This window comes from Janthinobacterium sp. (genome assembly GCF_031995485.1).
GTDB lineage: Bacteria > Pseudomonadota > Gammaproteobacteria > Burkholderiales > Burkholderiaceae_D > Janthinobacterium.
Genome location: NZ_DAMAGB010000004.1, coordinates 1 through 54629, shown reverse-complemented (window position 1 = coordinate 54629; position 54629 = coordinate 1). Strand labels below are relative to the sequence as shown.

The 54629-nt window shown below is 63.3% G+C and carries 58 protein-coding genes (1 of these 58 running past the window's edge); 34 read left to right on the top strand and 24 right to left on the bottom strand.

Going from position 1 to position 54629, the window contains the following annotated elements; all coding sequences use genetic code 11:
- Positions 1–920: the 3' portion of an FAD-binding protein gene (locus RTQ46_RS04425; protein WP_312434845.1), read on the top strand. Its footprint begins 16 nt before the window's first position; the window shows 920 of its 936 coding nt (coding positions 17–936); the start codon falls outside the window, past its left edge; it ends in the stop codon at positions 918–920.
- Between the two features lie 90 nt (positions 921–1010).
- The gene (locus RTQ46_RS04420) at positions 1011–2801 is read left to right on the top strand and encodes an acyl-CoA dehydrogenase (RefSeq protein ID WP_312434844.1); all 1791 of its coding nucleotides are present in this window, start codon (positions 1011–1013) and stop codon (positions 2799–2801) included.
- Positions 2802–3000: 199 nt separating this feature from the next.
- Here RTQ46_RS04420 and RTQ46_RS04415 read toward each other — a convergent pair whose 3' ends face one another.
- Positions 3001–3627 carry a glycine zipper 2TM domain-containing protein gene (locus RTQ46_RS04415; protein ID WP_312434843.1) on the bottom strand — a complete coding sequence of 209 codons (627 nt, stop codon included), beginning with the start codon at positions 3625–3627 and terminating at the stop codon, positions 3001–3003.
- A 101-nt stretch (positions 3628–3728) separates the two neighbouring features.
- Entirely contained in the window at positions 3729–4163 is a 435-nt protein-coding gene (locus RTQ46_RS04410; protein WP_312434841.1) for an NINE protein, read from the bottom strand.
- Positions 4164–4414: 251 nt separating this feature from the next.
- Between RTQ46_RS04410 and rpsP the strand changes: the two genes are divergently transcribed.
- The 9 genes from rpsP to RTQ46_RS04365 all read left to right on the top strand — a co-directional run bounded on the left by rpsP (position 4415) and on the right by RTQ46_RS04365 (position 11334).
- Entirely contained in the window at positions 4415–4666 is a 252-nt protein-coding gene (rpsP, locus tag RTQ46_RS04405) for a 30S ribosomal protein S16 (protein WP_076567307.1), read from the top strand.
- Between the two features lie 15 nt (positions 4667–4681).
- Entirely contained in the window at positions 4682–5239 is a 558-nt protein-coding gene (gene rimM / locus RTQ46_RS04400) for a ribosome maturation factor RimM (protein WP_312434839.1), read from the top strand.
- A gap of 49 nt (positions 5240–5288) precedes the next feature.
- Positions 5289–6035: a tRNA (guanosine(37)-N1)-methyltransferase TrmD gene (gene trmD / locus RTQ46_RS04395; RefSeq protein ID WP_312434838.1), complete on the top strand. Its 747-nt coding sequence runs from the start codon at positions 5289–5291 to the stop codon at positions 6033–6035.
- A 135-nt stretch (positions 6036–6170) separates the two neighbouring features.
- Positions 6171–6554: a 50S ribosomal protein L19 gene (gene rplS / locus RTQ46_RS04390; protein WP_035825414.1), complete on the top strand. Its 384-nt coding sequence runs from the start codon at positions 6171–6173 to the stop codon at positions 6552–6554.
- A 74-nt stretch (positions 6555–6628) separates the two neighbouring features.
- Positions 6629–7288: a CoA pyrophosphatase gene (locus RTQ46_RS04385; protein WP_312434835.1), complete on the top strand. Its 660-nt coding sequence runs from the start codon at positions 6629–6631 to the stop codon at positions 7286–7288.
- A 132-nt stretch (positions 7289–7420) separates the two neighbouring features.
- Positions 7421–8380 (top strand): CobD/CbiB family protein, encoded by a 960-nt coding sequence (locus tag RTQ46_RS04380; RefSeq protein WP_312434834.1) that lies wholly within the window; start codon positions 7421–7423, stop codon positions 8378–8380.
- A gap of 215 nt (positions 8381–8595) precedes the next feature.
- The gene (locus RTQ46_RS04375; RefSeq protein WP_312434832.1) at positions 8596–8922 is read left to right on the top strand and encodes a DUF3579 domain-containing protein; all 327 of its coding nucleotides are present in this window, start codon (positions 8596–8598) and stop codon (positions 8920–8922) included.
- 118 nt (positions 8923–9040) lie between these two features.
- On the top strand, positions 9041–9859 hold the full coding sequence (locus RTQ46_RS04370) for an AraC family transcriptional regulator (protein ID WP_312434831.1): 819 nt from the start codon (positions 9041–9043) through the stop codon (positions 9857–9859).
- A 2-nt stretch (positions 9860–9861) separates the two neighbouring features.
- On the top strand, positions 9862–11334 hold the full coding sequence (locus tag RTQ46_RS04365; protein WP_312434830.1) for a nitrilase-related carbon-nitrogen hydrolase: 1473 nt from the start codon (positions 9862–9864) through the stop codon (positions 11332–11334).
- Here RTQ46_RS04365 and RTQ46_RS04360 read toward each other — a convergent pair.
- Positions 11320–12060, bottom strand: coding sequence for a GntR family transcriptional regulator (locus tag RTQ46_RS04360; RefSeq protein WP_312434829.1), 741 nt, complete (start codon positions 12058–12060; stop codon positions 11320–11322). The two genes, RTQ46_RS04365 and RTQ46_RS04360, sit on opposite strands and share 15 nt — an antisense overlap.
- A 381-nt stretch (positions 12061–12441) precedes the next feature.
- Between RTQ46_RS04360 and RTQ46_RS04355 the strand changes: the two genes are divergently transcribed.
- The gene (locus tag RTQ46_RS04355) at positions 12442–15102 is read left to right on the top strand and encodes a TonB-dependent receptor (RefSeq protein WP_312434828.1); all 2661 of its coding nucleotides are present in this window, start codon (positions 12442–12444) and stop codon (positions 15100–15102) included.
- Between the two features lie 870 nt (positions 15103–15972).
- Here the strand turns inward: RTQ46_RS04355 and RTQ46_RS04350 are convergent.
- The 11 genes from RTQ46_RS04350 to RTQ46_RS04300 all read right to left on the bottom strand — a co-directional run bounded on the left by RTQ46_RS04350 (position 15973) and on the right by RTQ46_RS04300 (position 27374).
- Positions 15973–16410 (bottom strand): GFA family protein, encoded by a 438-nt coding sequence (locus RTQ46_RS04350; RefSeq protein WP_312434826.1) that lies wholly within the window; start codon positions 16408–16410, stop codon positions 15973–15975.
- 277 nt (positions 16411–16687) lie between these two features.
- Positions 16688–17992, bottom strand: a complete 1305-nt coding sequence (locus RTQ46_RS04345; RefSeq protein ID WP_312434825.1) for a tetratricopeptide repeat protein — start codon at positions 17990–17992, stop codon at positions 16688–16690.
- A gap of 159 nt (positions 17993–18151) precedes the next feature.
- Entirely contained in the window at positions 18152–19276 is a 1125-nt protein-coding gene (locus RTQ46_RS04340) for a sn-glycerol-3-phosphate ABC transporter ATP-binding protein UgpC (protein ID WP_312434823.1), read from the bottom strand.
- Position 19277: 1 nt separating this feature from the next.
- On the bottom strand, positions 19278–20552 hold the full coding sequence (locus RTQ46_RS04335; RefSeq protein WP_312434822.1) for an MFS transporter: 1275 nt from the start codon (positions 20550–20552) through the stop codon (positions 19278–19280).
- Between the two features lie 38 nt (positions 20553–20590).
- Entirely contained in the window at positions 20591–21406 is an 816-nt protein-coding gene (locus RTQ46_RS04330; RefSeq protein WP_312434821.1) for a carbohydrate ABC transporter permease, read from the bottom strand.
- 13 nt (positions 21407–21419) lie between these two features.
- Entirely contained in the window at positions 21420–22289 is an 870-nt protein-coding gene (locus RTQ46_RS04325) for a sugar ABC transporter permease (protein WP_312434820.1), read from the bottom strand.
- A complete protein-coding gene (locus RTQ46_RS04320) occupies positions 22286–23554 on the bottom strand; it encodes an extracellular solute-binding protein (RefSeq protein ID WP_312434819.1) in 1269 nt (422 codons plus the stop codon). The genes RTQ46_RS04325 and RTQ46_RS04320 overlap by 4 nt, the downstream gene beginning before the upstream one ends.
- Before the next feature lie 89 nt (positions 23555–23643).
- A complete protein-coding gene (locus RTQ46_RS04315; RefSeq protein WP_312435009.1) occupies positions 23644–24654 on the bottom strand; it encodes an SIS domain-containing protein in 1011 nt (336 codons plus the stop codon).
- The gene (nagA, locus tag RTQ46_RS04310) at positions 24647–25759 is read right to left on the bottom strand and encodes an N-acetylglucosamine-6-phosphate deacetylase (protein WP_312434818.1); all 1113 of its coding nucleotides are present in this window, start codon (positions 25757–25759) and stop codon (positions 24647–24649) included. The genes RTQ46_RS04315 and nagA overlap by 8 nt, the downstream gene beginning before the upstream one ends.
- Entirely contained in the window at positions 25756–26490 is a 735-nt protein-coding gene (locus tag RTQ46_RS04305) for a GntR family transcriptional regulator (protein ID WP_312434816.1), read from the bottom strand. The genes nagA and RTQ46_RS04305 overlap by 4 nt, the downstream gene beginning before the upstream one ends.
- Positions 26484–27374, bottom strand: coding sequence for a BadF/BadG/BcrA/BcrD ATPase family protein (locus tag RTQ46_RS04300; RefSeq protein ID WP_312434815.1), 891 nt, complete (start codon positions 27372–27374; stop codon positions 26484–26486). The genes RTQ46_RS04305 and RTQ46_RS04300 overlap by 7 nt, the downstream gene beginning before the upstream one ends.
- Positions 27375–27718: 344 nt before the next feature.
- On the opposite strand from RTQ46_RS04300, the gene RTQ46_RS04295 reads away from it, so the two are divergent.
- The 8 genes from RTQ46_RS04295 to RTQ46_RS04260 all read left to right on the top strand — a co-directional run bounded on the left by RTQ46_RS04295 (position 27719) and on the right by RTQ46_RS04260 (position 34084).
- Positions 27719–27997 carry a hypothetical protein gene (locus RTQ46_RS04295; RefSeq protein ID WP_312434814.1) on the top strand — a complete coding sequence of 93 codons (279 nt, stop codon included), beginning with the start codon at positions 27719–27721 and terminating at the stop codon, positions 27995–27997.
- Positions 27998–28217: 220 nt separating this feature from the next.
- Positions 28218–28721 (top strand): hypothetical protein, encoded by a 504-nt coding sequence (locus tag RTQ46_RS04290; RefSeq protein WP_312434813.1) that lies wholly within the window; start codon positions 28218–28220, stop codon positions 28719–28721.
- A gap of 57 nt (positions 28722–28778) precedes the next feature.
- Positions 28779–30413 (top strand): ExeA family protein, encoded by a 1635-nt coding sequence (locus RTQ46_RS04285; RefSeq protein ID WP_312434812.1) that lies wholly within the window; start codon positions 28779–28781, stop codon positions 30411–30413.
- The gene (locus tag RTQ46_RS04280) at positions 30413–31108 is read left to right on the top strand and encodes a general secretion pathway protein GspB (protein ID WP_312434811.1); all 696 of its coding nucleotides are present in this window, start codon (positions 30413–30415) and stop codon (positions 31106–31108) included. The genes RTQ46_RS04285 and RTQ46_RS04280 overlap by 1 nt, the downstream gene beginning before the upstream one ends.
- A gap of 59 nt (positions 31109–31167) precedes the next feature.
- Positions 31168–31698, top strand: a complete 531-nt coding sequence (mobB, locus tag RTQ46_RS04275) for a molybdopterin-guanine dinucleotide biosynthesis protein B (RefSeq protein ID WP_312434810.1) — start codon at positions 31168–31170, stop codon at positions 31696–31698.
- Positions 31699–31767: 69 nt separating this feature from the next.
- The gene (locus tag RTQ46_RS04270) at positions 31768–31971 is read left to right on the top strand and encodes a YjfB family protein (protein ID WP_312434809.1); all 204 of its coding nucleotides are present in this window, start codon (positions 31768–31770) and stop codon (positions 31969–31971) included.
- A 143-nt stretch (positions 31972–32114) separates the two neighbouring features.
- Positions 32115–32411: a DUF2282 domain-containing protein gene (locus tag RTQ46_RS04265; RefSeq protein ID WP_312434808.1), complete on the top strand. Its 297-nt coding sequence runs from the start codon at positions 32115–32117 to the stop codon at positions 32409–32411.
- Positions 32412–32428: 17 nt separating this feature from the next.
- Positions 32429–34084: a DUF692 family multinuclear iron-containing protein gene (locus RTQ46_RS04260; protein ID WP_312434807.1), complete on the top strand. Its 1656-nt coding sequence runs from the start codon at positions 32429–32431 to the stop codon at positions 34082–34084.
- Here RTQ46_RS04260 and RTQ46_RS04255 read toward each other — a convergent pair.
- The 3 genes from RTQ46_RS04255 to fumC form a co-directional block, all read right to left on the bottom strand.
- Positions 34078–34362, bottom strand: a complete 285-nt coding sequence (locus RTQ46_RS04255; protein ID WP_312434806.1) for a hypothetical protein — start codon at positions 34360–34362, stop codon at positions 34078–34080. The two genes, RTQ46_RS04260 and RTQ46_RS04255, sit on opposite strands and share 7 nt — an antisense overlap.
- 113 nt (positions 34363–34475) lie before the next feature.
- Complete coding sequence (locus tag RTQ46_RS04250) at positions 34476–34697, bottom strand: RNA-binding S4 domain-containing protein (protein ID WP_065308061.1); 222 nt, start codon at positions 34695–34697, stop codon at positions 34476–34478.
- 93 nt (positions 34698–34790) lie between these two features.
- Positions 34791–36185: a class II fumarate hydratase gene (gene fumC, locus RTQ46_RS04245; protein WP_312434805.1), complete on the bottom strand. Its 1395-nt coding sequence runs from the start codon at positions 36183–36185 to the stop codon at positions 34791–34793.
- 143 nt (positions 36186–36328) lie between these two features.
- Between fumC and RTQ46_RS04240 the strand changes: the two genes are divergently transcribed.
- A complete protein-coding gene (locus tag RTQ46_RS04240) occupies positions 36329–37435 on the top strand; it encodes a hypothetical protein (protein WP_312434804.1) in 1107 nt (368 codons plus the stop codon).
- 373 nt (positions 37436–37808) lie between these two features.
- On the opposite strand, the gene RTQ46_RS04235 is transcribed toward RTQ46_RS04240, so the two are convergent.
- The gene (locus tag RTQ46_RS04235) at positions 37809–38105 is read right to left on the bottom strand and encodes a flagellar protein FliT (protein ID WP_312434803.1); all 297 of its coding nucleotides are present in this window, start codon (positions 38103–38105) and stop codon (positions 37809–37811) included.
- Between the two features lie 194 nt (positions 38106–38299).
- Between RTQ46_RS04235 and RTQ46_RS04230 the strand changes: the two genes are divergently transcribed.
- Both RTQ46_RS04230 and RTQ46_RS04225 read left to right on the top strand, forming a co-directional pair.
- The gene (locus RTQ46_RS04230) at positions 38300–38959 is read left to right on the top strand and encodes a class I SAM-dependent methyltransferase (protein ID WP_312434802.1); all 660 of its coding nucleotides are present in this window, start codon (positions 38300–38302) and stop codon (positions 38957–38959) included.
- Between the two features lie 169 nt (positions 38960–39128).
- Complete coding sequence (locus RTQ46_RS04225) at positions 39129–39314, top strand: CsbD family protein (RefSeq protein WP_312434801.1); 186 nt, start codon at positions 39129–39131, stop codon at positions 39312–39314.
- Between the two features lie 71 nt (positions 39315–39385).
- Here RTQ46_RS04225 and RTQ46_RS04220 read toward each other — a convergent pair whose 3' ends face one another.
- Together RTQ46_RS04220 and RTQ46_RS04215 are read right to left on the bottom strand one after the other, a co-directional pair.
- Positions 39386–41602 carry a S9 family peptidase gene (locus RTQ46_RS04220; protein ID WP_312434800.1) on the bottom strand — a complete coding sequence of 739 codons (2217 nt, stop codon included), beginning with the start codon at positions 41600–41602 and terminating at the stop codon, positions 39386–39388.
- Between the two features lie 146 nt (positions 41603–41748).
- Positions 41749–43143, bottom strand: coding sequence for an MATE family efflux transporter (locus RTQ46_RS04215; RefSeq protein WP_312434799.1), 1395 nt, complete (start codon positions 43141–43143; stop codon positions 41749–41751).
- A 194-nt stretch (positions 43144–43337) separates the two neighbouring features.
- Between RTQ46_RS04215 and RTQ46_RS04210 the strand changes: the two genes are divergently transcribed.
- The 4 genes from RTQ46_RS04210 (at position 43338) to RTQ46_RS04195 (ending at position 46497) form a co-directional block, all read left to right on the top strand.
- Positions 43338–44342 (top strand): beta/gamma crystallin-related protein, encoded by a 1005-nt coding sequence (locus RTQ46_RS04210; RefSeq protein ID WP_312434798.1) that lies wholly within the window; start codon positions 43338–43340, stop codon positions 44340–44342.
- Positions 44343–44501: 159 nt separating this feature from the next.
- Entirely contained in the window at positions 44502–45149 is a 648-nt protein-coding gene (locus RTQ46_RS04205) for a beta/gamma crystallin-related protein (protein WP_312434797.1), read from the top strand.
- A 104-nt stretch (positions 45150–45253) separates the two neighbouring features.
- A complete protein-coding gene (locus tag RTQ46_RS04200) occupies positions 45254–46183 on the top strand; it encodes a DnaJ C-terminal domain-containing protein (RefSeq protein WP_312434796.1) in 930 nt (309 codons plus the stop codon).
- A 5-nt stretch (positions 46184–46188) separates the two neighbouring features.
- Complete coding sequence (locus RTQ46_RS04195; protein WP_312434795.1) at positions 46189–46497, top strand: MerR family transcriptional regulator; 309 nt, start codon at positions 46189–46191, stop codon at positions 46495–46497.
- On the opposite strand, the gene RTQ46_RS04190 is transcribed toward RTQ46_RS04195, so the two are convergent.
- Both RTQ46_RS04190 and RTQ46_RS04185 read right to left on the bottom strand, forming a co-directional pair.
- On the bottom strand, positions 46498–46725 hold the full coding sequence (locus RTQ46_RS04190; RefSeq protein WP_312434794.1) for a hypothetical protein: 228 nt from the start codon (positions 46723–46725) through the stop codon (positions 46498–46500).
- A 96-nt stretch (positions 46726–46821) separates the two neighbouring features.
- Positions 46822–47739 carry a LysR family transcriptional regulator gene (locus RTQ46_RS04185; protein ID WP_312434793.1) on the bottom strand — a complete coding sequence of 306 codons (918 nt, stop codon included), beginning with the start codon at positions 47737–47739 and terminating at the stop codon, positions 46822–46824.
- 130 nt (positions 47740–47869) lie between these two features.
- Here RTQ46_RS04185 and RTQ46_RS04180 point away from each other — a divergent pair, with 130 nt between their 5' ends.
- Both RTQ46_RS04180 and RTQ46_RS04175 read left to right on the top strand, forming a co-directional pair.
- The gene (locus tag RTQ46_RS04180) at positions 47870–48475 is read left to right on the top strand and encodes an FMN-dependent NADH-azoreductase (protein ID WP_312434792.1); all 606 of its coding nucleotides are present in this window, start codon (positions 47870–47872) and stop codon (positions 48473–48475) included.
- A 271-nt stretch (positions 48476–48746) separates the two neighbouring features.
- Positions 48747–49001 (top strand): hypothetical protein, encoded by a 255-nt coding sequence (locus RTQ46_RS04175; protein WP_312434791.1) that lies wholly within the window; start codon positions 48747–48749, stop codon positions 48999–49001.
- Here RTQ46_RS04175 and RTQ46_RS04170 read toward each other — a convergent pair whose 3' ends face one another.
- Entirely contained in the window at positions 49002–49238 is a 237-nt protein-coding gene (locus tag RTQ46_RS04170) for a TIGR02450 family Trp-rich protein (RefSeq protein WP_312434790.1), read from the bottom strand.
- Between the two features lie 69 nt (positions 49239–49307).
- Here RTQ46_RS04170 and RTQ46_RS04165 point away from each other — a divergent pair, with 69 nt between their 5' ends.
- Together RTQ46_RS04165 and pncB are read left to right on the top strand one after the other, a co-directional pair.
- Complete coding sequence (locus RTQ46_RS04165; RefSeq protein WP_312434789.1) at positions 49308–50171, top strand: cysteine hydrolase; 864 nt, start codon at positions 49308–49310, stop codon at positions 50169–50171.
- A 79-nt stretch (positions 50172–50250) separates the two neighbouring features.
- Entirely contained in the window at positions 50251–51450 is a 1200-nt protein-coding gene (gene pncB, locus RTQ46_RS04160) for a nicotinate phosphoribosyltransferase (RefSeq protein WP_312434788.1), read from the top strand.
- A gap of 1 nt (position 51451) precedes the next feature.
- On the opposite strand, the gene RTQ46_RS04155 is transcribed toward pncB, so the two are convergent.
- Positions 51452–51751 (bottom strand): antibiotic biosynthesis monooxygenase, encoded by a 300-nt coding sequence (locus tag RTQ46_RS04155; RefSeq protein WP_312434787.1) that lies wholly within the window; start codon positions 51749–51751, stop codon positions 51452–51454.
- 221 nt (positions 51752–51972) lie between these two features.
- On the opposite strand from RTQ46_RS04155, the gene RTQ46_RS04150 reads away from it, so the two are divergent.
- Genes RTQ46_RS04150 through RTQ46_RS04140 form a run of 3 tightly spaced genes read left to right on the top strand, consistent with a single transcriptional unit; the run spans position 51973 to position 54515 of the window.
- A complete protein-coding gene (locus tag RTQ46_RS04150) occupies positions 51973–52554 on the top strand; it encodes a DJ-1/PfpI family protein (protein WP_312434786.1) in 582 nt (193 codons plus the stop codon).
- 44 nt (positions 52555–52598) lie between these two features.
- Positions 52599–53831 carry an ATP-binding protein gene (locus RTQ46_RS04145; RefSeq protein WP_312434785.1) on the top strand — a complete coding sequence of 411 codons (1233 nt, stop codon included), beginning with the start codon at positions 52599–52601 and terminating at the stop codon, positions 53829–53831.
- A gap of 24 nt (positions 53832–53855) precedes the next feature.
- Positions 53856–54515: a response regulator gene (locus RTQ46_RS04140; protein ID WP_312434784.1), complete on the top strand. Its 660-nt coding sequence runs from the start codon at positions 53856–53858 to the stop codon at positions 54513–54515.
- The last annotated feature ends 114 nt before the right edge of the window (positions 54516–54629 follow it).

Sequence of the window (54629 nt, the reverse complement as noted above, 5' to 3'; positions counted from 1 at the left end):
TTGCTGAACACGACAACGCTACCTTGAAAGGTAGCACCCACCACACCGTCACCGCAGCCATCCAGTGCGGCGGCGGCGACGTGCACGTGCTGATCGCCGGCTCGAACGCTTCGGCGGCCGCGGCCGCCGCCGCGCAAATCGCCGGCGTGGCCAAGGTCATCGTGGCCGACGCGCCATACTTTGCCGACGGCCTGGCCGAAAACGTGGCCGAGCAGGTGCTGGCGATTGCCGGCGACTACAGCCACATCCTGGCGCCAGCCACCGCCTACGGCAAAAACATCCTGCCACGCGTGGCCGCCAAGCTGGACGTGGCGCAGATCTCGGAAATCACCAAGGTCGACTCGCCTGACACCTTCGAGCGCCCGATCTACGCCGGCAACGCGATTGCCACCGTGCAGTCGAGCGACAAGGTCAAGGTCATCACCGTGCGCACCACCGGTTTCGATTCGGCTGCCGCCAACGGCGGTTCGGCTGCGACCGACACCATCACGGCCGTGGCCGATATCGGCAAGTCCGCTTTCGTTGGCCGCGAACTGGCCAAGTCCGACCGTCCGGAACTGACCGCCGCGAAAATCATCGTCTCGGGCGGCCGTGGCATCGGTTCGGCCGAGAACTTCCAGATCCTCGAGCCGCTGGCCGACAAGCTGGGCGCCGCCATGGGTGCTTCGCGCGCCGCTGTCGATGCCGGCTTCGTGCCGAACGACTGGCAAGTGGGCCAGACCGGCAAGATCGTCGCGCCATCGCTGTATATCGCCGTCGGTATCTCGGGCGCGATCCAGCATCTGGCCGGCATGAAGGACTCGAAAACCATCGTCGCCATCAACAAGGATCCGGAAGCACCGATCTTTGCCGTGGCCGACTACGGCATCGTGGGCGATCTGTTCGAGATCGTGCCGCAACTGGTGAAAGAACTGGGTTAATTCAAACCCGATCCGGTTTTGTGAATTGCAAAGCCACGCCGGCCCGCCTCACACGGCGAGCCGCGTGGCTTTTTTCTTGGAGATAAGAAGATGAGCTATCAAGCCCCGCTGAAAGACATGTTGTTCGTCATGAACGAACTGGCCGGCCTGGCCGAGATCCACACCTTGCCCGGCTGCGAGGACGCCACGCCCGATACGGCCGAAGCCGTGCTGGAAGAGAACGCCAAATTCTGCGGCGGCGTGGTGGCCCCGCTGAACTGGCCCAGCGACAAGGAACCGAGCTTCTGGCACGACGGCCAGGTGACCACCTCGAAAGGCTTCAAGGAAGCGTTCAAGGCGTATGGCGAAGCGGGCTGGCAGGGCGTGCAGCACCCGACCGAATTCGGCGGCCAGGGCCTGCCCAAGCTGCTGGCCACGCCGTGCATCGAAATGCTCAACTCGGCCAGCATCTCGTTCGCGCTGGTGGCGCTGTTGTCCGACGGCGCCATCGAAGCGCTGCTGACGGCCGGCAGCGACGAACAGAAGGCGACCTACCTGGAGAAACTCGTCTCGGGCCAGTGGACCGGCACCATGAACCTGACCGAGCCGCAGGCCGGCTCCGACCTGGCCGCCGTGCGCACGCGCGCCGTGCCGCAGGGTGACGGCACCTATAAAGTGTTCGGCACCAAGATCTTCATCACCTACGGCGAGCACGACCTGTCGGACAATATCGTCCACCTGGTGCTGGCCCGCACGCCTGACGCGCCACCGGGCGTGAAAGGCATTTCGCTGTTCATCGTGCCGAAATTCCTCGTCAATGCCGACGGCAGCCTGGGCGAGCGCAACGACGCGCACTGCGTGTCGATCGAGCACAAGCTGGGCATCAAGGCCAGCCCGACCGCCGTGCTGCAGTTCGGCGACCATGGCGGCGCCATCGGCACGCTGGTGGGCGAGGAAAACCGCGGCCTCGAATACATGTTCATCATGATGAATGCGGCCCGCTTCGGCGTCGGCCTGCAGGGCATCGGCCTGGCCGAGCGCGCCTACCAGCAGGCGGTGGCGTTTGCCAAGGACCGCGTGCAGTCGCGCGACCTGGCAGGTTCCGCCGGCCCCGTTTCCATCATCCACCATCCGGACGTGCGCCGCATGCTGATGTCGATGCGCTCGCAAACCGAGGCGGCGCGCGCGCTGGCCTACGTGGGCGCGGCCATCAGCGACGTGGCCCATCACCATCCGGACGCGCAGGTGCGCGCCGACAGCCTGGCGACCTATGAGTACCTGGTGCCCATCATCAAGGGCTGGTCGACGGAAATGTCGCAGGACGTCACGCGCGACGGCGTGCAGGTGCATGGCGGCATGGGTTTTATCGAAGAGACGGGCGCCGCCCAGCATTACCGCGACGCCAAGATCCTGACCATCTACGAAGGCACGACGGCGATCCAGGCCAACGACCTGGTGGGCCGCAAGACGGTGCGCGACGGCGGCGCGGTGGCGAAATCGATTGTCGCCCAGGTGCGCGCGACGGAAGCCCAGCTGGGCGAACTGTCCGGCGCGGACTTCCAGGCCATGCAGCGGCACCTGGCCGAAGGCAGCGCGGCGCTGGAGGCGGTAGTGGAATATGTGGTGGCCAACATGAAGACGGATATCAAGGCCGTGTTCGCGGGCAGCGTGCCGTATCTGAAACTGGCCGGCATCGTGCTGGGCGGCTGGCAGATGGCGCGCGCGGCCGTGGCGGCGCAGCAGAAGCTGGGCGAGGGCAGCGGCGACGCGGCGTTCTACAACGCCAAGATCAGCACCGCGCGCTTCTTTGCCGACCATATCCTGTCGCAGGCGCCGGGTCTGCGTGCCACCATTATCGATGGCAGCGCCGGCGTGATGGCGCTGTCAGAAGAGCAGTTTTGAGGGGGTTGAATCTGAATAATGGCGGGCCGGAGACGCGGGCCTGAGAAAATGCCGATGGCGGCGTTGCAGCTTCCTTGCCGTACTAACGTACTGTCTGCGTCGCTGCGCCTTGCCCTCGGCATTTTTCAGGCCCGCCAGGCCCGAGCGCCCTGGTTCAGGACTCGGGCCTTTTTAAGTGCTTGGGCTGCTGTCGCTGTTGTTAACGACGTGTAATGCCATTGCCGGAATTGCGCACCAGATCGCCCGAATGCAGGCCCGGGTCCTGGTCAAACGCGAAGTCGGCCTTGGCGCCCGTTTCGTACTGCACCGTCACGGTCCACACCTTGGAATTGCGCACGCGGCCTTCGACCTGCTTGCCCGCATAGGCGCCACCCGCGGCGCCGGCCAGGGTCGCCAGGTCCTTGCCGTGGCCGCTGCCGACCTGGCGGCCCAGCAGGGCGCCGGCCACGCCGCCGCCGATCATGCCCAGCGCGCCGCCTTCACCGGCTTTCTCGGTGACATTGACAGCCAGCACCTTGCCGCAATCGGAACAGATCTGCTGCTGCTGCTTGGCCGGCTGGCTGGCGTAGGAATTGCCGGCTTTTTGCGCGGCCTTGGCGTTGATGATGGACTGGTCGTACTCGGTCTTGGCATCGCGCAGGCATTGCATGCGCGCTTTCGACGAGGTTTCCTCGGCACACAGTTTTTTGTCATCCGCATAGCGGGTACTGGCTTGTTTGGTGTCATAGGCGTATTGCGCCTTGGGCGACAGGTTTTGCGCAAAGGCGGACGTGCCGAGCAGGCCGGCCATTGCCAGGGCAGCAATAAGGGTAGGGCGACGAATCATGATCTTCTCCAATAAGCGACCAGCGAAGCTGGTGATGAATGCAGTATAGAGGAAAATCATAATTGCTTGCCAACACAGCCGTGCGCAGGTATCGCGCTCTTCTAACCGTAGGCGCCACCGGTATATAACAGGTCGAACAGGCGCGCCATGGTGGCTATCAATACGCCAGCGCCCAGCATCAGCGTGGCGACCAGCAAGACCGCCAGCGGCCAGCCCGTGTCCGACAGCCGGCCCGAGCCGGCGTTATAGCGCGCATCCCATTTTTCATCAGGCATCAAACCCAGCACCAGCGCCTCGAGGAAACCGATCAGCGCGGAGATGGTCAAAGGCAGTAGCTGGTAAAACCAGTCGGCGTCGGGCAACAGCTGGCGCAGCGCCAGGCTGGCGGGCAGCGCGGCCAGGTGCAGCCAGCCCCAGGCATCTTTGCCTCCATGCAGGTAGAAGCGGTGTGCGCCAAGCATGCCCAGCAGGAAGCCCAGCAGGCTGGTGAACGCCTTGTTCTTGTGCGGCTGGTGCGAGAGGGTGGCGGTGGTCATGGCGCTCCGGGGACGGGTCGGTCGGGATGGACAGTATCGGCCAAAGCCGGTCGCTTGTGGGGTAGAAGTTGACAAAAACCTGACACGCAGGTGCCGGCAAACGCACGTGCCTATTGCGTCTTTGGCGATGTCTGGTCATAATGTTTGATTAGCCCAAATTACACGCCCGTCATCATAACGCTTGCTGCCTGGCGGTAAAGCGCGCTATAATTTGCGGCTTTTTCCGCCTCAGCACACTTTTTGGAAATATTATGGTCGTTATTCGTTTAGCTCGTGGAGGCGCCAAGAAGCGCCCGTTCTTCAACATCGTCGCTACTGATTCGCGCAATCGCCGCGATGGTCGCTTCATTGAGCGTATCGGTTTTTACAACCCGATGGCGCAAGGTGGCGAAGTTCCACTGCGTATCACCGCAGACCGTCTGGCCTACTGGCAAGGCGTTGGCGCACAATTGTCGCCAACCGTTGCTCGCCTGGTTGCCAGCAACGGCAAAGCAGCAGCTTAATTTCAGATCACTGGTTTGACGGTCAAGACTGCATCCGGGGTGAAAGTCCCCGATGACCTGGTACAGGTAGGCTATGTCTCCGGTGCCTATGGCATTGCTGGCGGAATCAGGATTACTCCTTTCTCCGACGACGCGGATGCATTATTAAGCGTTAAAACCTGGTGGTTTGATAAACCGACCTTGCATGACGTTCAAGTCAGGCAGGCGAAGTTGCACGGCGGCGACGTCGTGGCTCAGCTGGTGGGTGTGGTCGGGCGGGATGCCGCAGAAGCGCTGAAAGGCGTGTCTGTGCAAATTCCGCGTAGCCATTTCCCGACGCTGACAGCCGATGAGTTTTACTGGTCCGATCTGATCGGGCTGACAGTTGAGAATTTGCAAGGCGAGTGCCTCGGTACGGTGCACGACATGATGAGCAATGGTCCGCAATCGATCCTGCGCATCACGCCGGTCGCCAACCCCGACGAGTCCGTTGAAAAGGCGCCTGAGCGCCTGATCCCGTTTGTTGGCCAGTTTGTCATCAATGTTGACAAGGCCGCCAACAAGATTACGGTGGACTGGGGCCTCGATTATTAAACCGCCTGCGCTTTTATTGTGCCGGCCAATGTTTTGGGATAGGTAAGCGATGCAATTCGATGTCGTGACCCTGTTCCCGGAAATGTTTGCCGCACTGACGCAGTCGGGTGTCACCCGGCGTGCCTTCGAGCAGCAAAAATGTGGCCTGTCGCTGTGGAATCCCCGTGATTTCACCACCGACAATCACCGTACCGTGGATGACCGTCCTTATGGTGGCGGCCCCGGCATGGTGATGATGGCCAGGCCGCTCGAAGCGACCATCAATGCCGCCAGGCAGCGCCAGCAGGACCTCGGTCTTGCCGCGCCGCGCGTGGTGTTCATGTCGCCGCAAGGCCGTGCCCTCACGCACGAGCGCGTCACGCAGCTGAAAGCCGAACCCGGTTTGGTGATCCTGTGTGGCCGCTATGAAGCCGTGGACCAGCGCCTGCTCGACCGTTGTGTCGATGAGGAAATCAGCGTCGGCGACTTCGTGTTGTCGGGCGGTGAATTGCCTGCCATGGCGCTGATGGACGCGGTGATCCGGCTGTTGCCTGGAGTCTTGAACACCGAGGCGTCGGCGGTCGAAGACAGCTTTGTCAATGGCCTGCTCGATTCGCCGCACTATACGCGGCCGGAAACGTATGAAGGCGTGAGCGTGCCGCCGATCCTGATGGGTGGCAACCATGCCGAGATCGTCAAGTGGCGCCGCCAGCGCATGCTGGAAGCGACCGCCAAAAAGCGTCCCGATCTGTTGATCAGCGCGCGTACCGCCGGCTTGCTCAGCAAGACCGACGAACAATTCCTGGCCAGCCTGTAAGTTTTCTTCGGAGAACAAGCAGGGTGGCCTTGCAGTGCCGGGCATGTTGCCCAATTAGTGCAGTACCCATCCTCTACCGGGCGGATAGTCAACTATCCACAGTGCGCCGGCATGATGGCTTTCGGAGTGTTAAAAATGGATCTGATTCAACAATTAGAGCAAGAAGAGATCGCCCGTCTGGGTAAATCGATTCCTGACTTCGCACCAGGCGATACCGTAATCGTCAGCGTCAACGTCGTCGAAGGTACGCGCAAGCGCGCCCAGGCGTACGAAGGCGTCGTTATCTCGCGTCGTAACCGCGGCCTGAACTCGAACTTCATCGTTCGTAAAATCTCGTCGGGCGAAGGCGTTGAGCGTACGTTCCAACTGTACTCGCCGCTGATCGCTTCGATCGAAGTGAAACGCCGTGGTGATGTTCGCCGCGCCAAGCTGTACTATCTGCGTGAGCGTTCGGGTAAATCGGCGCGTATCAAAGAAAAACTGCCAAACCGCCGCGTTGTGGCGAAAGCAAGCGCGTAATACTAGCGTCTGCGTTGGTAAGAGGGGTGCCTATGGGTACCCCTTTTTCGTTTCTGGAGTTGGAGGCTGTCTGCATGGCAACAATCGCGTTTGACCCGAAAAAACTGGCTGTCGATTCGATCGCCGGCGAAGCCGCGCTCGACGCCGCGCGCATGACGCCGGAAGCGCTGCGCCAGCGCCTGGCGGCGCCGCCCGAGTGGCAGCCCGAGATTACCCAGGATTTTCTGTCCGCGCGCGCCGAGCCGGTGGCCGCCGCCGTGCTGATCCCGCTGGTGCAACGCCCCGAAGGCCTGACCATTTTGCTGACCATGCGTACCGATCACCTGAGCAGCCATGCCGGGCAGGTCAGCTTTCCAGGCGGACGCAGCGAAGTGTATGACGAGTCCGCGATTGCCACGGCGCTGCGCGAAACGGAAGAAGAAGTGGGCCTGGCGCGCGCGCACGTGGAAGTGCTCGGCTGCCTGCCCGATTACCTGACCGGCACCGGCTACCAGGTCACGCCGGTGGTGGGCCTGGTCACGCCGCCGTTCGAACTGCGCGCCGATCCGTCGGAAGTGGCCGAGATCTTCGAAGTGCCGCTGGCCTTTCTGATGGATGGCGTCAATCACCAGCGCCTGTCGGTGGAATTGCCCGGCGGACGCCGCTCGTTCTACGCCATGCCGTATGAACGATTTTACATTTGGGGCGCCACCGCCGGCATGCTGCGCAACCTGTTTCATCTCTTGCGCGCCTGAGCCGGCTGCCATAAATGCCTTGCACAACTATCCAAATATCAGCTTCAATTGTAATAAGTTTGATTCCGGCACGGCACTGCGTTATCGTAGCGGGCATTGCGGTATTGCTGTAAAAGACAAAAAGGACCATCGATGACATTTCTCTCCATACTTTGCGCACTACTGATCGAGCAGCTCAAACCCTTGCGTGCGGATAATATGATCTACGCCGAGATCAAGAGCATGGCGATGCGCATGGAGACCTGGTTCAATGCTGGCCACGCCAGCCACGGCCGCATGGGATGGTTCTTGATGCTGGGCGCGCTGATGATCCCGACCGCCGGCATCTACTGGGTACTGATCCACTACAACCTGACCCTGGTGGCGTTCGCCTGGAATGTGCTGATCGTCTATCTGACCCTGGGCTTTCGCCACTACAGCCACTACTTCACGTCGATCCAGCTGGCCTTGAGCGCCGGCGACGAACCTACCGCGCGCGCCCTGCTGGCCGAGTGGACCAAGCTCGACACGGTCGGCATGGACGTCAATGAAATTTCCCGCATCGCCGTCGAAAAAGCCCTGATCACCACGCATCGCAATGTGTTCGGCGTCTTTTTCTGGTTCATGATGCCGGTCGGTCCCGCCTGCGCCGTGATGTACCGCGTGTCCGAATACCTGGCGCGCGCCTGGAATGAACCCGAGCACATGCGCAATGAAGCGTTCGGCCTGTTCGCCGCGCGCGCCTTTTACTGGATCGACTGGATCCCCGTGCGCCTGACAGCCGTGGCGTTTGCCGTGGTGGGCAACTTCGAGGATGCCATCTACGCCTGGCGCAATTTCGCGCACCGCTGGTACGACGAAGCGATCGGCATCATCCTGACGGCCGGCGGCGGCGCCATGGGCGTACGCTTGGGCACGCCCCTTGAGACGGCCGCGCGCGTGGTGGTCACGGCCGACATGGCGATCGATGACAGCGACAGCGAGAGCGATATCCTGCCCGGCGACGAGCCTGGCGTGCGCTCGCTGCAAAGCACGGTGGGCCTGGTCTGGCGCGCCTTGCTGCTGTGGATGCTGCTGTTGCTGCTGCTGTCGGGCGCGATCTTCCTGGGATGATGCGCGTCGTGTGGCAAGTGCAATTCGTTTAGAATAAGGGGCTGGCGCAGCGGATGCGCCGGCCCTTTTTGCATGCGGCCGGCACAGCGTCGCAGATCGGGCTAGAACCCAAGTCTTCTATAAGATATAATACTGACTGTCCGCAAGACGCAATCGAACGACCAGCCCGGCTTATCCGCCGGGGCCATTCACGCAATCCAGTCCCGACAAGCCACATGGCCGAGTTATCTCAAAACAACGGAGAACTCTCAGACGAGTTTTTCATCCTTGGTCTCACCAGCAATGGCAAGCAATTTCGCCCCAGTGATTGGGCCGAACGCCTGTGCGGAGTGATGTCCTGTTTCAATCCCGAGGGCGGCGGGCGCAATGCGCACCTGCAGTACTCTCCCTACGTGCGTCCGACCGTCGTCAATGGCGTCAAATCGGTGGTGGTCAATGCCAAGCTGCGCGACATCGAACCGATGGCGTTTCACTTCGTGCGCGAGTTCGCCAAGGACAACGACCTGCAGATCGTCGACGCCTGCTTCGTGCCGCCCAAGTAACAAGTCCCGCCCGCCGCAAGCGCACGCCGCCAGCCGGCGCGTCCGCGCTGCGCAAAAACGATCAAATCCCCCTTGCCTGAAAATGCTACAGTCGCTGCTCGTCCAACGGGAAGCGTCCATGAGCTATCTGGCCAAAGCACTGTGGTATATCGAATCGCATTACGCCGACGACATCACGCTCGATGATGTGGCCGCGGTCGGCGGCGCTTCGCCCTGCCACCTGACGCGCGCCTTTGGCCTGGCCACCGGACACTCGGTGATGCGCTATCTGCGGGCGCGCCGTCTCAGCGAGGCGGCCCGCCTGCTGGCGCAGGGCGCGCAGGACATCCTCGCCGTGGCCATCAGCGCCGGCTACGGTTCCCATGAAGCGTTTACGCGCGCGTTTCGCGACCAGTTCGGCCTGACGCCGGAAATGGTGCGGACGCAGCGCCATGTCGATAATCTGAACCTGGTGGAGGCCATCAAAATGGACAAATCGCTCAGTGTCGCACTCGAACCGCCCCGCTATGAAGACGCTCCGGCCATGCTGCTGGCCGGTCTTGGCGCGCGCTACCGCCCCGAAACGGTGGCCGGCATTCCCGCGCTGTGGCAGCGCTTCCTGCCGCATGTGGCCGCCGGCCAGGTGGTCTATGGCGCCTGTTATAACAACGATGATGCCGGCAACTTCGATTATCTGTGCGCGACTGCTGTCGACAATTTTTCCCGGGTGCCGGACGACTGGACGCGGCTGCGCCTCGGGCCACAGCGCTATGCCGTGTTTTTTCACCGCGGCCATATTTCCACCATCCGCGCCACCTGGCACACGATCTGGAACGCGTGGCTGCCGGGCTCAGGTTTGACAGTTGCCGACGCGCCCGATTTCGAACGCTATGATCACCATTTCGATCCCGTCAGCGGCAACGGCGGCGTCGAGATCTGGCTGCCCCTGAAAGCCTGAGCATGCTGCTGTCCCTGTCTTCACCACCGTTATTCGCAGGCACTTCCGCGCTGCGCCTGCGCCTGCTGCAACTGGCCGCCGCGCTGGTGGCGGGCCTGCCCCTGTACGGGGTGCTCGGACCGCAACCGCTGGCGTGGCTGGCCTGGTGTGCGCCGCTGCCCTTGCTGCTGCTGGCCCTGCGCTCGAACCGGCTTGACGCCGCCTGGATGACGCTGGTGGCCGCACTGCTGGGACTGTCGTCGAATATCGCGTACTTCAGCCTGTTGATGCCGGTGCCGGCAGTGGCGCTGGTGCTGGCCGTCAAGGCCATGCTGTGGCTGCTGGTGGTACTGGCCACGCGCGCGCTGGTGCTGCGTTACCGGACAGGCTGGACGGTGCTGGTGTATCCCGTGCTGTGGGTGGCGCTCGACACGCTGATGGCGGCACTGCTGCCTGATGGCAACTGGGGCAGCCTGGCCTATTCGCAGGCCGATAACCTGCCGATGCTGCAGGTGGCTGCGCTGGCCGGCGTGCCGGGCCTGCTGTTCCTGCTGTGCCTGGCGCCATCGGCGCTGGCGCTGTGGCTGACCGGTGGCCGGCGTTGCGCGCCAGCCGCCGTCGCCAGCCTGATGCTGCTGCTGCTGGCCTGGGCCGGCGGCGCCTGGCGCTTGCAGGCAATGCCGCCGGTGTCCGATACGCTGGCGGGCCTGGTGGCGATCGACGACTTTGTCGGCCCGGCCACGCCGCCGGCGCGCGCGCAAGCGGTGTGGGACCAGTATGCGCGCCAGGTCGAACAACTGGCGGGGCAGGGTGCCGCCTTGATCGTGCTGCCTGAAAAAATCGCCGTGCTGACGCCCGCTCAGGCTGCAGTCGTGCAGCAGCGCTTCCGCGCACTGGCGCAACGCACGGGTGCTGCCATCACGCTGGGCATCGGCATCGATGATGGCGGCGCAAGGCGCAACCTGGCCTGGCTGTTTGCACCCGATGGCGCCGCGCCAAACAGCTACCAGAAGCATCACCTGGCGCCGCCCGAACGCGAATTCCTGCCCGGCGCTCGCACGCAGGTGGCGCTGGTAGCGGGCCGCGCCATGGGTCTGGCCATCTGCAAGGACATGCATTTCGCCAGCTTCGGCAAGCTGTACGGCAAGGCGGGCGCGAACGCCGAGGTGATGCTGGTGCCGGCCTGGGATTTTCAGCTCGATGCCTGGATGGGCGCGCGCATGACGCAGGTGCGCGGCGTGGAAAACGGCTATGCGGTGGTGCGCGCGGCGCGCGAAGGCCTGCTGAGCGTCAGCGATGCGCATGGCCGCGTACTGGCCGAGACCGCCAGCAGCCCCATGCCGGGCCGGGTGCTGCTGGTGCAGTTGCCGGCGCGCGCCCGCGTGACGCCGTGGGCGCCATGGCTGGCGCCGCTGTTCGGCTGGGGCTGCGTGGCAGCCAGTGTCCTGCTGATGGCGCTGCGCTGGCGCCGTGGCCAGCGTTTAGCTGGTAGTTAATTCCGCCACAAAGTCATACATGTCGCCGCGAAAATACGAGCGGCAAAACTCCACCGCGCGGCCATCGCGCAAAAAACCCAGGCGCTCGACCGACAGGCCGGCGTCGCCTTCCTTTGCCTGCAACAGCACCGCCTGCTCGCCCGTCAGCAGCAGCGCGCTCAGGCGTTGCAGCGCCCGCACCGGGCGGTTGCCGGCCTGTTCCAGCGCGTCGTACATCGAAATGTCGACCGCCTCAGGTGATGGCAGGCAGCCGGCCACGATGGTCGCGTATTCCAGGCACATCGGCAGGTCGTCCGCATAGCGGATGCGGTGAAAGCGGTACACGGGCGCGCCCGGCGACAGCCGCAGACGCAATGCTTCTTCCGGCGTGACGGTGCCTTCCGAGCGCTTGAGCCAGACGCTGCGCGGCGTGCGCCCGCGCGCGCGCATGTCTTCCGAGAACGAGGTCAGCTTGGCGAAATTCTTTTCGATCCGGGTGTTGATAAAGTTGCCCGATCCGGGCCGCCGCACCAGCAGGCCCTCGGTGACCAGGCCATCGATGGCCTTGCGCACGGTGATGCGCGAGATCGACAGGTCGCTGGCCAGCTGGCGTTCGGCCGGCAATGCTTCGTCGGGACCGAGCAGGCGCTTGTCGATCGCCAGGCGCAGCGCACGCTGCAATTGCTGGTACAGGGGCAGGCTGCTGGTCTGCCCCAGTTCTTGCATGATGTGAGCCAGGGTGGTCATACGTGGACGGTCTCCGGTGCGGCGCGCTGAACACGCGCTCTGTGGTTTGCTTGCCGGGCAATGCCCTGGCAAGCGTTTTGGATAATACCAAAAAAGACCGCTGTAAAACCAATTCCCCTTTTTTCCTTCCACAGCCGCGTTTGCCTGCATCTGGTATGGCCTCGCTCCCATAGGGAAGCAACTGCCAGCCCCCTCAAGTGGTCTGTGTTATAGCAACAACGTTATAAAAAATTTGCGCTAACTGGTAGTGCTCTGGTATTGGATAGTAGTATATTGGCGTTAAATTGGTTTTGTAAGTGGTCAACAGAAGGGTCTACCAGAACAGGACCCATTAAAAAATGAACGGGTTCCATCCAGGAGCCTCAAATCAAGGGGGAGTACATGAAACGCAATTTGACACCTGCAGCCGTCGTCCTGAAATCCGGCTCGCGCAGCCGTACGCCGATCGCCGCAGCGGTGGCCCTGCTGGCGGCCGGCCTGGCATTCTCGGCCCAGGCCCAGGAAGCTGCCGCGGAAGACGTCACCACCGTCACGGTTACCGGGGTGCGCGCCTCGCTGGAAAAGTCGCTCAAGCAAAAACGCAATGCCGATTCCGTGGTCGAAGTGGTAACCGCCGAAGATATCGGCAAGATGCCTGACCGTAACGTGGCCGACGCGATCCAGCGCCTGCCGGGTGTCAATACGCAATCGTCGGCCGGCGGCGAAGGCGGCTTCGGCGAAAACGACCGCGTCAGCCTGCGCGGCACCAGCCCCAGCTTCCAGCAAACCCTGTTCAACGGCCACGCCATCAGCACCGGCGACTGGTTCGTGCTGAACCAGTTTGGCGGCAACGTCGGCCGCAGCAGCAGCTTTTCGCTGCTGCCGTCGGAGCTGGTCAGTTCCGTCGTGGTGCACAAGAGCGCCACCGCCGACCTGCCCGAAGGCGGCGTGTCGGGCGTGATCGACGTGATCACGCGCCGTCCGCTGGAATTCAAAAACCAGATCACGGCCGAAGGCTCGATCCAGGGCTTTTATAATGACCTGGCCGGCAAGACCGAACCGCAATTCTCGGGCCTGGTGAACTGGAAGAACGATACCAATACCCTGGGCGTGATGCTGCAGGGCTTCTCGCAAAAATCGTCGGTACGCCGCGATGGCCAGGAAATCCTCGGCTATACGCCGATCGCCGCCGGCAGTGCCGCCGCCCTGGCGCACCCTGAACTGGCCGGCGTGAAAGTGCCGACCTTTATCGGCGCCAGCCTGTTCGAGCAGAAGAAAACCCGTTCCGGCGGCGCTTTCGATATCGAATTCAAGCCCAGCCGCGACCTGACGCTGGACCTGAACGGCTTCTATTCGGAACTGAAAGCTCCGCACCAGAACACCAACTGGCTGGCCGCGCCGGCCAACTCGATCAACAGCGCCAACCAGGTCCCGACCAACTACACGGTAAAAAACGGCACGCTGACGGGTGCCACCTTCGGCACCAACTCGGGCGAAGTCGACAATATCTACCGTCCTGATGCGGGCGGCGAATCGTACTACCTCGATTTCAACTTCAAGTACCGCGCCAGCAAGGACCTGACCCTGACCGGCAAAGTGGGCAAGACCCACGGCGTCGGCTACGACCGCGACGACGTCTACTACCAGAACAATGTCGATGGCGGCATGGTGTACCAGTTGAACGGCATGAGCCCGGCCAGCGTCTCGTATCCGGGCGGCACCACCACCAAGCCCGGTTCGACGGCCTGGGCCGGCGGCGGCGAATCGCGTTCGGTCGACCAGGAAAAATACGCCCAGCTCGACGCGGAACTGCGCCTGTCTTCCGGCGTGTGGGACAGCATCAAGTTCGGTGGCCGCGTCACCGACCACAAGCGCGATGCCGAGCACCCGTTCGAGACCCGTCCCGGCGCGCTGGGCTTTACCAATCCCGGTCCCGTGTGGAACGGCACGATGTACCCGAGCGATTTCGCCAGCGACCTGGGCGGCAACCTGTCGTCGAACTACTTCAAGTACGACGGCGCGGCGCTGGGCGCCTGGGGCGCGGCCAACGGCAACCGCCTGTTCGACTATGTACGCCGCCACAACTGGACCGACGAATTCCGCCTGCAGGAAAAAACCTCGGCCGTCTACGCCATGGCCAACCTGACCGGCGACAACTGGAGCGGCAACTTCGGCCTGCGCGCCGTGCACACCAAGCAGTCGACGCTGGTCAACCAGGCCGGCGGTCCGATCACCGGTTCGGACTGGGGGCCGTACTCGCAGAACCTGTTCGAGCGCACTTATAACGACTACCTGCCGAGCGCCAACATCAAGTTCGACGTGCGCAACGACCTGGTGGTACGCGCAGCGATCGCCCGCACCATCGCCCGTCCCGACTACAGCGCGCTGGGCGGTTCGGTCTCGCTGAACGACGATGCATTGAGCGGCAGCGGCGGCAACGTCAACCTCGATCCGGTCAAGTCGGACAACGCCGAAGTGAGCGCCGAGTGGTACTTCGCGCCGAAGTCGGCGTTCTCGGTGGGCCTGTTCTATATGGACCTGAAATCGGTAGTCTCGAACGGCACCGTCAGCGCCACCTACTTCAACAGCAAGCGCAACGCGAATGCCGTCTACCTGATCACCTCGCCATTCAATACCAGCGGCAAGAACAAGGGCGCGGAGTTCAGCTACCAGCAGCCGCTGTTCGGCGACTTCGGCATCCTGGCCAACTACACCTATGCCGACGGCAAGCTCGACAACGGTGACGAACTGGTCAACGCATCGCGCAACACCTACAACCTGACGGCGTTCTACGAAGCCAATGCATTGAGCGCGCGCCTGGCCTACAACTATCGCTCGGCCTACAAGGCGGGCGTGGACCGTGGCGCCAGCCAGCACGTCGAAGGCAGCGGCGGTTTGGCCGGTTCGATCAATTACAAGATCAACGAGCATTTCACGATCACGTTTGATGCGCTTAACCTGACCAATACCACCATCAAGATGTATGCGGAGAACAAGGACCAGCCACGGGCTTTCTACAGCAATGGCCGGACTTTCTATCTGGGGGTGCGTGGCAAGCTGTAAGTTGTTTTCGTAGTTTTCAAGGCAGATATGGGCGCGCGGCACCGTGTTCATGCTGTCGGCTGTCTTTCAAGGCAGGTTCCTGTAATGGGGGCCTGTCTTTTTTTATGGTGCGATGGTTGCAAGCCGGGGTGCGTTCCCGTCAGGTCTGAAAGATTAAAGCGTAAAAACTTAAAACGGCGGGCCGGAAACGCGGGCCCGAGAAAATGCCGATGGCGGCGTTGCGGCTTCCTTGCCGTACATGCGTACTGTCTGCGTCGCCGCGCCTTGCCCTCGACATTTTTCAGGCCCGCTTGGCCCGGAGAGCCTGGGCTGGCGACTTTGGTCGTGACATATTTCGCTGGTTTGCTGGTTTGCTGATTTGCTGGTTTGTTGGTTTGCTGATGAAGCAGCGAAACTCCGTCGCTCATCGCTGAATGGCGGCTCCCGCCCTGTTGTGTTGAAAAAGTCGAGTGGCAACAATTTCGGCAGGTTGCAGATCCAAAACAGTCCGATATCGTTCAATAGCGACGGTTCTGGCCAGTCCAGGCTGGCAGGAGTTCTATCTAAACGTCAACGTACTCGCGTTTATCAACACAATAGCCCTAAATCTGAACTCCTAGATGTCAGGAGCTTTAAGCGCTACCCGGTATCTCAAAAATTGGTTAGATGATTTTTTCCGATGGCGCCTTCGGCTAAAACACGAAAACGAGCTCCGTACGCTGCATGGGTATGGAGGCACACAACTAGAGCTTTAATTCAAGCGCCAGTCGGCCGATTTTACGTGCGGCATTGGTCGAAACAAAATCTATCGGTCAAATCCCGGCGGCTGAGCAAAGGACCGCATTCGACCCTGAAGCAGCCATTCAGGTTGGGCCAATTGCCCGACATATTTCAGCGGGCAGTATTCGGAACATAGCGCAAATATCCTGCGATACTGGACACCGCCCCGACGCCCTGGTCCTTTGGATGGGATCGGCCTTCGCTCACGGGAACCTCTGCAAAATCAAACGGACTAATCCCTTCCAGGCAGGCAACATTAACGCCATATTGATCGGGGTTGGACCTCCGCTGGTGATGGGTGTATATCCCGCACTTTGAACAAAAATAGTGCTTCGCTTGCATCGTATTGAACTGATACAGCGTCAGCAATTCCTGTCCCGAAGTTATCGCCATGTCCTTGATATCAGCTGAAACCGCGATCGCACCGCGCATGCGGCAATAGGAACAGTTGCAGCGCCGCGCGGTGTTGAGTCCGTCGCTAAGCCGAACTTGAAATCGTACTGCTCCGCAATGACATGCGCCTTGCAAATTTTGACTGCGATTGTCCATTTTTTTTCTTTCAATGACGGCTGATGGCTGCCTTCAGCCCGACAGCTATCTGTATCTCAGCCATTCAGCCCGGATTTTAAAAGCAGGGGTGGATCAACCTTGAATCATAGCGCCGAACGTTCTTGAAGAGTTCGGGATATCCGGCTTTTCTGGTTTCCATGTCCATGCCAGCCATTCATCCTGCCCGTATGGCCAGCCTTTTATCCGTCAAAAAAAAGCAAAAAAAAGCGGCGCCGGTATTGACCGGGGCCGCTTTGTTGGCTGTGATACCTGAAACTTACTGGGCTGCTGCTGCCGGTGCTGCTGCCGCCGTGGCAGGGCGGTTCAGCCACAGGATCCAGTAGCGGGCCAGGTCGCTCACGCCTTCGCCGCCCTTGACGGTTTCCAGGACCTTGATGGCTTCGTCTTTCTTGCCAGCCATTGCCAGCGAGTAGCCCAGGCGCAGCTTGGCGTCTTCTGGGCGCTTCAGGCCGCCTTTGGCGATGCCTTTCTGGATCAGGTCGATGCCTTTGTCGAACTGGTCCATCGTGACAAAGGCGTAGCCGAGGTTGACCAGGCCGGTGCCGTCCTTGCTGCGGTTGGCCGATGCTTCGCCGCTGGCGATGTTTTTCACGTCGTCGGCGGCAGCCTTGTTGGCCTGGTCGCGCAGTTTCTTGTGCTTGGCGGCATTGCCGCCTTTGCCCAGCACGCCCTTGGCGTAGCCGTCGTCGAGCACTTTTTTCGCTTCGGTCGGGAAGGCGTCGGTCAGGGCGATTTCCGCCATGTCGCTGTAGTCGCGTTCCGGCATGACGCTGACGGCCTTGTATTGCAGGCGCAGCACATCCAGCGCGAAGCGGTCCGAATAGCCGGCCTTGCCTTGCACGCGGCCCAGCAGGTCGATCCAGTAATCATCGGATGGGTAGTAGCGCACCAGGTTTTCCATGGCGATCAGGTAGGTGGCCGGATCCTTGCTTTTCGAACCCGTGTTGGCCAGCAGTTGCAGTTCTTCCAGGGTAGGCGTCTGGTTGGCCTGCTGCTTGGCGGCGAGATCTGCCGACAATTCCTTTTTCGCGCGCTCGAAATCGTTGCCGAAGTAGTAGGCGCGGATGATGTATGGACGCACGGTAGCGATATCGCCGGTTTCCGTCTGGTAGCGGGTAAACCATTTGATCGCGTTCGGATAGTCCTTGGCGTTATAGTGGAAATTGGCCAGTGCCTGGATGAAGTCGCCCTGCGATTTCTTGTCCAGCTTGCCCGATTCGATCACCGCTTCCAGTGCCGGCATGGCCAGCGCAGGATTGTTGGTGGTCGAGCCCAGCGCCACGCGCAGGCGGTTGATGACGAAGGTTTCATACGGCGTCAGCGCCGGCGTGGCGGCAGCCTGGTCGATGCGGCTTTGCACGTCGGCGTAGTTTTTTGCATCCATCGAGGCCTTGACGGCCGTCGGGTCGAGCAGCTTGAAGATTTCAGGACGAACGGTATCGGCTGGAGCGGCCGCTGCGGCTGCAGGCTTGGCGTCCTGGGCGTGCGACACGGCAGGCAGGACATTGAGGCCGATGGCGGCCAGGAGCAGGCTGAGGCGGGCAAGACGGTATTGGGACATGGTCGATCCTTCAATCAATAACAAAAAGACGCTCCCGCAATCGCAGCCGCGGATCGCGCGGCGGCAACGCTTGGGGGCAGGGATTCTGAGCAAAACACGTATTCTGCCATTCCAGCCGCGCAAGTCCAAGGGCGGCAGTATGGTCAACAGCGGCTATTGTCACATAAACTGCCGGGGCAGGGCGCCTGGCGTGCGCGGCAGCGCCTTGCCCGCGGCGTCGAACAGCAGGCAGTGGCGCGCCGGCAGATGCAGGCGCAGGGCCTGTCCCGCCTGCGGCAGGACGTCGTGCGCCGGCTGCCTGACGGCCAGTACCGCCGGTCCACCCGGAACGCCGGCATGGACGATGGCCACGTCGCCCAGGTACTCGACATGGCTGACCCGGGTGTCAAGCACATTGGCGCCGGCAGCGGCTTCAGATTCGACATGTTCTGCGCGCACCCCCAGCACCAGGCTGTCGCCGGCCGCCACGCCATCGCCCTGCGCCGCCACCTCGATCATGGCGCCGCCGTCCAGCCGCACCGTGACGGTAGCGGCGCCGGCGGCGATGGCGGTACAGGCGAGGAGGTTCATCTTCGGCGCGCCGAGAAAGCCTGCCACGAACAGCGTGCCCGGATGGTTGTACAGCGCGTGCGGCGTGCCCACCTGTTCGATGCGTCCGCCATTGAACACCACGATGCGCTGGCCCAGGGTCATCGCCTCGACCTGGTCGTGCGTGACATAGATCATGGTGGTCTGCAGTTCCTGGTGCAGGCGCGACAGCTCCACGCGCATCTGCACGCGCAGGGACGCGTCGAGGTTGGACAGCGGTTCGTCGAACAGGAACAGCTGCGGTTTGCGCACGATGGCGCGGCCGATCGCCACGCGCTGGCGCTGGCCGCCGGACAGGTCTTTGGGTTTGCGCTGCAGCAGCGGCGTAATCTGCAAAACCTCGGCCGCGCGCGCGACCGCCTCGCGCACCTGCGCTTTCGGATGGCCGGCCAGCGACAGGGCAAACGCCATGTTTTCGTACACCGTCATGTGCGGATACAGCGCATAGCTCTGGAACACCATCGCCAGGCCCCGTTCGCTTGGTGCGATATCGTTGGCCAGCCTGCCGCCGATCTGCAGCTCGCCGCCGCTGATCTCTTCGAGTCCCGCGATCATGCGCAGCAGGGTCGACTTGCCGCAGCCCGATGGCCCCACGAAGACGATGAATTCGCCGTCATGGATCTCCAGGTCGATGCCGTGAATGACGGTGTGTTCGCCGTAGCGCTTGACGATATTGTTCAGGGTGACCGCTGCCATGCTACGCCTTTGCTCCATCATCTTTTGGTGCGATGCGCATAAAGCGCGACAGCACCAGCACGGGGATGGCCGACACCAGCACCCACAGGAAAAACGTCTTGTAGCCGAGCGCCGTCTGGATATCGCCGCTGACCATCTTGAACAGCACGAAGCCCAGCTGCATCACGCCGGTGGCGAACGCATAGTGGGCGGTCTGGTATTTGCCGACCGAGACCACCTGCATCATGAACAGGATCAGGCCGACAAAGCCGAAGCCATAGCCGAACATCTCGGCGCTGAGCGCGGCCGTGATCAGCGCCAGGTCGGTCGGCATGCTGTGGCTCAGGTAATAGAACACCAGGTTGGGCAAATTCATCGCCAGGATCAGCAGTGGCATTGCGCGCTTGAGGCCCAGCCACGATGTGAAATAGCCGCCGCCTATGCTGCCCAGCAAAAATGCCACCGTGCCGGCCGTGCCGTAGACGGCGCCCACTTCGGTGGTCGACAGGCCCAGGCCACCGAGCTCGCGCGCCTCGCGCAGGAACAGCGGGCCGATGGTCTGCACCTGCGCCTCGCCGGCGCGAAACAGGATGATAAAGGCGATCATGCCCCAGATGCCGGGCTTGTTCAGGAAGTCGATGAACACGTCCCACAGCGTGCCGCCGATGCCGGCCACGCTCTTGTCGGCCACGATGGCGTTGCGCACCTGCGGCAGCGACCAGCTGTGATACGCAGCCAGCGCCAGCATCATGGCGCCGATAATCAGGAAGATCACCGACCATGCGGGTTTGACGCCGATATTTTTTTCCAGGTAGCCGGCCAAAATCACCAGGCCGCCCAGCGAAATGAATTTGCCGGCATTGAAAAACGCGCCCTGCCAGCCGGCGTACGCGGCCTGCTGTTTCGGCGACAGGCTGGCGATATACAGGCCGTCGCAAACGATGTCGTGCGTCGACGAGGCCAGCGCCGCCACCGCCAGCACGGCCACGCAGGCGGCAAACCAGATGGGCGTGTGCAGCGCCAGCGCGATCAGGCCCAGGCTCAGGCCGCCGAGGAACTGGAACAGGATCACCATGGTCTTTTTGCTGGACGCCAGTTCCAGCAAGGGACTCCACAGCGGCTTGAAGACCCAGGCAAAACCGATCGCGCCGGTCCAGCGCGCGATCTGGTCGTTCGGCACGCCCAGGCTCTTGAACATCAGGCCGGCCACCAGCGCCACCGCATAGAACGGCAGGCCCTGGGCAAAATACAGCGTGGGCACCCAGCTGATCGGACTGCGTGCGGCTTTGTCGTTCATGGAGACTTCCTTATCGAGTGACGTTGTATGCAAGTTGTTCATTTGACGGCGCCGTCCATGCCGCGCATGAAGAAGCGCTGGGTAAACAGGAACGCCAGCAGGGTCGGCACGATGGTGATCAAGGTGCCGGCGGCGACCACGCGCGTGCTGCTGCCAAAGGTGCCGCGCAAGTACAGCACGCCCACCGACAGCGGGAATTCATCGGGCTTGCTCATCACGATCGAGGGCCAGATATATTCATTCCACGATTCGACGGCCGTCAGAATGCCGACCGTCGCCAGCCATGGCGTAATCAATGGCAGCATGATGCGGCTGAAGATCACCCACTCGGATGCGCCATCGACGCGCGCCGCATCGATCAGGTCCTGCGGCACTTCCTCGAAGGCCTGCTTGAGCAGCAGGATGGCCACGGCGGTGACCACATTGGGCAGGATCACGCCGGTGTAGGTGTCGACCAGGCTTAACTGCGTGATGGTGATGAAGTTGACCAGGAAGTTGACCTCGGACGGCAGCACCAGCGTGGCCAGGATCAGGCCGAACACCAGCTTGCGGCCGCGGAATTTCAGCCGCGCCAGCGGATAGGCGGCCATCGAGCATAGTGCCAGCTTCCAGAACACGGTCAATACGGCGATCAGCACGGAATTCTTGAAGAACGACCAGATCGGGATCGCCGCGAACACCTCGGCAAAGTTCTCCAGCGACGGCGACTTTGGCCAGAAGGTCGGCGGAAAGGCAAAGATATTGCCTTCGGTGGAAATCGCGGTCACCAGCGTCCACCAGAACGGAAACACGCAGACGACGGCGATCGCGCACAGCACGCCGTAGTGGCCGACCATCTGCAAACGTTTTTTCAAGGTCGCTCCCATCTCAGCGGTGCTTCGGTTTCAGGTAGCGCAGGCAGAGCAGCGCGATGGCGATGCACAGCAGCGACACGACAAGGCTGGCCGCCAGCGCGCGCGGCAGCTTCAGGTGTTTCAGGCCCTGGTCGTAGGCGTAGTACAGCGCGGTGAAGGTGGAATTCATCGGCCCGCCCTGGGTCAGCACATCGACTTCCTGGTAGGCCTTCAGCGCCGCCAGCACCGACAATATCGTGCACAGCATGATGGTGGGGCGCAGCATCGGCACGGTAATTTTCCAGAAGCGCTGCCAGCGGCTGGCGCCATCGAGCATCGCCGCTTCCTGCATGTCCGACGGGATAGCCTGCAGCGCCGCCAGGTACATCACCATGTACCAGCCCAGGCCGCGCCACAGCGTGACGAACATCACGGCAAACAGCGCCAGGCTGTCGTTGCTGAGCCAGCCCACCGGCGCGTGCACCAGTTTCAAGGTCATCATCACGTAATTGAGCGCGCCCTGTTCGTGGAACATGAAGCCCCACATGATGCCGACCACGGACACGGTGGTCACCACCGGCACATAGAAGGCGGCGCGAAACAGGCGGATGCCGGGCAGGCGGTTATTCACCAGCACGGCCAGCACGATGGCGCCCACCTGCACGAAGGGCACCATCAGCAAAAACACCAGCGAATTTTGCAGGCCGGTGACGAACATTTCGTTATTGAAGATATAGCGAAAGTTGTCCAGGCCGACAAAGCGCGTCTCGCGTATCAGGCTGTAGTCGGTAAACGCCAGCACGGAACCATAGCCGACCGGCCAGAACGAAAAGGCGGCCAGCAGCACCAGCGCGGGCGCCAGGAACAGCCAGGCTTGCAAGCTGCGGCGGCCGGACGGCGTCATCGCGGTGCTCCGTGGCGGGGCAGGGTAGCGAGCTTGCGGTTCCAGATGGCCACCGCCTGGTCCAGCGCCTGCCGCACGTCCTGCTTGCCGGTGACGCCCGCCTCGACGGCTTTCACCAGCGAGCGGCGCAATTCGTCATAGTCGTCGATGCCGGCCACATACAGCGTGCGCGAGTGATGCATCGACAGCGCGCCGGCGGCCACGGCTTTCTCGGCGGCGCCGGCGTGCGCTGGCGTGGACAGGAAAAACGGGTCGCTGGCCGCTTTCACGGTGGTGGGAAACACGCTGGCCTGGCGCGCGAACGCCAGCTGGTTGCCGTCATTGGTCAGAAAGCGCGCGAACCTGCCGACGGCCGGCAGCCGGCGCGCCGGCACGCCTTTCGGAATCGCGAAATGCACCAGCCAGCCGCCATCGGCAATGCCGGTCGGCCCCAGCGGCGCGGGCGCCACGTCGGTGATGGCGTAGATGTCTTTCGCATCGCTGCGGATGCGCTGCATGGCTGTTGGCGGCGCCAGCAGCATGCCCAGGCGCCCGCCCTTGTAGGCGTCGATCACGGCCGGGAAATTATCCTCGGCGAACAGGCTTTCCTTCAGCAGGCCGCCCACCTTGTACGTGTCGGCCAGTTTCTGTACCAGCGCCACATGCCGCGGCGAATTGAACACGGCGCGGTTGTCGGCCATCACGGCCAGCCCCTGCTGCATGAACAGGCCGTCGATTTTCGACAGTGCCGGCGCCAGCCCCGCCTTGCCGGTCTTCTGCGCGATCTGGCGCGCAAACGCCAGCTGTTCATCGAGGCTGGCCGGGCCGCGCGTGAGCCCTGCCTGCCTGAAAATGGCGGTATTGAAAGCGATCACCGCCACGTTGCTGTACATCGGAAAACCGTAGGTGCGGCCATTGAAGCGCAGGTCGGCCAGCGCCGCCGGCAGATAGCTTGCGCGCGCCTCGCCGAGCAGGCCATCGACGGGTGTGAGCAGGCCGTCGCGCGCGTATTCGTCGGCCCACGGCACGTTCAGGCTGACCAGCGCCGGCGGCGTGCCGGCCACGATGCGCGTGACCAGCTTGGTCTGGATCACGTCCCATGGAAAATCGATCCACTCGATTTTCACGCCCGGATTTTGCGCCTCATAGCGCGCCACCACGCCATTGAAATACGGCGTGAACTTGGGCTTCATGCTGAAGGTCCAGAATTCGATATTTTCCACGGCGTGGACGTGCGGCGTCAGCAGGGCCGCGCATGTCCATGCTGCCAACAGTCTCTTGATCATTATTATTATCCTGGCCACTGAACCCCGCAAAGGCCGGGGTCGGACCCTCAGGGTCCGACCCCGGTTTCTGCCCTTGGGTTGGATGTTGCCTAGTTTGTTTTTGTAACCTTGCTCAAATGCCGTGGCGCATCCGGGTCCATGCCGCGCGCGGCCGCCAGTTGGGCCGCCATCACGTAGAAGGACTGGATGGCGACGATCGGGTCGAGGTCCGGCGTGGCCGACACCGGCAGGGTCAGGTCGCGCTCGGCCACGTCGTTCGGCGCCGCCAGCAGCACTTTCGCGCCGCGTCCGCGCATTTCATGCGCCAGTTGCAGCAGGCCGGCCTGGGCCGGGCCGCGCGTGGCGAAGATCAGCAATGGATAGCCTTCCTCGATCAGCGCCATCGGGCCGTGCTTGATTTCGGCGCCGCTGAACGCTTCGGCCTGCAGGGCCGAGGTCTCCTTGAATTTCAGCGCCGCTTCCAGCGCCACGGGAAAACTGATGCCGCGTCCGACCACCATGATATTGCGCGCCGGCGCCAGGACTTCGACGGCCGGCGACCAGTCGATGCGGGTGGCGTCGCGCAGCGCTTCGGGCAGCGCTTCCAGGCCGGCCAGCAGCTCGGGATCGTTCTGCCACTGCGCCACCATGCGCGCGCCGGCCACCAGGCTGGTAATGAAGCTCTTGGTGGCGGCCACGCTGTGCTCCTTGCCGGCGCGCAGCGGCATCGCCCATTCGGCCGCGTGCGCCAGGGGCGAATCGATATCGTTGACCAGCGCCACGGTGGTGGCGCCGCCGTCGCGGAAGTAACGGATCGGCTCGACCACGTCCGGGCTCTGGCCCGATTGCGAGATCGAGATGGCCAGCGTGTCGCGCGTTTTCAGCGGCGATTTGTTGAGCGTCACCAGCGACATCGGCAGGGACGCCACCACGCGGCCAAGGCGCGCCATGATCAGGTAAGCGACATAGCCGCAGGCATGGTCCGAGCTGCCGCGCGCAATGGTGAGCGCGGTGGAGAACGCGGTGCTCCTCAATTTGCGGCCCAGTTCCGCGTAGCGCTCGCCGTCGCTGGCCAGTTGCAGGGCGACGCATTCGGCGGCGGAAACGGCTTCTTCAAGCATCTTTGAGGTCACAGAGTTCTCCTTCTATATAAACGGCTTTGAGTTTGAGATCGCGATCGAGTACCACCAGATCGGCGTAGGCGCCGGGGGCCAGCCGGCCGCGTTCTTCCAGGCCCAGGTAATCGGCGGCATTGGTCGACACGCGGCGCGACGCGTCGGCCAGATCCAGCCCCAGTCCCACCAGGTTGCGCAGCGCCTGGTCGAGGGTCAATGTGCTGCCGGCCAGCGTGCCGTCGGGCAGGCGCACGCCGCCCATGCATTTCTGCACGGCGTGGCGGCCCAGCATGTATTCGCCGTCCGGCATGCCGGTGGCGGCGGTCGAATCGGTAACGCAGTACAAATGCGGGATCGCGCGCAGCGCCGTCTTGATGGCGCCCGGGTGCACGTGCAGCAGGTCGGGAATCAGTTCCGCATAGTCGGCGTGGGCCAGCGCGGCGCCCACCATGCCTGGCTCGCGGTGGTGCAGGCCACTCATGGCGTTGAACAGGTGGGTAAAACCGGAGGCGCCGTGTTCCAGCGCGGCTACCCCATCTTCATAGGAGCCCAGCGTGTGGCCGATCTGCACGCGCACGCCGGCGTCGGCCAGCTGGCGCACCAGGTCCAGGTGGCCGGCGATTTCCGGCGCCACCGTGATCACGCGCAGTTTTGCCAGCGTCTGCAGCCGTTCGATCTCGGCCAGGGTGGCGGCGCGCGCGTAGTTCGGCTGCGCGCCCAGCTTGCCGGAATTGATGTACGGGCCTTCCAGGTGGGCGCCCAGCACGCGCGCGGTGTTCGGCCGGCGGTGCTGTGCCGCCACGCCGATGGCGCTCAAGGCCATGTCGATGTCTTCGGGCGGCGCCGTCATGGTGGTGGCCAGCAGGCTGGTGGTGCCGTGGCGCGCATGGATGGCGGCAATCTTGTAGACCGCGTCGCCGCCTTCCATGATGTCGTGACCAGCTCCGCCGTGCACGTGCAGGTCGATAAAGCCGGGCAGGATATAGTCGTCGCCGTTCTGCGACGGATGGGTCGAGCTGCCCTCGATGCCGTCCACGCGTTCGCCAAAGGCGATGGCGCCGTGGATCCAGCCGCCGGGGGTCAGGATATTGCCTTGGATAGTGCTGCTCATCTGCGAGACTCCGCTACGAATTCATAATAATCACTGCGGCAATACGAGTGGGTCAGTTCCACCGCCGCGCCGTTGTCGAGATAACTGACTCGGGTGATATGCAACATGGCTTCACCCTCCTTGATATGGGCCAGCCTGGCCTGTTCCGCGCTGGCGTTGACGGCGCGGATGTGCTGCAGCGCGCGCATCGGGATGGTGCCGCGCGACTCCAGGTAGCCGTACAGCGAATCGCTGACCTGCTGCGGGTCGGGCATGTACAGCACCGGGATGGTGGTCGTTTCGATCGCCATCACCACGTCGTCGGCGGTGCGCAGGCGCCGCAGCCGCGCCACCGGCATATGCGGCGACAGGCCCAGCGACAGCAGTTCCAGCGGCGCGGCCGCGCCGATATCGCGCTGCAGCCAGCGCGAGCCGGCCGTGAAGCCGCGCTGGCGCAGTTCCTCCGAAAAGCTGGTCAGGCGCGACAGCGGCTGCTCCAGCCGCGGCGTGATATACGTGCCCGAGCCGCGCTTCCTGGTCAGCATGCCGCGCTCGCACAACATGTCGATCGCCTTGCGCGCCGTGACGCGCGAAATGGCCAGCAGTTCGGACAATGCGCGCTCGGAAGGCAAGGCCTGGTTGGCGCGCCACTCGCCGCCTGCGATGCCGTCCGACAGCATGTTCGCCACTTGCAGGTACAGCGGCGTGACGCTGTCCGGATCGGCCTTGAAGGCGGACAGTTTGCTCAGCATGGCGCGCTGTCTTTTTGCTGATGCATGTGGCGCAGGATCAGGCGCAGGCCGCCGGCCGCCGAGTCGCCCTGCGCCGGCACCACGCGCTGCAGCAGGTCGGCCGGCAGATACGGCGACAGGGGCGCGGCCAGGCCGCCGCACAGTGCCACCGGCAGGCTGGCCTGCGGATCGAGCGCGCCGGCGATCAGCGCGACCTGCCGCCCGGCCTCGGTCAGAATGGCCAGCGCGGTGGGGTTGGACGGTCCATGCTCGAGCACCAGGCGCGCCAGTTGCGCATACGTGGTTTGCGTGGCGCCAGCCAGCCAGGCCTGCATGGCGTCGCGCTGGCCGCCACAGGCATCGACGATGGCGCTGGCAAAGGCGTTGCCGGACACGCGGCCGTCGACCACCTGCTGCGCGTGATTGACGGCGCGCATGCCGATCCAGGCGCCGCCGGCTTCGTCGCCCGAGGGAAAACCCCAGCCGCCCACTTCGTGCCGGCTGCCGTCCGCATGCAGCACTTCGCCCACGCTGCCGGTACCGATCGCCACGATGGCGCCGGGGTTGCCGCCGTGCGCGCCCAGCAGGGTGGTCAGCGCATCGGATTCCAGCGCCACCTGCGCGTAGCCGGGATTGTGTTCGAGAAAGCTGGCAGCCCATAGCTTGTTGTGCACGCCCGCCAGGCCCAGGCCGATGGCGATCTGCTGCAACGGCGGCTGGGGCAGGCCGGCGGTGCGGAAGGCCAGGCTGGCGGCATGCGCCACCGCGCTCCAGGCGCGCTCGACGCCATGCGCCAGGCCGGACGGGCCGCTTTGTCCCTGCGACAGTTCCTGCCCGTCGGGCCGCGCCAAGCGGATGCGGGTGCCGCTGCCGCCACCGTCGACGCCGAGTATGTATTCGATCATGTTGTGCTGTCCGGCTATGGTTGAGGGCGCGCGCCATGTTGTTTATTGCGGCCGCGAAAAAAGCTGAAAGCACTATAGGGTTGGCCCAGGGGCTTGTCAACAGGTATTTAAGTGGTATTGTAAAATGGTGTGAAGGGTTTTCATCCAAACCCTGAATATTTGTTGCAAGTATTTGTTTTTAAATGATTTTAGTGTTTTTGTTGAATGGTATTGAAATGGCCTTGTTCAAGTCCAATTCATGAGGCCACTTTGCTGGCGTCGGCTATGCCTTGCTTAAATGCATGCTTGGCAGCGCAGGCCGTCCGGAGTACAGTCCGCCTTTTACATTCAAGCTGGAAGAACACATGAACGACAAGGCAGCAGATTATTGGGATGACTGGCAGCAAGAGGCGCTGGCGGCCGGCGTGTCGGCGCCGCTGGCAGCGCTGGGCATGGAACTGATGCGCACGCACCGCAAGAACCGCTGGCCCAAGGATTTCCTCGGCCGCGCAAGCGATGGCGAAGTGATGATCGCGATGTGCCTGGAAGACGAAGCGGAAACGGAACTGTTCTTTATCGAAAACCTGTATCCCTACGATACGGCGCTGATCGAAAAGACCAAGCGCCGCCTGTGCTTGCATTAAGTGACATGAAGGGCCGCCATGCGCGGCCTTTTTTCATGGCGCACTGCGCGCATTGTCTGCGGGGAGTGTCATAATGCCTGAGGCATTCTCGCCAGAGCACGGAGTACACCATGAGCAAGGCACAGGACAGCAAGAAGGAAGCCAAGAAGGAACCGGCGAAATCGATGAAGGAAAAAAAGGAAGCCAAGAAGGTCAAGAAAGAAGAGCGCAAGCGTTAAGCATGCGCGCTGGCCGTCCTCACCATCGCTGGCGGTCGCTGGCGCTGCTGGCAGCCTTGCTGCCGGCGGTGGTTTCCCACGCGCAGCAAAAGACGCCGCCATCGACCTTCGGGCAGGTGGTGGGCAATGCGGTGCTGTGCCTGGACGATATCGACAACAAGTCGTTTTACTCGTATCTGCTGACCGCGTTCGGCCCTGCCTACAAGCATGAAGGCGGCGCCTACTGGTTCCGCACCGACGCCGTGCTGTGGGGTGCGCCCATCACCGACGTGATTGTCAGCGATGACACCAGCGCGCTGGTGTTCATGGGCGTGGTGGCCGATTCGACGCCGGAAAAACTGGAACCGGCCATCCGCGCCGCGTCCGGCCTGCCGTTTGGCCGGCTCGATTATTCAAAGTTTCCCGTTCGCGGCTCCAAGCCTGGCAGTAAAATTGTCTACTTTCGCACCAAGGCAAAAGTCTATTGCGCCAAGTACAAGCCATTGCCGCCCGCACAAACACGCTAGCGCCCGGTCTTTGTTATCTGTGTCGCGCATACTGATTGTTCCATCCGCAGGGTCTCCATGTACACGCATTATTTCCAGCTCAAGCAATCGCCGTTTTCGATCGCCCCCGATCCCCGCTATTTATTCATGAGCGAACGCCATCGCGAAGCGCTGGCGCACCTGCTGTACGGCGTGGGCAGCGGCGGCGGCTTTGTCCTGCTGACGGGAGAAATCGGCGCCGGCAAGACCACCGTCTGCCGCTGCTTCATGGAGCAGATCCCCGACAATTGCCAGCTCGCCTATATCTTCAACCCCAAGCTGTCGGTGGAAGAGCTGCTGCTGTCGATCTGCGAAGAGTTCCGCATCGCGCCGCCGCCTGGCAGCCCCAGCGTGAAAACCTATGTCGATGCGATCAATGTGCATCTGCTGGCCAGCCATGCGCAGGGCAGGAACAATGTGCTGATCATCGACGAAGCGCAGAACCTGTCGGCCGCCGTGCTCGAGCAATTGCGCCTGCTGACCAACCTGGAAACGAGCGAGCGCAAGCTGCTGCAGATTATCCTGATCGGCCAGCCCGAATTGCGCACCATGCTGGCGCGGCCCGAACTGGAGCAGCTGGCGCAGCGCGTGATTGCCCGCTATCACCTGGGCTCCCTGTCGGAAGACGAGACGGCCAGCTATATCCACCACCGGCTGGCCGTGGCCGGCAGCACGGCACGCGCGCCGTTCGGGCCCAGCCTGATGGCGCAGATCCACAGGCTGAGCCACGGCGTGCCGCGCCGCATCAACCTGCTGTGCGACCGCGCGCTGCTGGGCGCCTATGTGGAAAACCAGCCGCAGGTAACGCGCAAGATCCTGCGCCGCGCCGCCGAGGAAGTATTTGCGGAGGAGGGCACGCGCGCTCCACGCGCCGCATTGCGCTGGCCGCTGGTGGCCGGCGGCGTGCTGGCCGGCGCGCTCGTCACCGGTGCGCTGGCCTGGCATTTCATGCCGGTGCCTGGCCCTGCCGTCCCTGTGGCCGCCGCCGCCAGGCCGCTTGCCGCGCCTGTTCCATCTCCTGCACCGCTGGCGATGGCACCCGCGCCTGTCATCGTTCCCGACCGCAACGCCGTGCTGCGCCAGCTGGCGGCGTTGTGGGGTGAACAATTACCGGCAGGCGATGCTTGCCAGGCTGCGGCCCGCGCGGGCCTGCGCTGCCTGCAAAGCAGGGGCGGCATTGCCGAACTGCGCGTGCTCGACCGTCCCGCCATGCTGAGCGTGCGCAGCGATGGCGGGGCGCAGCAGCTGGCGCTGCTGACCGGCGTGCAGGGAGACATTGCCAGCGTGCAGATCGCGGGACAGGCCAAAACGATGGCCGTGGCCGAGCTGGCGCAGCACAGCGACGGCAGCTTTGTCACGTTCTGGCGCGCGCCGCGCAACTGGCGCGACGAAGTGCCGGTGGGCGCACGCGGCCCCGATGTCGACTGGCTGGCGGCGCGCCTGGCGCAGCTGCATGGCCTGCCGCTGCCGCCGGCCAACCTGCCGCTGGACGCGGACTTGCAGCGCCTGCTGCGCGAGTTCCAGTACAGCCAGAACCTGAAGGCCGATGGCCTGGCAGGACCGAAAACTTTCATGCGCCTGATGCAACTGGGCGACAACACGGAGCCGCGCCTGTCTGGCGCCGCTCCCGCCGTGGCCCAACCCGCCGTGGCCGCCACGGTAGCGGGGAAATAATGTCGTACATACTCGAAGCACTGAAAAAATCGCAAGCCGAGCGCCAGCTGGGCGAGTTGCCATCGATCCATGCGCCGCAGGTGCAACTGCATCCAGCACCGGTTGCAGGCGGCGCCCGGCGCCTGCCGCTGTGGCTGGGTCTGGGAGCGGCCTGCATTGCGGCCATCGGGCTGTGGCTGTGGCAGCCCTGGCAGGCCGCGGTGCCGGTGGCCGTGCCGGTGGCCGCGCCGGTTGCTGCAGCCGTACCAGCGCCGGTGGCCGCCGTGTTGCCGGCGCCGGTCGTGGCAGCGCCCGTTGTGGTTCCCGCTCCCGCGCCAGTGATTGCCGCCGCACCAGCGCCGGTAATCGCCAGGCCTGTTCCTGCCCCGGTGTCTGTACCAGAGCCGGCACCCGTGCCGCCGGCGCCGGTCGCCAAGGCCGCGCCAGTGCCCGCTGCACCCGTGCCGGCAGCCGTTCCCGTGGAGGAAATCATTCCCGGCCTGCGCGATTTGCCTGAGCCGATACAGCGCCAGATTCCCGCCATCGCGCTCGGCGGCTATATCTATTCGAAAGATCCGGCCGACCGCCTGCTGCTGATCGACAAGGTGCTGCGCCATGAAGGCGAGGAAGTGGCGCCGGGCCTGGTGCTCGACAAGCTGCAGCCGAAGGCCGCCATTTTCAGCTTCAGGGGCTATCGCTACCGCGTACCTTACTGAGCGCGGCCAGCTGCGGGGCAGGCACTTATAATACGGCACTCTTTACGGAAGGAAACCAGATGCACAATGCAATTGCCGCAGCCGCGCAGCCGGTGCTGGGCGTGATCGGCCGTTCCGGCAGTGGCAAGACCACCTTGCTGGAGTATGTGGTGCAGGAAATGGCGGCGCGCGGCTTGCGCGTCAACCTGATCAAGCACAGCCACCATGACCTGGCGCTCGAGCCGCCGCAAAAGGACAGCGCCCGCCTGCGCATGGCCGGCGCGGCCGAAGTGCTGGTGGCGTCGCCGTACCGCTTTGCCATCGTGCATGAACTGCGCGGCGCGCCCGAGCCGACACTGACGCAACAGCTGGCCCGCATGGGTCCGGCCGACCTGACCCTGGTGGAGGGCTTCAAGACCGACCCCATTGCCAAGCTCGAAGTGTTTCGCCATGAAGTGGGGCAGGCGCCCCTGTATCCGCATGATCCGCACGTGATCGCCGTGGCCTCGGATCGCCCGGCGCCGGATGACCTGCGCAGCGGCGTCGCCTGGCTGGACTTGAATGATCGCGCTGGCGTGCTAAGCTGGTTATTGCAGCGGCTGGCAAAATAAGCCTGAAGTTAAGCTAAAGTATACGCGCCGTTGTCCGTTATAGCTGGTAGCCCCTTATTGGAGAAACGTATGTCGGACGTCGGAAGCATTGCCCAACTGTCAACCACGATGGCCGAGACGGGTAACCGCCAGGCGGTCGGCGTGGCCGTCCTGAAAAAAGCCCAGGAGATCCAGAGCTCGACCGCCACCGCGCTGATCGAAGCGCTGCCACAGCCGCAGGCTGCACCAAATCTGCCTTCGCACCTGGGCAACCGCATCAACACGACGGCTTGAAGACGGCGGCTTGAATGGTGGGTTGAGCCCGCCTGCTGGCTGTCTGTTCCCATCCGGGCCTTGCCCGGCGTAGAATTGCGTCATGCATGCCGCCGCAGCACGGCGGGCCAGATTATTGCCGCTTATTTTACGAAGGAAACACCATGAACACACGCCACGCCCTCGTTGCCGCCGCCCTGGCTGGTCTTTGCGCCACCACCGTTGCCAACGCTGCCGAACACGATGCGCCAGCCGCCGGCAACAAGGAAAAATGCTATGGCGTCGCCAAGGCCGGCCAGAACGACTGCGCCTCGTCCGACGGCGCTCACTCGTGCGCCGGCCAGGCCGCCACCGACAATCTGCCGACCGAGTGGGCCTATGTTGCCAAAGGCACGTGCGAACAGGCGGGCGGCACACTGAAACCTGTCAAGGCCGGCAAGAAAGCCGCAGCGGCCAGGTAATCACCACGGCTGACAACATGTTGCACCCCGACCACGCGCTGGCCGGCGTGGGCGTCGGCCTGCGCGCGCGCCATTACCGCGACTTTCTCGAACGCCGGCCCCGCGTGGACTGGCTGGAAGTGCATACCGAAAATTATCTGGCTTGCGCCGGCTGGGACTGGCATGTGCTGCAGACCCTGCGCCAGGATTACGCGCTCAGCCTGCATGGCGTCGGGCTGGGGCTGGGGTCGGCACAGGGCTGTTCCGACCAGCATCTGGAACGCGTGCGGCAACTGGTCGAACGCATTGCCCCGGCGCTGGTCTCCGAACATTTGTCCTGGGGCGCGGTGGCAGGGCAACAGTTCAATGATCTGTTGCCATTGAGCCTGAACGCAGCCGCGCTCGACCTGCTGTGCTCTAGGGTAGGGCGGGTGCAGGACGCGTTGAAACGCCCGATCCTGCTGGAAAACGTATCCACCTGCTTGCGGTTTCACGAAGACGCCATGAGCGAAGCGCAGTTCCTGGCCGAACTGGCGCGCCGCAGCGGCTGTGGCTTGCTGCTCGACATTAACAACCTGTACGTCAATCAATGCAACCACGGCGAAGATGCGCTGGCAGCCTTGCGCGACCTTCCGGTCGGCAGCGTTGGCGAACTGCATCTGGGCGGCCATCTGGTGACGGAGCTTGCCGTGATCGACCACCACGGCGCGGCCGTGGCCGAACCGGTCTGGGCATTGTACGAGGCAGCCTTGCAGCGCTTCGGCCGCCTGCCCACGCTGATCGAATGGGATACCGATGTGCCCGCGATACAGATCCTGCTGGCCGAAGCGGACCGGGCGCGCGCCATGCAGCGGGCGCACCGGCCAGCCGAACCCTGGCGGGGAGCGGTGATTGCCGGCGCGGCCATGCCGGTCGATGCAGGCCTGGCGCGCGGGCAGCAGGAGTTTGCCGCCGCACTGGTCGATGCCGCGCAGGCGCAAGCTGCGCTCCAGCAGTGCCGTGGTGAACTGGCCGAGCAACGGTTGTCCTTATACCGCGGCAACCTGGTCGCCACCTGGCGCCGCGTGCTGGGTCAGGCGTATCCGGTGGTGCTGGCGCTGGTCGGCGAAGAATTTTTTTCCGGCCTGGCGCGCGCCTACGGCCGCCAGCATCCATCCGGCAATACCGACCTGAACCAGTTCGGCGATGGTTTTGCCGCCTTCCTCGCCACCTTTGCGCCCGCCGCGCAGCTGCCATATCTGCCCGACATGGCGCGCCTGGAATGGGCGCTGCACCGCGCCCACTATGCGCCGGACGCGGCCGGATTGCCGGCCGAGGCGCTGGCCGGCCTGGCGCCGGAGCAACTGGAAGCGAGCCACTTTGCCCTGCATCCGGCCTGCGTCCTGATCGCGTCCGGCTGGCAGGTGCTGGCGCTCTGGCAGGCACATCAGGCAGAGGGGCATGCGTTTCCGCCAGAAATGGCAGGAAAAAGTTATCTGCTGGTCTGCCGTCCGCAATGGCGGGCGCGCGTGCTGGCGCTGGACGCGGCGGAATATGCTGCGTTGTCGCAATTGATGAACGGTGAAAATTTTGGTGCGGCGCTGGACGCCGCCTTCGAACTCGAGCAGGCGTTCGATCTGGGCGGGACCTTGCGGCGCTGGCTGGAGCATGGCGTGCTGGCGGCCATCGCTCCCGCCCGGGCTGCCGGCTATTGAAAAGCGCGCAGGATGCGTGCTTCGCCCGTCTGGTCGCGGCACTGTTCGTTGGCGGCCAGGGTCGCCTCCATCATGCGCGTCAGTTGCTCGTCTTCAAAATGGGCCAGCTCGGCCGTGGCCGCGACCAGCGCCACTTCCAGCTTGGCGCGCGCGCCCTGGTACAGGGTGCTCGTGTATTTATCGGTATTGCGCAGCAAATCTTCCGCATTTTCTATGACCTGGCGCAAGTCGGCGATCAGCCGCTCCTGGCTGCGCGTGCCGTGTTCGGAACTGTCCATGGCAACCCTTTCCGCTTGTGGATGAATATATGGCAACAATATAAACATAGGCAATACAGCCGGGCAGGTTTTGATCTGACACAGGAGTAGCGGACACAGCGGCTTGCAAGGTGTCAGGCCGGCGCCACCACGGTAATGCGGATATCGGCCACGCTGACCACCTGGCCGGCACGGATCTTGGCGGTCTTGCGCAATTCCTTCTTGCCATCGACCTTCACCACGCCGCTGTCGACCATGACCTTGCCCGCACCACCGCTGTCGCACAGGCCGACCAGCTTGAGCAGCTGGTTCAGCTCGACGAACTCGGACGTTAAATCAAAGCTTACTTTTTGCATTCTATCCTCACGCAATAATGTTCTTCAACACAGTAGGCCATCGCTGGCCAAAAGCGTAGTTTACATCACTGCAACAAGGCATGCGGGCAAGCATCAGCCTTTATTCGGCCGCGTCATGTCCAGTGGCACGATCCATTCGGCAAACTGTTCCTCCGTGACAAAACCCAGGCCCAATGCGGCTTCTTTCAGGGTGGTGCCTTCGTGCTGGGCCTGCTTGGCGATCTGCGCCGCGCGGTCATAGCCGATATGCGGCGCCAGCGCCGTGACCAGCATCAGCGAACGCTCCATCAGTTCAGCGATGCGCTCGCGGTTCGGCGCGATGCCGTGCGCGCAATGCTCGTCAAAGCTCAGCATGCCGTCGCCCAGCAGGCGCGCGCTTTGCAGGAAATTGTGCGCGATCAGCGGCTTGAACACGTTCAGCTCGAAGTTGCCCGAGGCGCCGCCCACCGTGATGGCCACGTCGTTGCCGAAGACCTGGCAGCACAGCATGGTCAGCGCTTCGCACTGGGTCGGATTGACCTTGCCCGGCATGATGGAGCTGCCCGGCTCGTTTTCAGGTATCGTGATTTCGCCGAGGCCCGAGCGGGGACCGGAGGCCATCCAGCGCACGTCGTTGGCGATCTTCATCAGGGCCGTGGCCAGCGTTTTCAGCGCGCCATGCGAGGCTACCAGCGCATCGTGGGCGGCCAGCGCGGCAAACTTGTTGCTGGCACTGGCGAATGGCTGGCCGGTCAGGCGCGCCAGCTCGGCCGCGATGCGGTCGGCAAATTCCACGTGGGCGTTCAGGCCCGTGCCGACAGCCGTGCCGCCGGCGGCCAGCTGCAGCAGCGGCGGCAGCGAGGCTTCGATAATGTGCTCGGCAAATTCCAGCTGGGCCGCGTAGCCCGAGAATTCCTGCCCCAGCGTCAGGGGCGTGGCGTCCTGCAGATGGGTGCGGCCGATCTTGACGATATCGGCAAACGCGGCGGACTTCGCCTCCAGCGTGGCGCGCAGCTGGCGCAGCGGCGGCAGCACGGTATTGGCCACGGCCAGCGCGGCGGCCACGTGGATGGCGGTCGGGAAGATATCGTTCGAGGACTGGCCCAGGTTGACGTCGTCGTTCGGATGCAGCAGGCGCTCGGCGCCGCGCAGGCCGCCCATCAGTTCGGAACCCCGGTTGGCCAGCACTTCGTTCATGTTCATATTGCTTTGGGTGCCAGAGCCCGTCTGCCAGACGGCCAGCGGAAACTCGCTCGCATGCTTGCCAGCCAGCACTTCGTCGGCTGCCTGCGTGATGCCGACGGCTTTTTCGCCACTCAGCAATCCCAGTTCCAGGTTGACATGGGCGGCCGCGCGCTTGACGGTGGCCAGCGCGGCGATCAGTTCGGGCGGCATCTTTTCCGTGGAAATATGGAAGTGCTCGAGCGAGCGCTGTGTTTGCGCTCCCCACAGTTGATCGGCTGGTACGTCGATCGGGCCGAAACTGTCGCGTTCAATTCTGCTGCTCATGACATCCCTTTCATCGGTTATGGTGAATTCGAGTGTACTCCAGACGCCAGAAACGCACAGGGAGCGTGCACGCCGCTAATTTTCTCCAATTTCCTGCCGTTAACAAGACAACTGTCCCTTCGTTCCGTCAAAGCGATCATTTCATGCCGAGTTCCGTATTTTTCCGCCACACCGCCATCGCGTGCGTGAGCGCCTGCCTGGCCATGCCGGCCGCGTTTGCGGCCGAGCTGGGCGAAATCAGCGTGCAGTCGTTTATTGGCCAGCCCTTGTCGGCCGATATCGAGCTGACGGCGCTGGCGCCCGACGAGCTGCAGGGCATTCCGGTACGCCTGGCGTCTGGCGACGTCTACCAGGGCGGCGGCATCGGCATGGATGCCGCCCTGCAGACGCTGGCGATCAGCCAGGTCGAACGGGGCGGGCGGCGCTTTGTCCATGTCGGCACCCGGCAGGCGATCAGCGCCGGCCATGTGCATCTGTACCTGGTGCTCGGCAGCGGCAGCCACAGCGTGGTGCGGCTGGCCACGGTCTGGCTGGCGCCGGCGCCACCGGCACCTGCCGCGCCGCCGGCACCGGCACCCATGCCTGCGGCTGCCCCGGCGGCGGCACCTGTCCCCGCACCGAAAGCGCCTGACGCAGCCGTCCTGGCGGCGCGCGCCCGCGCAGAAGGCATGGTGCGTCCACCTGCCGCGTTTGTGGCAAGCCCGGTCGCAAAGCCGGTTCCGGCCCCGGTTGCCCCGCGTCCGGCGCTGCCATCGCCACTGCGGCGCGCGCCGGCGCCGGCTCCTGTCGCCGCCTGCGCCCCGCAAACGGCCGGCATGCCGGCCGAAGCGTGCGTGGCGCTCGATCGCCAGAATGTGGCGCTGAATGACAAAATCGGCGAACTGGAAGGCAAGGTTGCCGTCCTGCAGAAAGCCCTGGCCGCACCTGCCGCCGCGGCGCCCGTCGCCAGCGGACCGCCGCACGCCAAGGCCAGGGCAGCGGCTGCCGCAGACAAGAAGTCTGGCGGCAACGGGCTGCTGTGGCTCGGTCTGGGCACGCTGCTGTTCCTGCTGCTCACTGCTGCCGTCGTGTATTTCCTGCGCAAGCGCAAGCAGCAGGCGAGTGCGGATGCGCGGCCGCCATCGAAATACTGGGTCCTGCTGCGCAAGCCGTTTCGCCGCAAGCCCAAGCCGGTAGTGGCGGAGCCGGTGGCAGATGCGGATTCCGCCGGACCACCTCCTGAGCCGGAGCCGGAACCGTTTTCCCGTTAAAGTGACCTTGGCAAAGCTTATTCAAAAAGAAAGCTGCGCACGATACGTTTTGATTGCAAATCCTGAAAAGTTTGTTTTATACTTATTTCCGTGGACTTGTTCTGCAACAAACAACAGTCTCGGCCTGGCGCAGTCACCAACGATAGTGTGGCGCGGTCAAACAGGGTAGCGTCTTATGGACGCCCGAGGCTGGAAGCGGTCCGGCATGCAACTGAGCATGGCGGACGCCGGAGGCAACCGGCAGCGAGGCGACTCCAGGATCTACCTGGGGCTCGCCTTTCCTGTTTCTGGCGCAGGGTTTGCTGCGCTGCCGATGCGGCAGGCGTAAAAAAAGCGCCCGCAGGCGCCTCGCTCGGCTGGTCAATGCAATTGCTTAGCGGTGTGCGCGCGGCGCCGGCATCACTTTCGACAGCTGTGTCATCCACGGCTCGGTGATATTGCCGATTTCGCGGTCATTGGCCAGGATCTGCTTCAGCAGGTCAATCTTGCGCATGCGTGGCGCACCCGACAGGGCAGGCACGGCGCCCACCAGGGTGGCCGATGCGGTGCTGGCGCATTCATTTTCCAGTGCGCTCAAACGGTCCCAGTCACTCGAACGCGCAGCGGCGACCATATTGTTGGTCAAGCCGGCAATCTGTTCATACATCGAGAGGACGTCGTTGGGAGTCATGGGCACACCTGTGTTTTATCAAATGGTTTTACGCTTGTCTTGATTAACGGCGGCCTCAGCCAGAACTTGAGGGTTTTTTTGAGAAAAATGAAAATAGTTTTCAACAAGATGAAAATCGCCCGCAAACCCGCATGAATGCTGGCGCCGCGTTTGACCGCGGCGCATTAAAATGATGGCTCTCAGACTGGAGCGCCATGAATAATCCCCCGCACGACCCCCTGCATGCCGATTCTTTGCATGCCATCACCCGCCGCACCCTCGATCATTACGACGCCAGTGCCGAACAGTTTTTCGAAGGGACGCGCGATCACGACGTGCGCCAGAACATGGATGCGCTGCTGGCCGCCATCGCCGGTACCGCGCCGTTCGACATACTCGATCTGGGCTGCGGCCCGGGCCGCGACCTGAAAGCGTTCACGGAGCGGGGCCACCGTGCCACCGGCGTCGATGGCTCGGCCCGCTTTGTCGAGATGGCGCGCGCTTACAGCGGCTGCACGGTGTGGCAACAGGATTTCCTCGACCTCGACTTGCCGCCCGGCCAGTTTGACGGCGTATTTGCCAACGCCGTGCTGTTCCATGTGCCCAGCAGCGCCTTGCCCGGCGTGCTGCGCGCACTGCATGGCTGCCTGAAGCCGGGCGGCGTGCTGTTCAGCTCGAATCCGCGCGGCCACAACCAGGAAGGCTGGAACGGCGCGCGCTATGGCAGCTATTACGATCTCGATACCTGGAGCGAACACGTGCAGGCTGCCGGCTTTACCTTGCTCGACCATTACTACCGGCCGCCGGGCCTGCCGCGCGAACAGCAGCCATGGCTGGCGACGGTCTGGCGCAAGGCAGAAAAGTCCGAAGAATAATGTGAGATAGCAATATTTTCCCATGTGTTAGGAACCGAACAGAGTTTTTGATTCATCAGGCGTAGTATCAACTCATCGACACGCAGCCAGCTCGAACAGCAGCGTGTGAGCCGCAGTACCGGCCCCTGGGCTGGACAACAGATGGACCAACTACATTGAGGAGTTAATCATGAACAAAGATCAAGTCGAAGGTAAACTGAAAGAAGTCGGCGGTAAAATCCAGGAAACAGCTGGCAAAGTCGTCGGCAGCGAAGAACAGCAAGTCAAAGGCGTGGCCAACCAGGTCGAAGGCCAAGTGCAGAAGAAAGTTGGCGACGTCAAGGATGCGGTAGAAACCGTCACCCGCAAGCCATAATCGCTCGCACCCAGTAAAAAACCGCCGCCAGTCGCAAGACCGGCGGCGGTTTTCATTTGTGGATCCCGCTTTTACTTCGCGTCGTCCACTTTCAGGTTTTTCTTGAAGAAGGCGGCGATCTTGGCATACACATGGCGCTGGCCGGCGCGCGAGGAGATGCCGTGCTTGGCGCCCGGATACGTCATCAGGTCGAACTGCACGCCACGGTTGACCAGCGCGTCGATCAGCCGCGTGCTGTTCGAGAACAGCACGTTATCGTCCGCCATGCCGTGCACCAGCAGCAGCGGCGACTTCAGGCCGTCGAGATGGGCGAACACGGTGCTGTCCTTGTAGCCTTCCACGTTTTCCTTCGGCATGCCGAGGAACTGTTCCGTGTAGTGGGTGTCGTACAGCGACCAGTCGGTCACGGGCGCCACCGACACGCCGGCGGCGATCTTGTCGGACGCGGCCGACAGCAGGCGCAGGCTCATGAAACCGCCATAGCTCCAGCCGAACACGCCGATGCGCTTGGCGTCGACAAAACTCTGCTGGCCCAGCCATGCGATGCCGGCCAGCTGGTCGGCCACTTCGGCCTTGCCCAGGTTATGGTAGATCGCGTCGGTGAATGCGCGCTCGCGGCGCGACGAACCGCGGTTATCGAGGCGGAACACGACAAAACCCTGCTGCGCCATGTACTGGTCGAAGTTGTTGCCCCAGCGGCGCGCCACGTGCTGCGAATGCGGGCCGCCATAGGTCGACAGGAACACCGGATAGCGTTTCGAGGCGTCGAAGTTCGACGGTTTCACCAGCGAGTAGTACAGCAACTGGCCGTCGTTCGACTTGATGGTGCCGTATTCGGTCGGCAGGTGGTCGGCCTTGTATTTGCCGTACGGGTGGCTGGCGTTCAGGGCGTTTTCTTCGAGCCAGCCCACCATCGCGCCATCGGGGCGGCGGATGCTGACCTGCGGCGGCGTGGCCGGATCGGAATACGTATCGACGAACACGGCGCCATTGCGCGCGAACGTGGTGTCGTGCCAGCCGTCCGCTTTCGTCACGCGCTGCGGCTTGTCGGCCGTGCTGCCGTCCAGCGCCAGCGCGTAGGTCTGCTTGTCGATCACGGCGTCGCGGTTCGACGAGACATATACCTTGCCGGTTTTTTCATTCACGGCCAGCACGCTGTCGATGCCCCACTCGCCGGACGTGACCGGGTGCAGCAGCTTGCCGCTCATGTCGTACAGGTACAGATGATTGCGGCCGGTGCGCTCGGACGACCACAGGAACGATTTGCCGTCGGCCAGGAAGCGCAGGTCGTCATGGATGCTGACCCAGGTCTTCGACGTTTCCGTCAGCACCGTGCGCTGCGCCAGCGTGGCGGCATCGACGGCGATCAGCTCCAGGGTTTTCTGGTCGCGCGACTGGCGCTGGTACAGCAGCGACTTGCCGTCCGCACTCCAGTCGGCGCGCACCAGGTAGATGTCCGGGTTGCTGCCCAGGTCGACCTGGCGCTGCAGGCCCGTTTCCGGCGAGACGATTTTCAGCTGCACCAGCACGTTCGCGTCGCCGGCGGCAGGATAGCGCTGCTCGACCACGTCGGTGCGGTCGGCGAAGATCTCGAAGCGGCGCACCACCGGCACCGGCGCTTCATCGTAGCGCTTGTAGGCAATCGCGCTGTCGTCCGGCGCCCAGTAGTAGCCGGTGCGCTGGCCCATTTCTTCCTGCGCCACGAATTCGGCTTCGCCGTTATGGATGGTGTCCTTGCCGTCGGTGGTCAGCTGGCGTTCCTGGCCTGTTTTCAGGTCGATCACATACAGGTTCTGCTCGCGCACGAACGACAGGTAGCGGCCTTTCGGCGAGATTTTCGGGTCGAGCACATTGCCCTTGGCGACCAGGCGCGCCTTGTCCGGATGGGCTGCATCGACCAGGTACAGGTCGCCGGCCAGCGGCACCAGCAACTGCTTGCCGTCCGGCGACCAGCTGTAATTGAGAATGCCGGCCAGGCTGGCCGTGCGTTCGCGTTCGCGGCGCGCCTGTTCGGCCGGCGAGATGGTTTCATTCGGCACCAGCGCCTTGGAATCGACCAGGCGGTGCGTGCTCTTGTCTTTCAGCTTGAATTCCCACAGGTCGAGCTGGAACTGGTTGTCGGCGCGTCCGCGCAGGAACGTAACGCGCTCGCCGTCGGGCGATACCTTCAGGTTGCGCACGCCGGGGCCGGCCAGCGCCGGATCGGCGTGGATGCGTTCAAGCGTCAGCTTTTCAGCCGATGCGGGAACGCTGGCCATGGCGGCCAGAAAACAGAGAATAAAACGCATGGATGTCTCGGTAGTGGGAAAGAGGTCAAGTTAATTCTTGACGGCAAACAATACCAGAGCGCAGCGAGCATTGCGATAGGGCCGGCCACGGAATACGCCATGGATTGCCGGCTTTCCTTCGGCAGATGCCGTGAATACCCCGTGTTTTATATGGCCGCGCGCAGCCGTTGCAGCGACAGCCGGTTCAGATACCAGGTCAGCAGCACGGCCGCCACCGTCAGGCCCGTCACCAGGCCGATCCAGAAACCGGCGGCGGCCATCGGCACCGCCGGCGACCAGACAAAGCCCTGCGGCGCCAGGCCCAGCACATAGCCGATCGGCAGCGAAAAGCCCCAGAAGGCCAGCAGCTGGATCAGCATCGGCTGGCGCGTCACCTTGTAGCCGCGGATCGCGCACGAGGTGGCGACCTGGGTCGCGTCGGACAGCTGGAACAGCGCGGCAAACAGCAGCAGCTGCGCGCACAGTTGCTGCACCTGCGGATCGGACGTATAGGCTTGCGCGATCTGGTGGCGAAACAGCGTAATGCAGGCGGCCGAGACGATGGCGGCCGTCAGCGACATCGCCACGCCAACCCAGGAAATGAAGCGCGCGCGGCGCAGGTTCGCTTCGCCCACCGCATGGCCCACGCGCGTGACGAGCGCGATACCGAAGGTGAGCGGCACCATGAACACCACGGACGAAAAATTGAGCGCGATCTGGTGCGCCGAGACCTGCACCACGCCAAAGCGGGCCACCAGCAGGCTGATCACGCCAAACGCGCTCACTTCGGCGAAATACGTCACGCCGATCGGCAGGCCCAGTCGCAGCATGGGAGCGATCGAGGCAACTTGCGGCCCCTCCCAGTGCGTGAACGGATAGGTGGCGCGGTAGGCGGGCGCATACCGGATCCAGGCCAGCATGGCCAGCAGCATCATCCACACGCAGCAGGTGGTGGCCACGGCGCAGCCGATGCCGCCCAGCTGCGGCATGCCCCAGTGGCCGTAGATCAGCAGGTAATTGACGAAAATGTTCAGCGCCAGCGCGGCCAGCGCGATCACCATCACGGGCTTGGTCTGGCTGATGCTGGTACTGTAGCCATACAGCGCGCGGTAGGCGGCAAACGCCGGCAGGGCGCAGCTGATGATATGCACGAACAGCTTGGCCCTGGCCGCGACATGCGCTTCGAGCATCAGATGGTCGAACACCAGCGCCGCCATGTTCGTCAGCAGGCACGCCACCAGGCCGACGGCCAGCGCCTTCCACAGCGACTGGCGCACGATATGCGGCACCCGGTCGTGGCGCGCGGCGCCGATTTCATGCGCCACCAGCGTATTGATCGCCATCATGATGCCGCTGACGGTGACCAGCACGATCGACCAGATCGCCGCGCCCAGCGACACGGCCGCCAGCTCGTCCGGCGTGGTGTGGCCCGTCATCGCCACGTCGGCCGCGCCCATGCCGACCGTGGCCAGCTGGCCGATCAGGATCGGCCAGGCCAGCTTCCACAGCGAGGAGACTTCCTGGCGGACGGCGGGGGCGGTAAACGAAGTAGTGTGGGGCATGGGATAAAAGCGGGTGCTGGCTGAGTCGAACCCGTGATTCTACTGATAATCGCGGTGCTTGTCCGGCCGCCTTGTCTTGCTGTCTATTTCCTTTGGTAACAATTGATGGTGTTTTTCGCATATTTTGTTACACCGTTTTTTCGCCGGACGGCTACACTTCCGGATAGTCGCATTGACAACCACTGGAGACCCCCATGAACCGCCCGCTTACCCACGCCCTGCTGTGTGCAGCCGCCTTCCTGACCCACCTCGGCGCCCAAGCCGGCGAACTGACCCTGTTCGAAGACGATAACTTCCGTGGCCGCGCCGTTACCGTGCGCGACACCACCGACGACCTGTCGCGCTTCGGCTTCAACGACAAGGTATCGAGCATCATGGTGCGCTCGGGAACATGGGACGTGTGTACCGACGCCGGCTTTCGCGGCAACTGCAGGACATTGACGCCGGGCGAGTACCGCTCGATGCCGGGCATGAACGACGCCATTTCGTCGGTGCGCGAAGTGGGACGCGATGGACGTGCAGACAATCGCGGCGACGGCCGCAATGACTGGCGCAATGATGGCAGAAACGATGGCCGCAACGACGGCCGTCCGGACCGCGGCAACTACGGCCGCCAGCCGGTGCTGGAACTGTATTCGGGTGCGGGCCGCAATGGCGGCTCGGCGCGGCTGGACCGCGACAACGTCAATTTTGCCACCATCGGCTTCAACGACCGCACCACCGGCATCGCCATCGAAGGCGGCTACTGGCAGCTGTGCAGCGACGCCAATTACCAGGGCACCTGCCGCGTGTTCGGGCCGGGCCGCCATGACGACCTGGGACGCGGCCTCGATGGCCGCGTCTCGTCGGCGCGCGTGATCGACGAACGCGAGGCGCGCCGCCAGCAGCAGTATGAACAGCAGCAGTACCAGCAGGATCCGCGGCAGCCGTACCAGCAACAGTACCAGCAGCGTGGCGCCATTTTGCTGTTCCCGGACGCGGACATGCAGGGCCAGCCTCTGGCGCTGGACCGCAACACCGACGACCTGGTGCCGTATAACTTCAACGACCGCGCCGGCTCCATCATCGTCAACGAAGGGCAGTGGGAAGTGTGCAGCGATGCCGATTTCCGCGGCCGCTGCGAAGTCATCGGACCGGGACAATATGCGCGCCTGAATGCGCTCGATAACAGGATCTCGTCGCTGCGCCGCGTGCGCTGATCCGGCCAGGCCGCACGCCTGACCGAAGCCGCCTGCGAGCATCTGTGCCAGGCGGCTTTTTCACGGGTGTGTCGTGCGCTGACATTTGCTTGCCATTTGTTACACTCGGCGCCAGCGGTCCAGACTACACTGGACCCCACGCAATCTACGGAGTCAGCCATGTCAACATCAATCAAATCAAAAACAATCTACGCCCTGTTGTGCGCCACCACCGTATTCGCCCATGCCGCCGCCAGTGCCGGCGAGCTGACCCTGTTCCAGGACGATAATTTCCGCGGCCGCTCGGTCAACGTGCGCAACGACGTCAGCGACCTGTCGCGCGTCGATTTCAACGACAAGACTTCGAGCATCGTGGTGCGCTCGGGCAGCTGGGAAGTGTGCAAGGATGCGAACTTCCGCAACAGCTGCCGCGTGCTGCAGCCGGGCCGCTATGCCAGCATGCCGGGCATGAACGATGCGATTTCCTCGGTGCGCGAAGTGCGCCGCGGTGGCGACAATGGTCCGGGCCGCCCAGGCCCGGACCGTCCCGGCCACGGTGGCGGCCGTCCGGACAACAACGGCGCAGTGCTGCTGTTCCCTGACGCCGGCATGCGCGGCCAGCCGGTACGCCTCGATAACGAGGTCAATGACCTGAACCGCTATCGTTTCAACGACCGCGCCCAGTCCATCGTCATCAACTACGGCCGCTGGGAATTCTGCTCCGATGCCAATTTCCGTGGCCGCTGCGTGGTGATGGGGCCGGGCCAGTACGCGCGCATCGATGGCGGTCTCGATCGCAGAGTCTCCTCGATCCGCCGCGCACGTTAACATTGCTTGACCTGCCACTGTTCCGGGCATGCAGCCGTACTGCATGCCCGGTGCAATTCGTGTAATCTTTCCCTCAGGCGGTTCAACCATGGGGAGCATGCACGGTGGATTACAAGGACTACTACAAGGAACTCGGGGTCGAGAAAACGGCCAGCGAGGCCGACATCAAGAAGGCGTACCGCAAGCTGGTGCGCAAATACCATCCCGACGTCAGCAAGGAAGCCGATGCCGACCAGCGCACCAAGGCGCTGAACGAGGCCTACGGCGTGCTTGGCGATGCGGAAAAACGCGCCGCCTATGACGACCTTGGCCGCCAGCAAAGCGCCCACGGCGCGGCCGGCGGCGGCTTCCGGCCACCGCCCGACTGGGGCGCGGGCTACGAATCCTCGGGCGTCGACGACAGCGATTTCTTTGCCGACCTGTTTGCCCATGTGGGCGGACGGCGCCGCGCCAACAGCAACTTCCAGATGCAGGGCGAAGACAGTCATGCGGCCATCACCATCGCGCTGCGCGACAGCTATCACGGCGCCACGCGCACCATCGTCATGCGCGTGCCCGAAGCCGATGCGCAGGGCCGCGTCGTCACGCGCGAACGCACGCTGGAAGTGACGATCCCGAAAGGCGTGACGGAAGGCCAGCAGCTGCGCATGAAAGGGCAGGGCAATCCGGGCAGTGGCGGCGCGCCGGCCGGCGACCTGTATCTGGAAATCCGCTTTGAAGCGGACGCGCGCTATCGGATCGAAGGGCGCGACGTGTTCGAAACGGTGCCGGTCACGCCATGGGAAGCGGCGCTGGGCGGCTCGATCGACGTGGCCACGCCGTCGGGCACGGTGTCGGTGACGGTGCCGCCCGGTTCGCAGACCGGGCGCAAGCTGCGCCTGAAAGGGCGCGGCATTCCCGCCGCCCAGCCGGGCGATCTGTACCTGCTGCTGGAAGTGGTGCTGCCGCCCGCACACGATGACAAGGCGCGCGCACTGTATGAAACCATGGCGCGCGAGATGGCCTTCAATCCGCGCCAGAAGCTGGGAGCATAATCATCATGGCAAACAATGTGATCGGCGTACTGCTGGAAGACTCGGCCCTGAGCCTGGAGGAACTGGCGCGCGCCTGCGCCGTGGAACCCGACTGGGTGGTGCAGCGCGTGCAGACGGGGGTGCTGCTGCAGGGCACGCCGCCGGGCCAGTTGACGGCCTGGCGCTTTACCAGCGTCGACCTGGCCCGCGCGCGCAGGCTGCGCGAAGTCGAATCGGTATTCGACGCCAATGCCGACCTGGCGGCGCTGGTGGTCGATCTGTCGGAAGAAGTGGCGCGCCTCAAGCGGCGGCTGCACGTGCTGGGCGTGGAGTAGTCAGCCCGCTTCGCCGTGCCGCTGCACGGTGAGGCGCGCGATATAGAACTGGCCGTCGACCACCACCCGGTGCGGGATGCCGGCCGTGTCGAAACCGGGGCCGCCGTCTTCCATCCATTCCTGCGCCAGCGCGTCGAACTGCTGCGGCGTCATGCGCAGCATCTGCGCCGTAATCACAAAGCGCGCGCCGGGTTTTTGCTTGTTGACGAAGTCGTCGAGGGTGGACATTTTATTTCCTTGCTGTTGAAAGTTGACCCCAGCAAGGACTGGGGTCGGACCCTCAGGGTCCGACCCCGGCATTTGCCGCTGGGGTAAGCATGATACCTAAAACCCCCGCTCCAGCAACAGCGGCAACTGCTCCGCAAACCGCTCCGTGAGCCACTTGCCCGCCTGCCCCGGCGGCGTGTCGGCGCGCTGGATCAGGTAGATCGGATAATTCTCGCCGCTGTCGATCGACAGGTGCAGCGGTACCAGCCGGCCGTCGGCCAAGTCTTCGCGCACCATCGATTCGGGCATATTGCCCCAGCCCAGGCCTGCGCGCAGCAGCGCGTGCTTCGATCCCAGGTCGCCCAGGCGCCAGTTGCGCAGGCCCAGCACGCCGAAGTCCTGGCCTTCGGTCAGGCTGCTATGGTCGCTCAGCACCAGCTGCACATGTTCGCGCGCCACCGCCGGTGCTATCGTCCCCTTCATCTGCGCCAGCGCATGCGCCGGTGCCGCCACCGGAATCAGGCGCACATAGCCCACCGCCAGGCGCTCGAAGGCGTCGGCATTGGACGACATCCAGCCGCCCACGCCCAGGTGGCAGCTGCCGTCCTGCACCAGCTGTGTCACCATGCCCATGCCTTCGATGCGCAGGCGCAGAGCGACCGTCGGGAACTGCGCCTGGAACGCTTCCAGGATGCGCACCAGCACGCAGGTGGGGAACATCACGTCGATCACCACCGACACTTCCGCCTCCAGCCCGCCGGCCAGCGCCTTGGCCCGCGCGCGCATGGCGTCCACCTTCAGCGCCACCGTGCGCGCATCGGCCAGCAGCGCCTTGCCGGCGTCCGTCAGCGTCGGCTTGCGCTTGCTGCGGTCGAGCAGCACCACATTGAGCTGTTCTTCCAGGTTGGCGATGGTGTAGCTGATCACCGACTGCGTGCGGTGCAGCTGGCGCGCCGCATGGGCGAAGCCGCCCGCGTCGATCACGGCGACAAACACGCGCAACTGGTCCAGCGAAGGTTGGCCCGGTTCTCTCATGCACAATCCATATCTATAAAATCGATGCTAACAATTTAAATTACAACGGTTTCATCGATATTAGATGCGGACTAAGATATGTGCAAGCGCAGCCGCGCATCCTTACACCGTTTTTCAAAAGGCATACAACATGGCAAACGTACTCCACATCAATAGCAGCGTGCGCAGCAATGGTTCCCTGTCGCGTCAATTGTCCGGCGAACTGGTCGCCAGGCTGGCCGCACAGGGCCATGCCATCGTCGAGCGCGACCTGGCCGCGCAGCCGGTGCCGCACCTGACCGAAGCGATGATGGGCGCGTTCTTTACGCCAGCCGAGCAGCGCGGCGAACAGGCCACCGCCGACATCAGGATTTCCGACACGCTGGTTGACGAGCTGCTGGCGGCCGATATCCTGGTGCTGGCCGCGCCGATGTACAACTTCTCCGTGCCATCGACCGTCAAGGCCTGGATCGACCATGTGGCGCGCGCCGGCCGCACCTTCCAGTACACGGCCACCGGCCCGGTGGGTCTCGCCACCGGCAAGAAAGCGTATATCGTCACCGCCAGCGGCGGCGTGTACAGCGAAGGCCCTGCCGCCGGCTACGACTTCCTGAGCACCTACCTGCGCGCGGCGCTGGGCTTTATCGGCATTACCGACATCACCTTCGTGCAAGCCGAAGGCGTGGCGCTGGGCGACGATGCGATTGCCGCCACGCTCGTCAAAGGCCGCAGCACCATCGAAGCGCTGGCTGCCTGATCGCTTTAACAGTTGCACCCATGCGGCGCCGTGATCACGGCGCCCATTTTCCGCCATACCGCTTATAGTCGCTGCTGTTTTCCATTTCGCTGCATCAGATCAAGTAAATCCACATTGCTGTCGTGGCAAAGCTTTGCTGCATCGCGGAATTGATGTATTTTATATACCCTTGATTTTCCGTAAACTTCCTGCGCGAGCGCGACCGGAATTAATCCATCTTTTGCCGGTACCAGCCATGCTGCCCGGCCATCTTTTCAATGGAGCAAACCTCGTGCCGATTAAATATGTTGGTTGTTATGAAATTGATTACACCGCCGAACGCTTGCCCGGTTGCGGCACCTGGGGCGCGTATGTTGCCATCTTTACCCAGTCGCCCAATCCCATGCACCGCTATAACGTGACGCCCAAGCAGCGCGTGCGGGCCGATCACCTGTTTGCCACCGAAGCGGAAGCGCAGGATCAGGCGGCGGACGCGGCGCAGACGCTGGTCGAGTATCGCCAGCGCAAGTACTCTACCGGCGTCTGATCAGACCCAGCCCTGGCGCCATGCGCTGGCGTCCCGCAGCGCGCGCCAGGGCAGCACCTGCACCCGCTGCGAGTGCACGGCCTGCAGTTCCACATCCGTCACGGGCGCGCCCGGCGTGGCCGGCTCCCCCACCTTGATGACAATAAAATGCTTCTCCTTGTTAACGGGGGCGACGGCCGTCCATTTGCTGTGCATCAGCTTGTTGGCGTTCAGGGGATTGCGGGCGGGAAGATTCATGCGGTGCGAGTTGGCGTGGTGGCGAAGTTGCCATTATCATGGATATTCCTGCCACGCACGAGGATCGCCATGAAACGCCAGCTGCACCTGCTTGTGATCGACCCGCAAAACGATTTTTGCGACCTGCCTGCCGATGCCGTTCCCGCCGGCTATGCGCCCAGCCTGCCCGTTACCGGCGCGCACCAGGACATGCTGCGTGTGGCCGGCCTGATCCGCGACGGCGGCGCCGGCCTGGCGCAGATCAGCGTGACGCTCGACGCCCATCACCGCTACGATATCGCCCACCCGACCTTCTGGCGCGAGAGCAATGGTGGGCCTGTCTCGCCGTTTACCCAGATCAGCGCGCAACAGCTGCGCGACGGCGTCTACGTGCCCGCCGCCGTTGGTGCCTTGGCGCGTGCGCAAAGCTATCTCGACGAACTGGAAAGCGCCGGGCGCTACCAGCTGATGGTGTGGCCCGTGCATTGCGAGATCGGCTCGTGGGGCCAGAATATCCATGCCGACGTGCGCGCCGCCTACAACGCATGGGAAGTGGCGCAGCTGCAGGTAGTCGCCAAGCTGTCGAAAGGCTCCAATCCCTGGACCGAGCATTACTCGGCCGTGATGGCCGAAGTGCCCGATCCGCAGGACCCGGCCACCCAGCTCAATACCAGCTTCCTCGACAGCCTGATTTCCGCCGACCGGATTTATATCTGCGGCGAAGCGGGCAGCCACTGCGTCAAGGCCAGTACCGAACATATTGCCGACTACCTGGAAGCGCAGCAGGGCGCAGCAGCCCTGTCGAAACTGGTGCTGCTCACTGACTGCATGAGTCCGGTGCCAGGCTTCGAAGCGCAGCAGGACGCGTTCCTGGCCGCCATGCTGGCGCGCGGCGCGCGGCTGGCCACCTCCGCCGATATCCTGCCGGAATGGCTGGAAAATCAGGCTGATTGAAAGGCTTGCACGGGCGAACACAACCGAAATGGCGGCAAAGGCGTACTATTCTGGCTACAGTAAAGTGGAGAACCCCTACATGACCCCGATAGTGCGCAGTTTGCTGGAAACCGATCTGTATAAATTCACGATGTGGCAGGCCTTGCTGCATGGCCACCCGAACACCCATACCGAATACGAATTTGTCTGCAGGAATACGCCGGCCTTTCCGCTGGCCGAACTGAAAAGCGAGGTGGAAGAGCAGCTCGACCACCTGTGTTCGATGTCGTTTGCCGACGACGAACTGGCGTATCTGCGCACTTTGCGCTTCATGAAAAGCGACTTTGTCGACTTCCTGACGGTGTTCCGCTTCCAGCGCAAGTTCATCGAGGTGAGCACCGATGGCGACCAACTGGTCGTGCATGCGGCCGGGCCGCAAGTGCATGTGATGGGCTTTGAAATTTTTGTCCTGTATATCGTCAACGAACTGTATTTCCGCCGCTTCAATCTCGACGAAGCCTTGACGGAAGGGCGCGCGCGGCTGACGGCCAAGGTGGCGGCGCTGAAAGAATTCGGCAAGCAGCCGCGCCGCAAGCATCCGTTCGAATTTTCCGACTTCGGCGTGCGCCGCAGGTTCTCCGGCGCCTGGCACGACGAGGTGGTGCAGCGCCTGGCGCGCGAAGTGCCCGAGTATTTCAAGGGCACCTCGAATGTCTACCTGGCCAAGCAGCTGGCGATCGTGCCGATCGGCACCATGGCGCATGAATACATGCAGTCGTTCCAGTCGTTCGGCGTGCGCCTGCGCGACTTTCAAAAAGCCGCGCTGGAGGACTGGGTGCAGGAATACCGTGGCGACCTCGGCATCGCGCTGACCGACGTGGTCGGCATGGACGCCTTCCTGGCCGACTTCGACCTGTATTTTGCCAAGCTGTTCGACGGCCTGCGCCACGATTCGGGCGATCCGGTCGAGTGGGGCGAAAAGGCGCTGGCGCACTACGCGGCGCTGCGCATCGATGCCAATACCAAGCGCCTGGTGTTCTCCGACGGGCTGGACCTGGAAAAGGCGTTCGAACTGTACCAGCACTTCGCCGACCGCATCATGACGGGCTTCGGCATCGGCACCAACCTCACCAACGACCTGGGCCTGACACCATTGAACATCGTCATGAAGCTGGTGCGCTGCAATGGCCAGTCGGTGGCGAAATTGTCCGATTCACCGGGCAAGACGCTGTGCAAGGACGAGACCTTCCTGGCCTATCTGCGCCAGGTGTTTCATCACCCCATCGTCACGAGCGAGTGATTCAAAAACCCGTCACCACGGTCTGCATGTGCTCGACCTGTGGTGGCGCGGCAAAGAAATCGCCGACCAGTGCGCGCCAGGCCTGGAACGCCTCGCTGCCGCGAAAGTGCACGGTGTGGTCTTCCAGCGTGTTCCAGCCCACCACCAGGCGATACGCGTCGCCGTGCTCGATCGAGCGCTCCAGGCGCATCGACTCGCAGCCCTGCGCGCCCTTGAAGAGCGGCACGGCCTGGGTGACGGCCGCTTCGAAGCCTGCGTGGGTTCCGGATTTGATCTGGATATGGGCAATTTCAAAAATCATGGTATTTCCACTGAAAGATGAGGAAGCTTGATGTTGCCATAATTTCGGCAGCAGGGCAGGGCGGCCTGTTGTGCAGTGCAATGTAATTGTTTGATAATGGCCGCCAAGGGCAGGCAAGCGGCGGTAATCGCAGTAAGATACGGGTGTTGGAGGACGGCTGCACGAAAATGGTGCGTCGGTGGTGCTTTTTTAACTGGAAAGATCGTTCATGGGAGAACCAAATGGCAGCGAAAAAAATTCTGTTTTTGACCGGCGACTTTGCGGAAGATTATGAAACCATGGTGCCTTTCCAGGCGCTGCTGATGCTCGGTCATACCGTGCATGCGGTCTGCCCCGGCAAGAAGAGCGGCGAGACGATCAAGACGGCCATCCACGATTTCGAGGGCGACCAGACCTACACGGAAAAGCCGGGCCATCTGTTTGCCTTGAACGCCAGCTTCGACGAGGTCTCGCCGTCCGACTACGACGCGCTGATGATCGCCGGCGGCCGTGCGCCCGAATACCTGCGCCTGAACGACAAGGTGATCGCCGCCGTTCGGCATTTTGCCGACAGCGGCAAGCCGGTGGCGGCCGTCTGCCACGGCGCGCAGTTGCTGGCCGCCGCCGATGTCATTCGCGGCAAGCGCATTTCCGCTTATCCGGCCTGCGCGCCCGAGGTGAAACTGGCCGGCGGCGAGTTTGCCGATATCGCCGTCACCGATGCCGTCACCGATGGCCAGTTCGTCACGGCGCCCGCCTGGCCCGCGCACCCGGCGTGGCTGGCGCAGTTCGTCAAGCTGCTCGGCACCGAGATCCGTTTATAACGCCATGCCTGCCTTCGGGCAGGCTTTATTGAATCGAGTTTTACATGCACGCGCCGCGTACCCACCCCTCCCGCAAACAACTGCCCGCCTCGCGCTGGCGCCAGCGCCGCCTGGCCCAGCTGCCTGTGGGCCTGAGCGCCGCGCAGGAGCGGCAACTGGCGACCCTGCACGATATTTCCACGCTGCTGGCGGGCCAGCACGCGATCGACGCATTGTGCCGCGGCTTTCTGCGCCATGTGATGGCGTTTTCGGAAGCGGTGGGCGGCAGCGTGCGCATCCTCGATCCGCAGAACGACACGGTGCATATCGTGGTCCATGAAGGCATCTCGGATGCGATGGTCGAGGAAGAGCACTGCATGCGCAATAACGATTGCCTGTGCGGCGCGGCAGTGGCGCAGGGCGTGATCCAGATCCGCGACTTTCGCAAGGTGGCCGCCATCGAGCGTTTCCGCTGCCAGGACGAAGGTTTTACGGCGATCGCCGTGTTTCCCATCCTGGTGCGCGAACAGGCGATCGGCAGTTTTTCGCTGCACTTCAGGCAGGCCACGGTGCTGGGCCAGCAGCAGCACGGCTGGCTGGAGACGCTGGGCCAGAGCCTGGGCATTGCGATAGAAAACCAGCGCCTGATCGCGCGCGAGAAGGAGTTCGCCGTGGCGCGCGAGCGCAGCCTGCTGGCCGAGGGCCTGCACGACAGCATCGCGCAAAGCCTCAATTTCATCAGCCTGCAGGTGCAGATGCTGGACGACTCGGTGCGCCGTGGCGAGCTGGGCGAGGCGGCCGAAGTGCTGCCGCTGATGCGCATGGGCGTCGAGCAGAGCTACCAGGATGTGCGCGAACTGCTGGTCAACTTCCGCACGCGCTGGCATGGCAGCGATCTGCAGGGCAAGCTCGGTGAAGTGCTCGACAAGTTCGAGCTGCAGACGGGGATTGCCGCCACCTTGCAGATGACCGGCAACGGTGCGCCGCTGGCGCCCGAGCAGCAGCTGCAGGTGCTGTTTATCGTGCAGGAAGCGCTGTCGAATATCCGCAAGCATGCGCAGGCCAGTGCGGTCGAGGTAAGGGTGGAAAACGGCCGCGATTTCGCGCTGCAGGTGCGCGACGATGGCGATGGCTTTGCCGCCCATTTGCGCGACAAGAAAACGGAAGTGCAGATCGGCCTGCGCATCATGCAGGAGCGGGCCGAACGCCTTGGTGCGCAATTTGCCATCGACAGCACACCCGGCGGCGGCACGACGATCTCGCTGGCCTTGCCCGAAGCACGGCGCCAGACGGCGTAACAGATAACCAGGTAACTTATTACAGTGAACGATCAAGACAACGCTCCCATTACCATCCTGCTGGTCGACGACCACACCCTGCTGCGCAGCGGCGTCAAGATGCTGTTGCAGCGCAATCCCCGCTTCCAGGTCGTGGGCGAGGCCGCCAATGGACTCGATGGCGTGGCGCTGGCGGGCCAGCTGCAGCCCGACGTGGTGCTGATGGACCTGAACATGCCGGGCCTGTCGGGCGTGGAAGCGCTGCAGCAGATCCTGCTCGAGTGGCCGGCGATGGTGGTGCTGATGCTGACGGTGTCCGAAAACGCGGCCGACCTGGGTGCGGCCCTGCGCGCCGGCGCGCGCGGCTACCTGCTGAAAAATATCGAGGCCGAGCAGCTGGGCCAGGCGATCGTGCGCGCCGCCGCCGGCGAGTCCGTGATCGCCGACGCCATGACGGCCAAGCTGGTCTCGCAATTTCGCGCCGGCCAGAACTCGCCCGAAGCCGACTATGAAAAGCTGACGCCGCGCGAGCGCGAAGCGATGGCCTGCCTGGCGCGCGGCCTGAGCAACAAGGAAATCGCGCGCGAGCTGGACGTGGCGGAAAGCACCGTCAAGATCCATGTGCAGAATATCCTGAAAAAACTCAAGCTCAGCAGCCGGGTGCAGATCGCCGTCTACGCGGTCGAACGCGACCTGGGAAAATAAAGAGCTCTGTCAGCGGTAAATGGGGGAATGTTCCTGAGTTCCTGAGTGCCTGAGGTCTGACTGATCAGACCTTTCCATACAGGAGCACATCATGCGTCCAGAGCAATGGCAGGC

Excerpts from the sequence above, each read along its gene's own strand:
- RTQ46_RS04300 (WP_312434815.1), bottom strand. The coding sequence starts at position 27,374 with ATGATCGAATACATACTCGGCGTCGACGGTGGCGGCAGCGGCACCCGC.
- RTQ46_RS04235 (WP_312434803.1), bottom strand. The coding sequence starts at position 38,105 with ATGACTCCCAACGACGTCCTCTCGATGTATGAACAGATTGCCGGCTTG.
- RTQ46_RS04185 (WP_312434793.1), bottom strand. The coding sequence starts at position 47,739 with ATGAGAGAACCGGGCCAACCTTCGCTGGACCAGTTGCGCGTGTTTGTC.
- RTQ46_RS04225 (WP_312434801.1), top strand. The coding sequence starts at position 39,129 with ATGAACAAAGATCAAGTCGAAGGTAAACTGAAAGAAGTCGGCGGTAAA.
- RTQ46_RS04375 (WP_312434832.1), top strand. The coding sequence starts at position 8,596 with ATGGCCGAGTTATCTCAAAACAACGGAGAACTCTCAGACGAGTTTTTC.
- RTQ46_RS04290 (WP_312434813.1), top strand. The coding sequence starts at position 28,218 with ATGCGCGCTGGCCGTCCTCACCATCGCTGGCGGTCGCTGGCGCTGCTG.
- RTQ46_RS04215 (WP_312434799.1), bottom strand. The coding sequence starts at position 43,143 with ATGCCCCACACTACTTCGTTTACCGCCCCCGCCGTCCGCCAGGAAGTC.
- RTQ46_RS04150 (WP_312434786.1), top strand. The coding sequence starts at position 51,973 with ATGGCAGCGAAAAAAATTCTGTTTTTGACCGGCGACTTTGCGGAAGAT.
- RTQ46_RS04240 (WP_312434804.1), top strand. The coding sequence starts at position 36,329 with ATGCCGAGTTCCGTATTTTTCCGCCACACCGCCATCGCGTGCGTGAGC.
- RTQ46_RS04285 (WP_312434812.1), top strand. The coding sequence starts at position 28,779 with ATGTACACGCATTATTTCCAGCTCAAGCAATCGCCGTTTTCGATCGCC.
- RTQ46_RS04230 (WP_312434802.1), top strand. The coding sequence starts at position 38,300 with ATGAATAATCCCCCGCACGACCCCCTGCATGCCGATTCTTTGCATGCC.
- nagA (WP_312434818.1), bottom strand. The coding sequence starts at position 25,759 with ATGAGCAGCACTATCCAAGGCAATATCCTGACCCCCGGCGGCTGGATC.
- RTQ46_RS04315 (WP_312435009.1), bottom strand. The coding sequence starts at position 24,654 with ATGCTTGAAGAAGCCGTTTCCGCCGCCGAATGCGTCGCCCTGCAACTG.
- RTQ46_RS04195 (WP_312434795.1), top strand. The coding sequence starts at position 46,189 with ATGGCAAACAATGTGATCGGCGTACTGCTGGAAGACTCGGCCCTGAGC.
- rpsP (WP_076567307.1), top strand. The coding sequence starts at position 4,415 with ATGGTCGTTATTCGTTTAGCTCGTGGAGGCGCCAAGAAGCGCCCGTTC.
- RTQ46_RS04385 (WP_312434835.1), top strand. The coding sequence starts at position 6,629 with ATGGCAACAATCGCGTTTGACCCGAAAAAACTGGCTGTCGATTCGATC.
- mobB (WP_312434810.1), top strand. The coding sequence starts at position 31,168 with ATGCACAATGCAATTGCCGCAGCCGCGCAGCCGGTGCTGGGCGTGATC.
- RTQ46_RS04205 (WP_312434797.1), top strand. The coding sequence starts at position 44,502 with ATGTCAACATCAATCAAATCAAAAACAATCTACGCCCTGTTGTGCGCC.
- fumC (WP_312434805.1), bottom strand. The coding sequence starts at position 36,185 with ATGAGCAGCAGAATTGAACGCGACAGTTTCGGCCCGATCGACGTACCA.
- pncB (WP_312434788.1), top strand. The coding sequence starts at position 50,251 with ATGACCCCGATAGTGCGCAGTTTGCTGGAAACCGATCTGTATAAATTC.
- RTQ46_RS04155 (WP_312434787.1), bottom strand. The coding sequence starts at position 51,751 with ATGATTTTTGAAATTGCCCATATCCAGATCAAATCCGGAACCCACGCA.
- RTQ46_RS04190 (WP_312434794.1), bottom strand. The coding sequence starts at position 46,725 with ATGTCCACCCTCGACGACTTCGTCAACAAGCAAAAACCCGGCGCGCGC.
- RTQ46_RS04320 (WP_312434819.1), bottom strand. The coding sequence starts at position 23,554 with ATGATCAAGAGACTGTTGGCAGCATGGACATGCGCGGCCCTGCTGACG.
- RTQ46_RS04165 (WP_312434789.1), top strand. The coding sequence starts at position 49,308 with ATGAAACGCCAGCTGCACCTGCTTGTGATCGACCCGCAAAACGATTTT.
- RTQ46_RS04370 (WP_312434831.1), top strand. The coding sequence starts at position 9,041 with ATGAGCTATCTGGCCAAAGCACTGTGGTATATCGAATCGCATTACGCC.
- RTQ46_RS04335 (WP_312434822.1), bottom strand. The coding sequence starts at position 20,552 with ATGAACGACAAAGCCGCACGCAGTCCGATCAGCTGGGTGCCCACGCTG.
- RTQ46_RS04270 (WP_312434809.1), top strand. The coding sequence starts at position 31,768 with ATGTCGGACGTCGGAAGCATTGCCCAACTGTCAACCACGATGGCCGAG.
- RTQ46_RS04355 (WP_312434828.1), top strand. The coding sequence starts at position 12,442 with ATGAAACGCAATTTGACACCTGCAGCCGTCGTCCTGAAATCCGGCTCG.
- RTQ46_RS04295 (WP_312434814.1), top strand. The coding sequence starts at position 27,719 with ATGAACGACAAGGCAGCAGATTATTGGGATGACTGGCAGCAAGAGGCG.
- RTQ46_RS04365 (WP_312434830.1), top strand. The coding sequence starts at position 9,862 with ATGCTGCTGTCCCTGTCTTCACCACCGTTATTCGCAGGCACTTCCGCG.
- RTQ46_RS04255 (WP_312434806.1), bottom strand. The coding sequence starts at position 34,362 with ATGGACAGTTCCGAACACGGCACGCGCAGCCAGGAGCGGCTGATCGCC.
- RTQ46_RS04325 (WP_312434820.1), bottom strand. The coding sequence starts at position 22,289 with ATGACGCCGTCCGGCCGCCGCAGCTTGCAAGCCTGGCTGTTCCTGGCG.
- RTQ46_RS04260 (WP_312434807.1), top strand. The coding sequence starts at position 32,429 with ATGTTGCACCCCGACCACGCGCTGGCCGGCGTGGGCGTCGGCCTGCGC.
- RTQ46_RS04220 (WP_312434800.1), bottom strand. The coding sequence starts at position 41,602 with ATGCGTTTTATTCTCTGTTTTCTGGCCGCCATGGCCAGCGTTCCCGCA.
- RTQ46_RS04350 (WP_312434826.1), bottom strand. The coding sequence starts at position 16,410 with ATGGACAATCGCAGTCAAAATTTGCAAGGCGCATGTCATTGCGGAGCA.
- RTQ46_RS04380 (WP_312434834.1), top strand. The coding sequence starts at position 7,421 with ATGACATTTCTCTCCATACTTTGCGCACTACTGATCGAGCAGCTCAAA.
- RTQ46_RS04170 (WP_312434790.1), bottom strand. The coding sequence starts at position 49,238 with ATGAATCTTCCCGCCCGCAATCCCCTGAACGCCAACAAGCTGATGCAC.
- RTQ46_RS04360 (WP_312434829.1), bottom strand. The coding sequence starts at position 12,060 with ATGACCACCCTGGCTCACATCATGCAAGAACTGGGGCAGACCAGCAGC.
- RTQ46_RS04305 (WP_312434816.1), bottom strand. The coding sequence starts at position 26,490 with ATGCTGAGCAAACTGTCCGCCTTCAAGGCCGATCCGGACAGCGTCACG.
- RTQ46_RS04210 (WP_312434798.1), top strand. The coding sequence starts at position 43,338 with ATGAACCGCCCGCTTACCCACGCCCTGCTGTGTGCAGCCGCCTTCCTG.
- RTQ46_RS04410 (WP_312434841.1), bottom strand. The coding sequence starts at position 4,163 with ATGACCACCGCCACCCTCTCGCACCAGCCGCACAAGAACAAGGCGTTC.
- RTQ46_RS04265 (WP_312434808.1), top strand. The coding sequence starts at position 32,115 with ATGAACACACGCCACGCCCTCGTTGCCGCCGCCCTGGCTGGTCTTTGC.
- RTQ46_RS04415 (WP_312434843.1), bottom strand. The coding sequence starts at position 3,627 with ATGATTCGTCGCCCTACCCTTATTGCTGCCCTGGCAATGGCCGGCCTG.
- RTQ46_RS04180 (WP_312434792.1), top strand. The coding sequence starts at position 47,870 with ATGGCAAACGTACTCCACATCAATAGCAGCGTGCGCAGCAATGGTTCC.
- RTQ46_RS04420 (WP_312434844.1), top strand. The coding sequence starts at position 1,011 with ATGAGCTATCAAGCCCCGCTGAAAGACATGTTGTTCGTCATGAACGAA.
- RTQ46_RS04345 (WP_312434825.1), bottom strand. The coding sequence starts at position 17,992 with ATGTCCCAATACCGTCTTGCCCGCCTCAGCCTGCTCCTGGCCGCCATC.
- trmD (WP_312434838.1), top strand. The coding sequence starts at position 5,289 with ATGCAATTCGATGTCGTGACCCTGTTCCCGGAAATGTTTGCCGCACTG.
- rplS (WP_035825414.1), top strand. The coding sequence starts at position 6,171 with ATGGATCTGATTCAACAATTAGAGCAAGAAGAGATCGCCCGTCTGGGT.
- RTQ46_RS04250 (WP_065308061.1), bottom strand. The coding sequence starts at position 34,697 with ATGCAAAAAGTAAGCTTTGATTTAACGTCCGAGTTCGTCGAGCTGAAC.
- RTQ46_RS04340 (WP_312434823.1), bottom strand. The coding sequence starts at position 19,276 with ATGGCAGCGGTCACCCTGAACAATATCGTCAAGCGCTACGGCGAACAC.
- RTQ46_RS04145 (WP_312434785.1), top strand. The coding sequence starts at position 52,599 with ATGCACGCGCCGCGTACCCACCCCTCCCGCAAACAACTGCCCGCCTCG.
- RTQ46_RS04280 (WP_312434811.1), top strand. The coding sequence starts at position 30,413 with ATGTCGTACATACTCGAAGCACTGAAAAAATCGCAAGCCGAGCGCCAG.